A 52,210-nucleotide genomic window follows, 5' to 3' on the forward strand; every position below is an offset into this window, starting at 1 on the left:
GCCTCCACCTCTCGGCCGAGAGGTGGAGGCGGGCCGGATTCCGGTGATCAGCTGCCCGGCGTCGCCAGGCGGGTGTTCATGGGGCTGTTCTGGTATGCGGCGAGCTGCCACTGGTCGTCTACGCGCACGACGAACCAGGAGGCCCGGATCGACTGCGCGTCCGCCACCTCGGTCTCGCCCGGCGCGATCACGCCGCCCTGCGACAGCAGCAGCGCCACGTCGGGGCCGAAGAAGCGCATGCTGATCGGCTTGCCGGTGACCTGGGTGCCCTTGAACTCGTTCTCGAAGGCGTGCTTGAAGAAGGCGCGGATGTCCTCGCGCCCCTGCCGCAGCACCCCGGGCAGGATCAGGGTGCCGCTCTCGATGAACAGGTTGGCGAAGCCGTCGGCGTCGTGGTGCGCCCAGGCCGCGATCATCCGCTGGGCGATCGTCGCGACGGCCGCCTGCTGGGCGGCCGGTACCTCGGTGGGCATGGTCGTGGACATGGTGTTCCTTTCGCCGCGATGACGGATCGGGGACCGGCGCGGCCGTGCGATCAGCCTCGCGCCGCCGAGAGATGGCCGGGCCGTGCTCGGCTCGGGCCTGGTACGCGACCGTGCTCACGGGCGGGAGTGCGCCGACGGTGAGCGGGAAGGAGGTGGACCTCGGCCCCTGGGGCCGGCCCCTGTGAACAGCCGACCCCTTTGCGCCGGCGGGCCTCTTTGAGCCGGCCCTTTGAGCCGGCCCCTTGAGCAGGCCCCTTGAGCAGGCCCCTTGAGCAGGCACCGCCTACGGTGCCCCTGCTGCGGGCCCTTGGCCCGCACTCCCATCGTGTCATCCGGCCCGGACGCGCACATCTTGCGCGTTGCGGGTCAGGCCGACAGCTTCTCCTGCCGGGCCTTGGCGACCACGAGAGCCACGAACCCGGGCAGGTCCGGGTCCTCGAACAGTTCCCCGATGTCCACCAGGACGCCGATCTCGTCCTCGACCCGGGTGGTGATGCGCACTGCGGTGATGGACTGGCCGGACAACTCGAAGAAGGTGGCCGCGTCCTGGCCGGGCCGGGCGCCGAGCACCTCGCGCCAGATCTCGGTGGCCCGCCGTTCGATCTCGCTCTCGCTGGTCATGTTCACCCTCCTGGGTCGAAGTCAGCCGTTGATCAGACCGTCGCGGGCACCGCGCAGATGCGGGAACGACGACAGGTCCGGTACGGTCCAGCCCGACAGGTCGTACTCGTCCATGCACTGCTCGACGAACGCCTTGTACCCGTCGAGCTCGCCACTCGCGATCTGCGAGAACAGCAGTTCGGTGCGCACGTTCTCGTGGTTGCCCGCGTAGTTGCGCTCGTACAACTCGTGCCTGCCGCCGAACTCGGTGCCGACCGCGTCCCACAGCAGTTTCATGAGCTTGACCCGACTCTCCGCCGTGGTGCCCTTCGAGCCGCGCAGGAACCGGTCGAGGTAGGGCCGCAGGTGCGGGTTGGCGAAGTCCTCGGCGCTGGAGTTGAGGTAGATGAGCCCGCTGGCGATGTCCTGCTGGACGATCTCCCTGATGCGCGGGTAGCCGGTCTGCATGAACCACCGGTAGGCCATGCCGTAGGCCGGGTTGGGCAGTACGGCGCCGCCGACCCAGTCCACCGGGTTGCGTGCGGCGGCGTCCGACAGCGCCCAGAACAGGTTGCGCCAGGCGAGCACCTCGCCGAGGCGGGCCTGCACGCCTCTGAAGCCGTCGACGCCGGTCATCTCCAGGGCCTTGGCCAGCAGCCCGGCGAGGAACTCCAGCTTCACCGCCAGCCGGGTGCAGCCGTGGAAGGTGAAACGCTCGGGGAAGCCGGAGCGGCCGGTGAACATCTGCACCTTGCCGAGGTCTCCGTAGATGAACACGTTCTCCCAGGGGATGAGCACCTTGTCCAGGACGAAGATGGTGTCGTTCTCGTCCAGGCGCGACGACAGCGGGTAGTCGAAGGGGCTGCCCATCACGGCGGCCGAGGCGGTGTAGGAGGTGCGGCAGATCAGTTTCACCCCCGGGGCGCCCATCGGGATGGTCGCCACCAGCGCGAACTCGCGCTTCCTGATCGGCAGGCCGTAGTGGGCGACGAAGTTGTAATGCGTCAGCGCCGACCCGGTGGCCACGACCTTGGCGCCGCTGACGACCAGCCCGGCGTCGGTCTCCTTCTCGACGTGGACGAACACGTCGGCGACCTCGTCGGCCGGGCGGTCGCGGTCGACCGGCGGGTGCACGATCGCGTGGTTCCAGTACAGGACCTTCTCCTGCGACTCGCGGTACCAGCGGCGGGCGTTGTCCGCGTACGGCTCATAGAAGTCGGCGTTGGCACCGAGTGTGCCGAGGAAGGAGGCCTTGTAGTCGGGGCTGCGGCCCATCCAGCCGTAGCTCAGCCGCGCCCACGCGGCGATGGCCCGCTGGTCGGCGACGAGGTCGTCGGCGCTGTGCGGGGTCGTGAAGAAGTGGTGGGTGTAGCCGCCGCTGCCGGTGTCGGTCGGGCAGGTCAGCGTGTCCTTGGTCGCCGGATCGTGCAGCGCGTCGTACAGGCGGGCCACCATCCTGGCCGGGTTGTGGAAGGCCGGGTGGGCGGTGACGTCCTTGACGCGTTCGCCGTAGATGTAGATCTCGCGTTCGTCCCGCAGGCTCTCCAGGTACTCGGCGCCGGTGAGGGGACGCGGGCTCTCCGGTTCAGCCATCGGAGGTCCTTTCGGTGGGGGCGGTGAGGGCCGGGTGTCACGGTGCTCCCGGCAGTGTTCCCGGAGGTGTTCCGGGCGGTGTGTCCCGCGGTGTTCCCGGCAACTGGACGGACAGGGCGTGGCGGAACTCGTCACGCGGGTCGTAGCGCCGCTTGACCTCCCGCAGCCTCGGATAGTTGTCCTTGTAGTAGAGGGCGGACCAGGGCACGCCCGAGGTGTTCCAGGCCGGGTCGGCGAGATCGACGTCCGGGTAGTTGATGTAGGACCCGTCGCCGGCCCCGCCGGGCACGGGGACGCCGCCCGTGTCGGCGTAGACGTCGCGGTAGAACTCGCGCAGCCGGGCGATGTGGCGGTGGTCGTCCGCCTCGTCGCCCCATACGGCCATGTAGGCGGCCTTGAGCACCGAGTCGCGCTGGGCCGTCGCCGTGGCGTCGGGGGCGACGGTGTTCACCTGGCCGCCGTAGCCGATGAGGATGAGCTGGTTGCCGGTGCCCTCCTCGCCGGTGAGGTGCTCCCAGATCGCGGCCAGTTGCGGCTCGGTGTACCCCTTGCGCAGGTAGGCGGCCTTGATCTTGATGCGGCGGATGTCCTGGGTGCCGGGGTCGCCCCAGTTCGGGTAGGCGGCGAAGTACAGCCAGGGGCGTACGGTGTGGGTGCGGGTGGACGGCACGCCGACGCCCTCGCCGACGGTGTCGAAGTAGGCGTCGATCAGGTCGGCGGCGCCGGGGATCTCGTCGTCGACCATCGCCTGGAGCAGCAGCGCCCCGCCGGAGCGGTGCGAGGCGTAGAAGGAGGCGGAGTGCTGGGCGTGCGGCGACCCGGGGGCGCTGTTGCGTTCGAACCAGGTGCCGGTGTTGCGCAGCAGCGTCGTGAACGACTCGCGGGTCATCGACTCCCAGGGCCACATGCAGTAGGCGACCCGCCAGCGGCTGGGCGCCTTCGGCAGCAGCTTGGCGGGGTCGGCGGAGACGACGCCGGGCGAGCGGACCCAGTAGCGGGTCACGACGCCGAAGTTGCCGCCGCCGCCGCCCGTGTGCGCCCACCACAGCTCGCGGTGGGGGTCGCCGGGCTCGCGGGTGGCGACGATCGCGCGGGCGGTGCCGTCCGCGTCCACGACGACGACCTCGACCGCGTACAGGTAGTCGACGACGGCGCCGAGGCGCCGCGACAGCGGCCCGTAGCCGCCGCCGGCGAAGTGCCCGCCGACGCCGACCTCGGTGCACTCGCCGCCGGGGATGGTCACGTTCCAGCCTTTGAACAGCACCCGGTAGACGTGGCCGAGGGTGGCGCCGGGCTGGATGGCGAAGGCCGCGCGGGCGGGGTCGTAGGAGACCTCCGTCATCTCCGACAGGTCGAGCAGGACACCGCCCTCGGTGGCGAAGAAGCCCTCGAAGCCGTGCCCGCCGCTGCGCACCGCGACCCGCAGCCCTGCGGCGACGGCCTCGCCGACGGCCGCGACCACCTGCTCGGTGCTCGTCACCACGCACACCTGGTCGGGTTTGGCGACGAACCGGTGGTTGGTGCCGCGCAGCAGGCTCTCGTAGCGCGGGTCGCCCGCCGGGATGATGATCCTTCCGTTCACGTCTGCGTTCACGTCGCTACCTGTCTCTTCGTCAGATCCGCAAGGGGGCGTGCGGGTCGAGAGCGCCGTCCTTCAGCACCTGGTTGAGGTCGTCGGCCAGCGTCCGCATGGTGATCTCGTTGAACTTGTGGGTGTTGAACCCCAGGTAGACGTTGATCTCGCCGGTGGGCGCGACGTCGAGCTGCCACAGGGCGCCGTCGGGGATCTCGGTGGCGGCCTGCTGCGACAGCCGCCGGGGGATGTTGGTCAGCTCCAGGTCGCCGACGCGCTCGCCCTCGATGAGGAAGGGCAGTTGCAGCACCTGGAAGGCGACGAGGGCCTGGTCGTCCTCACCGGCGCGGGCCATCAGCTCGGGCGCCTCGCCGAGGACGGCGAGGAAGGGGATCTCCCGTGAGTACGCCTCGATGCAGGTCGCGCGGGTCCGGTCGATGACCTCGCGGAAGGTGGCACATCCCGTCACATCGGTGCGCAACGGGATGAAGTTCGTGAAGTTCCCCACGGTGTCCTGGAAGCGCGACTGCTTGCGGTTGGCGCCGATGGTCGGCACCACGATGTCGCGCGCTCCGGTCCGCCTGGCCAGCAGCACGTTGTAGGCGGCGAGCAGGACCATGAAGGGAGAGCTGCGGCTGTCCTTCGCGGCTGCGGCCAGGGCGGCCGACAGGTCGGCGTCGACGGCGTACCGGATGACCGCGGTGTTCTTCGGCAGGTCCGCCGAGCGCGGGTGGTCCGTGGTCATCGTGGCCATGCGCCCGCCACTCAGCCGTTCGCGCCAGTAGGCGCGGGCGGCGGCCGGCACCGACTCGGCCGCCGCCTCCCGCTGCCAGGTCGCGAACTCGGCGTACTGCGCGGGCGCCGGGCGCTCGGCGACGGCGTGGCCGCGCCGCCGCGCGTAGGCGGCGGCGAGGTCGCCGGCCAGCACCTGCATCGACCAGCCGTCCACCGCGGCGTGGTGGGCCACGAGGACCAGGACGGAGTCCTCCTGGTCGAAGCGGCCGAGGAAGGCCCGCAGCAGCGGCAGCGGCTCGATGCCGAAGGCGCCGCCCTCGATCTCGATCTCCAGTTCCTCCGCGCGCCGGGCGCGCGCTTCCCGCGCGGTTCCCGACAGGTCCCGTTCGATCACCTCGGCCGGGCACGGCGGGGCGACGCTCTGGTAGAGCTCGTCGCCGTCGCGCTCGATCCTGGTGCGCAGCACCTCGTGCCTGGCGACGACGTCGCCGAGGGCCGCGCGCAGCGTGCCGGTGTCGACGGCGCCGCGCACCCGCCAGGCCCAGGTGATGTTGTGCCGGGGGCCGAACGGCCCGGAATCCGGGTCACCGGAGTCGAAGGCGCACAGCAACTGCTGGGCGAAGGACACCGGGATCCGCGTGGTCTTGCTCATCGATGGGGCGCCTTTCGTGATCGGCGGTTCACCGCAGCTCGATGCCCGCCTGCTGGACGACGTGGAGGAACTCGCCCCGCGACAGCGCCGCGGCCACCCGCTCGATGTCGTCGGCCATGTAGCGGTCGTGCTCCACCGTGGGGGCGAGGGCGCGGACCGTCTCATAGGTGGCCCGGCCGGCGGGGCTGAGCCCGTCGTACCGGCCGGAGACGTCCACGGCCTGGGCGGCGGCGAGGTATTCGACGGCGAGGATGTAGTCGTTGTTGGACAGCACCCGGCGGGCGTTGCGCGCGGAGATGAGGCCCATGCTGACGACGTCCTGGTTGTCGCCGTTGGAGGGGATGCTCTGCGTGCTGGCCGGGCCGATGGTCCGGTTCTCCGCGACGAGCGCCGTCGCCGGGTACTGCGCGCCGGCGAAGCCGCTGTTGAGGCCGGGTTCGCCGGAGGCGACGAGGAACTCCGGCAGCCCCGACAGGTAGCGGTTGAGCAGCCGGTTGGTGCGCCGCTCCGAGAACACGCCGAGCTGGGTGAGCGCGACGGTGGTGAAGTCCATCACGAACGCGACCGGCTGGCCGTGGAAGTTCGCGCCGTGGAAGACCTCCCTGCCCTCGAAGAACAGCGGGTTGTCGTTGGCCGAGTTGAGCTCGGTCTCGACGGTCTGGGCGGCGTGGTAGACGGTGTCGCGCACGGCGCCGACCACCTGCGGGATCGCGCGCAGCGTGTAGGCCTTCTGGATCCACACGTCGGTGCGCGAGACCTCGCCGCTCTGCTGCTGCTTGGCCTGGTCGCGCAGGTCGGCGTGCTCGACGGCCAGGCGGGTGCCCGCGAGCAGGGCGCGCAGGTTCGCGGCGGTGTCGACCTGGCCCCGGTGCGGGCGGGCCAGGTCGTGCCCCTCGGGCTGGAACGGGCTCAGCGACCCCTGGAGCGTCTCCACGGCCAGGGCCGTGACGATCTCGGCCTGGCGGATCTGGTTGAGCGCGTGGCCGAGCACCAGGCAGCCGAGCCCGGTCATCGCCGAGGTGCCGTTGATCAGCGCCAGGCCCTCCTTGAAGCGCAGCTCCAGCGGCTCGATGCCGTGTTCGCGCAGGACGGAGGCGGTCTCGACGCGTTCGCCGCCGCGCAGCACGTAGCCCTCGCCGATGAGCGCGGTGGCGATGTGCGACAGGGGGGCGAGGTCGCCGCTCGCGCCGAGCGAGCCGATCTCCGGGATGGCCGGGGTGATCCCCAGGTTGAGGTAGAGCGCGAGGCGCTCCAGGAGCTCGGGGCGTACCGCGGAGTGGCCCTTGGCCAGCGCGTTCAGGCGGGCGGCGACCATCGCCCGCGCCTCGATCTCCGAGAACAGCGGGCCGACGCCGGCGCTGTGGCTGCGGACCAGGTTGGTCTGCAGCTCGACCTCCTTGGAGGTGCCGACGAGCATGTAGATCATCTCGCCGTAGCCGGTCGTGACACCGTAGACGGGAACGCCCCGCCGGACCATGTCCTCGAAGTGCTGCCGGCTCGTTCTCACCCGATCCAAAGTGGACTGGTCCAGCGCTGCCCGCGCCCGGTCCTCGGCGACCCGGCGGACGCCGTCGATGTCCAATTTCTCGCCGTCGAATTCGACGGTCGCGTCATTCTGAACCACTTCTTCACCCCGTCAAGGTGTCCGTAGTGCCTTGGCCAATGGTGTCCTCCGGGCCTGCGCGCCGGCTTCTCTGCGTGTGCGCTACCAGGGCGCACATCAGAAGTTGAAAGAGAATCCGGGGGCTGGTGAGAATTCCGGCGAAGAGCCGGGTGCTCTTTTCTCGCCATTCGGCACGCGCAAGGGGGATTTCTCAGTGAAACCATTCCGCATTTCTGTTCCCGAGGCCCAGATCGAGGATCTGCGCCGCCGGCTCGCCGCCACCAGATGGCCGGCCGAACTGTCCGGGTTCGGCTGGGAGAGGGGCGTGCCGCTGGACTACCTGAAGGAGCTGGCGGACCACTGGCGCACGTCCTTCGACTGGCGCGCGGTCGAGGCGGAGTTCAACCGCTACCCGCAGTTCGTCACCGAGCTGGACGGCGAGTCCGTGCACGTGTTCCACATCCGCTCACCCGAGCCGGAGGCCACCCCGCTGCTGCTCACGCACGGCTGGCCGGGCGGGTTCCCGGAGTTCGGCGACGTCATCGGGCCGCTGACCAACCCGGTCGCCTACGGCGGCGACCCCTCGGACGCCTTCCACCTGGTCATCCCCTCGATCCCGGGCTACGGGTTCTCGACGCTGCGCAGTACCGGCTGGGACGTGCCGAGGATCGCACGGGCGTGGGCGGAGCTGATGAGCAGGCTGGGCTATGACGGGTACGTCGCCCAGGGCGGCGACGCCGGGTCGGTGATCTCCCTGGTGCTCGGGCTCATGGACCCGGAGCACGTGCTCGGGGTGCACGTGAACATGCTGATGACCTTCCCGTCCGGCGACCCCGCCGAGCTGGAGGCGCTGAGCGAGGAGGACCTGCGGCGCCTCGATCAGTTGCGGCGCTTCGACGTCGACCAGTCCGGCTACATGAAGATCCAGCAGACCCGGCCGCAGACGCTGGGCTACGGCCTCACCGACTCGCCCGTCGGGCAGCTCGCCTGGATGGTGGAGAAGTTCCAGGAGTGGACCGACCCGTCGGGCAAGCTGCCGGAGGACGCGATCGACCGCGACCGGATCCTGGCGCTCGTGACGCTCTACTGGCTGACCGGTACGGCGGGCACGTCGGCGCACTTCTACTACGAGGGCGCCGAGGACGTGCGGCACGCGGTCTCGGGAGCGGTGCCGCCGCCTCAGTCGGTGCCGGTGGGTGTGGCGGTCTTCCCGCACGACCTGTTCCTGCCGATCCGCCGGTTGGCCGACCGCGACATCCCGACGATCGCGCACTGGACCGAGTTCGGGCGCGGCGGCCACTTCGCGGCGCTGGAGGAGCCGGTATTGCTGGTGGATGATATCCGGTCATTCACCCGCATACTGTGACAAATGTAGAACTGCTGAAAATATCAGCATTCTGGAAGATGTGCTCCCTTCGTCCGCAGTCTTGAATGACGCACGAATCGAGGTCTCCACCCCTCGCACAAAGGAGCACAGCGATGGTCGCCGAGTTAGCGGGCACCCCCGAAGAAGGGGCCAAGAACGTTCCAAAGCCGGAGGCGGCGGAGCCGGGGAAAGCCCGGGTGCCCGTCCTTGACGGTATCCGCGGGGTCTCCGCCATCGCGGTGCTGCTCGCCCACGTCACCTACATGGGCGGTGTCATGGACGTCGGCCCGTACAAGGGCTGGCCGTTCTTCAACTGGGTGGCCGTCGGGCTGACGGTGTGGCTGTCGCCGTTCTTCCTGCTGTCGGGCCTGCTGCTGTACCGCCCGTTCGTCAAGGCGACGTTCGCCGACACGAGCGCGCCGAAGTCCAAGCCGTTCTTCGTCCGGCGCCTGCTGCGCATCCTGCCCGGCTACTGGCTGGTCGTCATCGCCTCGCTGCTGCTGATCAACCTGCCCGCGATCGACAGCGTGTGGTACGTGCTCCGGCCCCTGCTGATCACCCAGTGGTACGACGGCGGCGAAGTCTTCATGATCCCCGGACTGGAGATCACCTGGAGCGTCGCCGCCGAACTCAGCTACTACCTGATCCTGCCGCTCGGCGCCTGGCTGATCAACAAGTTCGCCAGGCGCGCGGCCGACCCGGACGGCAAGCTCCGCCGCATCGTGTGGTCGCTGGTCCCCGTCGTCGTGCTCGGCGTCGCCTGGGAGATCTACGTCCACCTGCCGATCTTCCCGCCGTATCCGGTCCAGATGTTCTGGGCGCCCGGGTTCCTCGGCCTGATGGCGATCGGCATGATGTTCGCCGCGCTGACGGCCCACCAGGAGCTGACCGGCCGCGAACCCGTTCTGTACCGGCTGGCCAGGAAGTCGCCGCTGATGTGGTGGGGGGCCGCGTTCGGGGTCTACGTGCTCAACTGCGTCAAGCCCTTCTACATCGCGGGCGACGGCGGCTACCCGCCGGCCAGTCAGGCCACCATGGACCACCTGCTGTTCGTCATCTTCGCGGTGCTGGCCACGGTGCCGCTGTTCGCGCCGGGCGCCCGGTCGAGGTTCATGGACGCGGTGCTCGGCAACCCCGTCTCGCGCTTCCTCGGCCGCATCTCCTACGGCATCTACCTGTGGCACTTCCCCGCCATGTACGCCGCCTACCGCCTGGGCAGCGTGTTCGGCACCGAGGTCAAACCCATGGCCATGCTCATCGGGACGGTCAACTTCTGGCAGTACCTCGCCGAGGTGCTGGTCATCACCATCGTCCTGGCCACCCTGGCCTTCTACCTGGTCGAAGAGCCGGTCGCCCGCCTCGGCAACCGTCTCGTCCGCTCCCGCGTGCCGGCTGCGAACCGCTGACCGCACCCGGCCTGCACCTCCCTGCACCTTCCCGCACCGCCCCGCGAGCCCGGCAGGACCGTCCGCAACCCGGTCCGGCCGGGCTCGTCCCGTGCGCCCGGCGGAACGATCCACCTCAGCAATCGCGAAGAAGGTCCGGCGGCCCCGGCGCCGCCAGAATGATCACATTCTTCGCACGGCCGTGGAGGCAGCCATGAGCGACGTTCGGGACAGCATGGCCCGCACCGGATGAACGGGGCTCCGGAGGGCTCCGGAGGCCCTCCAGGCGCCCCTGGGCGACCGCCTCGACCGCCTCGACCGCGTCGTCCGCACCCGGCTGGGGCCGGGCCGCGCACGGAGGCTTTGACACGGAGCCGCCCACCGATCAAGAATCTCAGGGATTCGCCCATGGACCACACACAGCCCGCCGAGAACGCGCCTCCCTCCTGGCGGCCGGCCGCCCCCGGCCCCCTCGACCCACGTCCGCCCCGCCGTACGGTGCCCCCGCCGGGCGGCGCGTTTCCTGCCGAACGCCCGATCGGTGAACGGTGCCTACCTTGCGGTAAAACGCAGCGATTGCATTGGCTTTGTCGCAGCCTGCCGCGTTACGCTCGGTATATATGTGTGAACACAGGACCGGGCTCGCCGCGGCGGGGGTCCGTATCGGAGCGGCACTCCGAACGGCCGGGCACGGTCTCCGCATACGATCGGTCAAGATCGGATCCGATACGACTTGTCGCTGTCCGCGGTACGCCCCGGAGCCCGCAACGGCACCATGAGGCGACGCGTACCAGGGTCACGGCCGCAGCGATGATCTCGAAAGGCGCGCCATGAGGAGTTACGTTCTCATCCCCGGCTTGTGGGCCGGAGCGTGGATATGGCAACGCGTCGAGCGGCAGCTGCGCGCCGCGGGTCACCGTACCATCGCCGTGACACTGTCCGGACTGTCCCTCGCCGACCTCGACCGCAAGCAGATCACCCTCGACGACCACGTGGACGACGCGCTGTCGCTGCTCATCGAGGAGGGACTGGACGACATCATCCTGGTCGCCCACGACTACGGGGGCATCGTCGCCGGGTGCGTGGTCGACCGGGCGCCGGAACGGGTGGCCCACACCGTGTACGTGGAGGGGTTCGTGGCCCACGACGGGCGCTCGATGCTCGACGCCTTCCCCGACAGCCTGCGCGAGGAGGAGAAGGCGCTCATCGACGAGAACGACGGGCGGCTGCCTCCGCCACCCGTCGGTGCCATCGCCGCCGGCCAGGATCTGTCCCCCCGCGACGCCCGGTGGCTGTGCGGCCGTTTCGTCGGTCATCCCGGGCGCACGATCACCGACCCGGCGAGCCTGGCGCGGCCGCTGGCGACGCACTCCGCGACGTACGTCATCTGCGAGAAGGACCACTTCGAGGGGAGCATCGGCGACGACATCCGGCGCCTGCGCGACGACGCGGGGTGGACCTTCCGCTCGATCGACACCGGCCGCTGGCCGATGCTGTCCACCCCGGGCAAGCTGTCGGAGGTGCTCCTGGAGGCCGACCGACGAGTCGGGGTACCCAACGCGGGGCGGGCCTCGGTCGAGTGAGGACCGCCCCGCAGGGCGGTCCTCTATGCGGAGAGCTTGGTGAACTGCCCTGGTTTACGGCCCTCGCCTGAGGGGCCCCGGTAGGCCTGGGCGATGTCCAGCCACGCCTCGGCCTCGGCACCGACCGCGCTGACGTCGCAGTCGTCGCGGTGCCGCCGCCGGGTCACGAGCATGCAGAAGTCGTAGGCCGAACCGGTGATCCGCTGGTCGGAGGTCTCCGGCCCGTAAGCCCACAGCTCGCCGGACGGCGCGGTGAGCTCATACCTGAACTGCACGTCCGGCGGGGTCATGCCGCGCGCCTCGTAGCCGAAGTCCCACGTCAGCACGGCGAAGATGACCAGGTAGCGCAACCGGTCGTTCGGCTCGCGCACGAGGCCGAGCGCGTCCAGGACGTCCTGGCCGTGGGCGAAGGTCTCCATGATCCCGGCCGAGGCGAGGATCTCCACCGGGATCGGCCGCACCAGCCACGGCACCACCTGCCCGTCGGGCAGCGCGGCCAGCGCGCGCAACCCGGCCGTCCGCTCCTCCCGCCAGCGGGCCAGCAGCGCCGCGGGCGACAGCTTGACGTACTCCTCCAGCGCCGCGTTGACCGCCGCGCTCAGCCCGTTCTTCGCAGAGGCGATCATCGCCTCGAACCCCTGCGGGTCGGCCGCGGCCATCCCGGCGATCCGGTAGATGAACGACAGGTGCCCGACCTGGTGGGCCACCGTCCAGCCGGGGGCGGGGGTGGGCTCCTGCCACCGGGCCGCGGGCAACCCGGACAGCACCCGGTCCAGCTCCGCGCTCTCCTCGGTGAGGTCCTCGATCACCTTCTGCAGTTCACTCATGCCTCAGCCTTCCTGTCTGGTTCGCTTCGCGCCGTGCTCTTCTGCCGCTGCGGTCGCGTCGGCCGTACGGCCTGTCCCGGGCTCCCCGCCCGGGTGCGCGCCCAGTGCCTGGCCGCCGTGCAGCTCGCCCACGCGGTGAGCTCGACCAGGTGCCGGTCGTCCGCGCCGGTCCTGCGGTAGTCGTCGACGACCGACGGATCCACCTGGTAGGCGGCCACCGCCGTCAGCAGCGCCAGCCGTCCCGCCGCCCGCTCGGCCGGGCGCAGCGACGCCACGGCCTCGTGCACCCAGCTCCTGCTGAGGCCGGGCGGCCGCCCCGCGCGCCGCGCGACCTCCTCGCTCACCAGCTCGCGCACATCCTGCGGCACCACCCGCGCGCCGGCCTCCTCGATCACCTCGTAGGCGGCGGCGAACGCCTCCCGGACGGCGGGATTGCCCGCCGCCCAGCCCAGGTCCTCGGGAACCCGCCGGGCGGCGGGCAGTCCCGCCGCCGCGCCCGGCTCGCTGCGCCGCAGCACCAGCGGCCGCGCGAGCCTGCCGGCCAGCCGCATCGGTACGTTCGCACCCGCCGGGAACAGCCCGTCCGGCAGGAACACGTTGACCATCCGGTTCAGGTAGTGGAAGGTCACGGCGGTGCCCCACAGCTCGGCGGCCTGCTCGTCCGGCACGGGCACGTCGGCGAGGTCCCCGGTGGCCCAGGCCACCGCGCCCCTGATCTCCGCGTCGGCGATCTCGCCGGTCCTGCCGCCGTTCACCGCCACGGCGTCCGGCTCGCTCAGCAGCCCGTACGACATCATGCCGTGCACCTCGGCGCAGTACGGGCAGGCGTTCTGCTGGGAGACCGCCGTCGCCACCGCCTCCTTGGCCGCCCTCGGCAGCGGCCCGGAGGCCACCAGGGTCTCGCGCACCATCGCCCACGCCGCCGCAAGCGTCGGCGGCGCTGGCGCGTGCAGCGCGACCGGGGGCGCCAGCATCCCGAAGTCGTGCTCGACCTGCGCGTAGACGGCGGCGACCAGGCCACGCGCGTTCCTCGGGTGCACCGGTGCGACGTGGCGGATCTGGCTCAGGCCCCTGCGCCGGGTGAAGCGGGCGAACAGGCCGGTCATCGCCGGTCCACGAGATGGGCGACGCCGCGCCGCCCGCTGGTCCCGCCGTCGGGGGCGGGGGCGCCGTAGCGCACGTCGACGCCCCGCTGCCGCGCGGCCTCGACGATGCCGGGGATCGCGCGCTCGGCGAGCGCCGCGATCGTCATGGCCGGGTTGACCGTCAGCGCCCCCGGTACGGCCGAGCCGTCCGTGACGAAGATCCCCGGATGCCCGCGCAGCTCGTGGCGGTCGTCGAGGGCGGAGGTGGCCGGGTCGTCGCCGATCCGGCAGGAGGCCAGCGGGTGCACCGTGTAGGCGCCGACGACGTCGTTGGTCCACGCCTCGGCACGGGCCAGCCCGTCGCGCTCCAGGATCTCCTTGGCGTCGGCGTCGGCCTGCGCCCAGGCGCGCAGCGTGCTGGGCAGCGGGTCGTAGCGCAGCGTGCCCCTGCCGAGCATCTGCTGGCTGATCCGTACGGCGTTGCCGGTGGGCGGCGGCGGCCCGAAGACGCCCTCGTTGCCGTCCTCGATCATCTCGAAGATGATCAGCCAGGACTTCCAGTGCTTGAGCATCTCCTTCTTCGACATGCCGAACCAGGCGGGCCCGGGGCCCTGGCGCAGGTCCTCCGGCACCTGGGCGAGGATGGTGCCGAGGCCGGGCGGGAAGTAGAGCTGCTCCAGCGAGTAGCGGCTGAACTCGGGCAACGCGCCGTCGAGCCGGTCCCAGTTGGCGACGCAGGGGCCCTTGCCGATGTGGAAGGCCTCGTAGGCGGTGCCGTCGCCGCGGTCGAGGCCGAGGACCTCGCGGATGCGCTCCTCGTTCATCACGGCGGTGACCAGGCGCTCGCCGTTGCCGGAGAAGTAGCGGCCGACCCCGTGCGGCATCGTGCCGAGCACCGGCTCGCTGCGCTGCAGGATGACGGGGGTGGCCCCGGCACCGGCCGCGAGGATGACGATCTTGGCGTCGATGGCGCCGGACTCGCCGCGCACGCGGTAGTCCTCGTCGTCGATGTGGTCGTAGTGCACGCGGTAGCCGCCGTCGTCGTTGCGGGTGATGCGCTGCACCTCGTGCAGCGGGCGCACGGTCGCGCCGTGCGCCATGGCGGCGGGCAGGTAGTTGGTGAGCAGCGAGCGCTTGGCGCCGAAGCGGCACCCGGCCATCATCCAGTTGCACTTGACGCAGGTGTCGTTGTCGATCGCGACCGGGACCGGGTTCGCGGTGCGGCCGGAGTGGTCGCAGGCCGCCGCCCACAGGCCGCCGGCGTACGAGACGTTCTCCCATCCCTGCGTGCTGACCGGGATCGCCTCGGCGACACGGTCGTACCACGGGTCGAGGCTGTCGCGGTCGATGGCGGCCGGCCACATGCGCCGGCCGAGGTGGCCGTGACGTTCGAAGACGAAGCGGGGGGCGCGCGGCATCGCGGCGAAGTAGATGACGCTGCCGCCGCCGACGCAGTTGCCGCCGAGGACGTTCATGCCGTCGCCGACGGTGAAGTCGAAGATCCGGGTGTAGGAGGAGCCGAGCTTGTAGTCGTGCTCGAACTCCTCGGTGTCCACCCAGGGCCCGCGTTCGAGGACGACGACGCCGGCGCCGCCCGCCGCGAGGTGGTAGGCGGCGATGGCGCCGCCGAAGCCGCTGCCGACGACGAGCACGTCGGTCTGTTCCACGCTGGTCATGCCAGGCTCCCTGAGGCGATCGTGTCGGGGTGCAGGCGAGCCAGCGGCCGGCCGTAGGAGTTGTCGGAGTAGCGCCACAGGCCGTCGGCGTCCGGCGCGGTGATGCCCATCGAGGTGAGCCCGGGGTGCCCGGCGGCGATGGCCTCGGCGGTCGCCATGTGCGCCGCGGAGTCGTAGGCCATGTAGCAGAAGAGCGCGAGCAGGACCCACAACTCCTTCTCCGGGTGGCCGGGTTCGGTCAGCACCGTGACCAGGTCGGTGCGCCGCTCGAACGACAGCGCGGCGAACGGGGGGAGCGCGGGGTCGAGCGTCAGCCCGTGCTTGTCGGCGTACCGCAGCGCGTGCGCGTTGAGGTCGCGCACGTAGTCGCCGAGCGCCTGGCTCAGACCCGCGGCGTCCCACTCGAGCAGTTCCAGCGCACCCCCCACGACGGCGCCGCCGCCCGGCGAGGCGCCCGCGATGGCCACGTCGTCGGAGGAGCGCTTCTCGCCGGGAACGATCGTGTCGGCGAACGCCTCCAGGGTGAGCGTCTGCTCATCAGTTCGGTCCGAATCCATGCCTTCATGGTCCGAGCGGCCTGAAAGCGACGCATCTCCTGGCGAGCCCGGTCAGCACCACCCGACTTCGGTGGCGATGCGGATGGCGTCCACGCGGTTGCGGGCGTTGAGCTTGACGACGATCTTCGACAGGTAGTTGCGCACCGTGGCCGTGGACACGTTCAGGCTGGCCGCGATCTCCGGTGGCTCGGCGCCCTTCGCGGCCAGCCGCAGGACCTGGATCTCACGCTGCGTGAGCGGATTCTCCCCGGCGTCCCAGGCGGTGAGCGCGAGCTGCGGGTCGATGACGCGCCCTCCGGCGGCGACCTCCCTGACCGCGCTCGCCAGCCGGTTGGCGGGCATGTCCTTGAGGAGGAAACCGGAGACGGACGCGGCGAGTGCGCGCCGGAGCGTTCCAGGCCGCCCGAGCCCGGTGAGGATCAGGTTGCGGCACGCGGGCAGCCGCTGGTGGAGTTCGTGGGCCGCGGTGAGGCCGTCCATCACCGGCAGGTCGATGTCGATGATCGCCACGTCGGGGCGCTTCTCCAGCGCGACCGGGACGATCCGGTCGCCGCTCTCCACCTCGGCCACCACGCGCAGGTCGCGTTCGCTCTCCAGAAGCGCCACCAGAGCCTCGCGTACGATGCGCACGTCTTCGGCGAGAAGGAGCTTCAGCATCTGAACCACCAATCATCCCGCCCCGAAGGGGAGCGACCGCCTCGTCGTCCTCCGGTTTGGTTCTCCGTATGCCCCGACCGACCAAGGAAGATTATGGGCGCGCGGGCTGAGGGTCACGCCTGGCAGCAAAAGGTAACTCTGCGGTGAGGTGACACCACTCCCCCTCCGGTTCCGCGCGGAAGCTGCCGTTCAGCGCCTCCACGCGCGCCCGGACGTGTTCCACTGAGTCCTCGTCGCACGTGCCGTCGTGGGAGACGCGCAACGCCACCGCACCGTCCCGCGCGGTGATCTCGACGGTGCATCGGCGCACCCCGCTCAGCCGTACCACGCTGGTGATCGCGTCACGCAGCACCAGGGCCAGCGCCATGTCGGAGGCCTGCGCGAGCCGGTCGCAGCCGATGCCGACGCGCGCGTCGATCCCGGCCGCCGCCAGGGCGGCGCGGGTGGAGTCGACCTCGGTGGCCAGCGACACGTGCCGGTACCCGCTCGCGGTGGAGCGCACCTCGGTCACGAGCCTGCGGGAGGCGGTGAGGACCTCCATGATGTGCTCCTGGGCGCGGCCCGGTTCGGTCAGCGTGAGGCTGTGCGCGACGCCGCAGTTCCACATGATCGTGAACAGGTCACGGTCGAGCAGGTCGTTCACCTTGCGGGCCACCCCCAGCCGCTCCTGCGTGACGGCCAGCCGGACGATCTCGTCGCGGGTCTCCCTGAGCTCGGCGACCACGGCCGTCAGCGAGGCCAGGCCGTAGATCGCGAGACCGGCCTGCAGGGTCGAGGTCACCAGGTAGCCGTGCAGGGCGGACTGCTCGTCGCCGATGACGTGGGCGGCGGCCAGGACGAGCGCCCCCACGCCCGCGTACAGGGCCCATTTGCGGCGTCCCCGGATGACGAGCAGGACGGATCCGGCCAGGAAGCCCGCCATCGCCCCCCACAGCGCACCGACCCAGAGCACTCCGAGGAACGAGGCGACCGCCTGGGTCGTGAGCGTCGCGACGCGTACGGTGCGCGGCCAGGCGCGCGGGCCGAAGAACGTGTGCGCGAACTGAGTGACGAACAGGACAGCCAGGCAAGCTCCCACACCTAACGTGAAACCCGCAGGATTCCGCCAGAGGATATTCGTAATCAGGATGGGAATATAACCCAGCAAAACTGCCAATGTCAGGAGATTCGCGCCGCCAGGCGCCCACCTGAGCGCACTCCTTCGCGTGAGGTCGCCGAGGCCCGTCCCCACCTCGCGCTCCGGTGACGGCTGCCTGGCCGGGTGGCCCGAGGGGCGCACCTCCGCGACCAGCCGGAACCACCCGTCCTCCCGCCGTACGGTGATCCGCCCCCCGACCGCCGCCAGTCGGGAGGCCAGGTTGTCGAGCCCACTGCCGCTGGAGGGCGGCATCTCCGAGGTGATGCCGTCGTTGGCCACGCTCAGCCACACGAAGTCGCCTCGGACGCCGCCCTCGACGTCGCACTGGCGGGCCTTGCTGTGGCGCAGCACGTTGGTGACCGCCTCGCGCAGCACGATGGCCAGCACCGAGTCGACCTCCTCGGGCAGGTCACGGCAGTCGACCGCGACCCGGGTCTCGATCTGCGCCGCCGACAGCGTCGACTCGATCGACTTGACCTGGCTGTCCAGCGACAGCTTCTGATCGCCCGTCGGGATCATCCGCAGGGCGGCCGTCGCCCGGCGCGCGATCCACAACGCCTCCCACATCACCTCCCTGGCCCGCTCGGGGGCTCCGGGCAGCAGGCGGTGCGCCAGCTCGTTCTTCAGCGTGAACGCGAGCAGGTCGTGACCGACCACGTCGTGCAGGTCCCTGGCGATGCGCACCCGCTCGCCCGCGGCCGCGATCCGGCCCAGCGAGCTGCGGCCGGACTCCAGTTCCTCCGCGAGCGTGGCCAGGGAGCTGAGGCCGTAGAAGACCAGGCCGTTGACCAGGGTGAAGGCGGAGACGAAGACGAGGCTGACCGGGCCGAGGCCGTACATGTGGAACAGCAGCGGGTTGGCGACGCACACCAGCGCGCACAGCAGCCAGTTGACCGGGGCCGGGGCGACGAGGAGCACGGAGGCCGCGAGGAGGGGGACGAACGCGGAGGACTGCGGGCCGATCCACAGCGCCGGGGCGAACACCGAGGCGGCGAGTGCGGTCAAGGAGGCGATACGGGCGGCGGGCCGCCAACGCCAGGGGCGTCCGAAAGAATGCGCGATCTGCAATCCGAAGGCGGCGACGATGCAGGCGCCGAAAGCCGCGACTTCCAAAATATGGGCCGATTCCCGACCGATACCGTTGAGGGCATTGCTGATCGCGTCGAATGCAAAACCGAAAAGGACTCCGGCGGTGACCAAAAGGGCCAGTCGTGGCGCGGGCACCGTGGGGCCGCCCTTTCGCCGCACCCGGGAGACCAGGGAGAATACCCGGTGTAAATGAATCTTGAGGATCAACCGGACATCTCGTGCTCCCGCCACGAGATTCTTGGTCATCCTCGCCCCTTCCGACCCTGACGGATGCGCGCGACCTCGGTCATCACGAGGCTATGTCAGGCCGACCGACTGGACTAGAGCGTGTCTAACAAGTGATCACGACAGGCGTTGTCAGATGTTTGTTCCCGGTACGGAATGATGAAAACACCGGGAAACCACGGCCGAGACGATCATAGCGAGGTCATGAGCGCCACGCGTTACGGGGCTGTTTCCGCCCTTGGTCAACGAATCACGGTCATCGCGCGAGCGGGCCACGCGGCGTCGTTCATCGGATGCCTGGCCTGTGTGCTCCCGGGCCGGGCGCCGCACGACCTGCCCACCACCAGCCCGGCCACCGCCGACTCGATCCGCCAGTCCAGGCCCAGCACCCGGGAGGAGACGTCCACGTCGGCGCCGTCCAGCGCGCACGTCGGCAGCCCCATCGCGGTGCTCACCAGCTTGAGCGTCTGCGTCAGCGCGCCCACGTCCTTGAGCACCAGGGCGTAGCTCAGCCCGTTGTACTTCCACGACAGGCGGCGAAAGCGCGCGGTGAGGGTGATGAGCACCGGCGGACGGCAGGCCAGGTTGGCCGCGACCCTGCCGTTCTCCAGAAGTTCATCGCCCCGCTCCGTGACCACCGCGAGCTGGTGGGCCAGCGGATCATAATGGTAGACACCGGACGGCAGGCCCTTGCAGTCGTCCGCCGTCACATAGACCTCAAGGCCGTAGCAGTCACCGGCGCTGCGGTAGGGCCGGTCGCTCGTGGCCAGGGCCGTCGTGCCGTCCGGCTCCCCCGTCAGCGACCGCACCCGGACCGTCCGGTACAGCAGTTCGCTCAGGTCGTCGATCGACGGCACCCGCTCCGGCTCCGGGAGCCTGCTGTTGGCCGCCTCCAGGGCGACGGTGAGCGGCGGGTCGGTCTCGACCAGCTGCCGCCAGCTCGGTTTCGGCAGCTTGACGCGCTCCTCGCGGGCCGGCGGCTTGGCGACGGGCTCGACCGCCCTGCTGCCCGAGCGGTACGTCTCTCCGAAGTCGTGGTCGTGCCGTCCCAGGGTGGTCCTGCTGTGGAACATCAGGTCGAGCGGACTCCACCCGGCGAGCACGGGGTCGTGGTCCTCCTCGAAGACCGCCCTCGGCGAGGCCTGCACCACCATCCCGGCCGCGCCCAGGCGTTTGACCAGGCTGCGGTCCGCGGGGCTGAGCCGCGACGGCAGCACCGGCCGGGCGAGCGCGCCGACCAGCTCCATCGCCGCAGCCTGGTGCAGCAGCACCCGGTGCAGCGACAGCGGCGACTCCACCCGCCAGTCGCGCCCGTCCGAGGTGATCACGGCGAACCTCGACAGGCGCACCGGCCGGTCGGCCAGCGGGGCGCCCAGGCAGTACTCGGCCCACAGGGAGATCGGCACCACCGAGAGCAGCGGCTGCTCCGGGTCGGGGCCGAAGGAGCGGACCACCAGGTGGCGGACCCGTTCGAGGATCCCGCTCAGCTCCGCGCGGTCGTCGAATCGGGTGCTCACGTTGTCCAGGGAGATCGGCCCGAGGCACATGCGGCGCAGCGCCTCGACCGCGGCCTCCCCCGGCACCGGCAGGCAGACGTCCTCCCACCGGCTGCGCAGGATCAGTTCCTTGTCCTGGAACTCGAGGTAGACGTCTTCGCGGAGGGCCCACAGCTCGAACCACGCCGCCTCGTCCATGGAGCCTGGCACCTGTCTCCACTCCTCACGGGATCGCCGTCAGAGGAACACCGGGATCGGGTTGAGCTCGTCGTACGGGGTCGGCTCCGCGATCCGGCCGAGTCGCACCGGTACGTCGTAGAGCCTGCCTTCGGCGAACCGCGCCCAGAAGTGCCGCAGACCGGGAACGATGACCTTCACGACCGGCAGGCCGAGGTCCGGGCGCGTCTGGTCGAGCACGAGCAGGTCGAGACCCGCCCTGCTGAACAGGCCGCCAAGGTGGTCGAGGTCGTCTCGCAGGTTGTCGTGCGGCGTGTACGTGTAGTCGGCCGCGCGCATCGGCGCCTGTACGGGGTCCGGGACCAGGTAGGGGTGCGCGGCCGAGGTCGCCGTCCGCCACCAGTCGAGCAGGTGCGGATCCGCCGTGCCGCACCCGTCCCCCGTCGCGGCGGGCAGCAGCTGGCCGAGCTCGGCCACCGCCCTGCGGGCCGCCACGCGCGGATCGAGGTGGGCGCCGAAGCCGAGCATGATCTCCTCGGCGGGCCCGTCGGCCCGCCGAGAGACCGCGGCCATCGCCGGGACGCCCAGGTCGGTGGTGAGGTCGAGCACCCACAGCCGGCGGCCGAGCCCGGCGTAGGCCGCGCGGATGCCGGTCAGCCACTCGTCGCCGAACGAGGCCAGATCGACCTCCGGCTGCCGGGTGCGGTTGTACCACCACAGGGCCACGGCGTCGCGTTCGACGAGTTCGAGGGCCCCTTGCAGGATCGCGTCCTCCAGACTCGACCCGGCGGCGTTGCCGTTGGAGTCGGCCCGCAGCCGGTCCCGGTCGCGGTCGCCGTGGAAGTAGAGGACGTCGGCGGGCAGCCACCGCCGCCGCCCGGTCGTCAGCGACCACAGCGGCGTCCACTCGACCGGAGCGTTCTCGTCGAAGGGCGCGGGCACCTGGTGGAACAGGCCCGCGCTCGCGTTCCAGCGCTCGCGGCCGGCGAACTGGCGCGGGTGGAAGAGCTGGTACTCGTTGGGATGCAGGGCCTCCGGGCCGAGGCCGCGCAGGCTGTCGCGCACGGTCTGCTCGTCTCCGAAGCGGGAGGCGGAGTAGCGTTCGACCGCTTCGCAGAGGGCGCCCACCTTGGCCTCCAGGTCCGTGGCGCCCTTGCCGCCGCTGCGGGCGCGCAGGCCGGCGCGGACCGCCTCCAGGTCGTCGAAGCGCAGCGCCCGGTTGTGGCCGGCGAGGTAGGCGTGGGCGAACCAGGGAGCGCGGGGGTCGCGGCGGACCTCGCCGGTGACGCCGGTGACGGGGTCGGCCAGGTGGCCGTACCTCTCCCACATCCGCTCGGGGGTCAGCGCGCGGTGGCCGCCGCCCGCCGCCTTGGGCCGGGAGCGCACGGTGACGGGGACCCCGGCCCGCGCGGCCACGACCTGTGGATCTCCGCACGACGGGCACTGCGGCCGGCGCTGCACGGCGTGCCTGCGGCTGTCCAGGGTGAGCGTGTCCAGTGTCCACAGGGCCTCGCTCAGCCGGTCCCCCGCCAGCCATTTGGCGGCGTGGAGGGCGGCGAGCTGGACGCCGATCGCTCGGGTCGCGGGCAGCGACGCGGGCGGGGGCAGCAGCGGCTCGGCCGTACCGAGGTCGCGGCGCAGCCAGCCCTCCCCCTGCCGGTGCTCGCGCAGCCGGACGGCCAGGCAGGACCAGCACGGCCCGGCCCCGGGAGCGAAGACGGGGCCGACCCAGAGGACGGGGCCGGTCGTGACGGCGGGCAGCCAGGCCCGCCCGGACGACAGGTGCGCGTCGTTGACGGCGGCGAGCCGGGGGTCGAGGTAGTCCTCGCAGAGGACGACGGTGAGATCGGCGGTGTCGCCTGTGTTGTTCGTGTGGTTCGTGTGGTTTGTGTCGGCGGTGTCGCCTGTGCTGCGGGCGTGGTTCAGCCCCAGGGCGCGGCAGGCCGCCTCGGTCTCGCGCGTCCCGGCGCCGCCGACGCTCACGACCTCGACGGCCCCGTGGCCGGGGTCGCCGTCGAGGCCCGCCAGGTCCCAGTACGCCTCGGCTTCGGCGTCCTCCGACCGCCCGGGGCGGTGCAGGCCGATGAGGTTCGCCCGGGAGAGGCGGCCGAGTATCCGGCCCAGCTCGCCGGACGGGCACGCGATGGCCTCGCGCACCTCGGCGAGAGTCCTGGTGCCGTCGAGCAGGACGGCCACCGCCCGGGCGTGGGCACCGGTGAGGGTGTACGTCCCGGACGGCGCGACCAGGTAGACCCCGGCTGGGGTGAGCTCGACGCGCACATGGCGCTTGAAGGAGATGCAGGGGGCTCCGGCACGCCTGGATTCCATCGGAGGGCGTCAGGCGGTCACCTGAACGACGGGAGGGCGGCGGCCTGTTCGCGCGGGTGGTCGAGCGGCTCGATCTCAAGGCGGACCTCGTCGTCGATGCCCAGCTCGGGGGCCTCGTGCGGGCCGGCGACCGCGATGCCGAAGCGGGCCAGGGTGCCCACGGGGTCCACGCGGTAGCGCTCGGCCAGCTGCGGGTCCGTCCAGGCCCTCATGACCAGTTCGGCGAACCGCCAGTCGGTTTCCTTGATCTCATCGGCTCTGGTGTCGACAACGGCCATCTGTGGCTCCTCGGATATCGGTGGCTATGACATCCAGGATTCTGCGGCAGCATGGACAGCGGGAAAAGTTAGGAGTTCACAATTCCAGATGTGAATTTTTCACACCAGGGTGGTGAATCTCTCTATAGAACATGACAAAAGGTGCATATTAGACTCCGACTCACGAGCTTCCCCCCGTTGACACAGCCAGGACGGAGGCTGAGATGGACACAGTGAGATGGACGCAGTGACTGAGGAATCCATTAAAGCCGTCATCGCCATGCTCCACCAGAATCTCAGCGAGGAGGTAACAGTAGACGACATGGCGCACGTCGCCAGGTTCAGCAAGTTCCACTTCTCCCGCATCTTCCAGCGGGCCACCGGAGTCTCACCCGGGCGGTTCCTGTCCGCCCTCCGCCTGCAGGAGGCCAAACGGCTCCTGCTTGAGTCCTCGCACAGCGTCACGGAGATCTGCCACATCGTGGGCTACTCCGCGGTCGGCACGTTCAGCTCCAGGTTCAAGAGCATGGTCGGGATGCCGCCGGTGGACTACCGGCAGAACGGCGGATTCCGGCCGGCGCCACTGGTGAGCGACGGGCCGACGGTCATTCGCGGTGTCATCACGGTCGCCCCGGACTCACGGGACGATCCCACGTTCGTCGGACTCTTCCCGAGGCGCATCCCCGAAGGGCTGCCCGTACTTCCCACGATGGTTCCGGCCGCCGGGCCGTTCGAGCTCACCGGCGTCGCACCCAGGGACTGCTACGTGCTCGCCCGCTCCTACCCGAAGCACGGCAACGGATCCATCGCCGTCTACGGACCGATCTCGGCACGACCCGACTCGCCCGCGAACGTCGTCCTCCGGCTCAGGCCGATCGAGGAGGTCGATCCCCCGATCCTCCCCGTGCTCCTCGACCGGGAGTCGTCCAAGGCGGTCGGACTGCCCGTCTAGGGCATACCGCACGAACCCTCACGCAAGTGCACGGACCCCGTTCCCGACCCGCACCTCAGGCACGAAGGCCCAGAACAGGACACGACGTCGACCCTGGGCCCAGCACTTCCCGCGCTCTCGCCGGAGGCGAGGCGGCGGTTGAGAAGATCGGCGGCTCGCGGGCGACGCGCCCGGCCCCGGTGATCGTGCCCAAGTAGTCCAGACGCCCGGCGCGGAGGCCATACCTCGCCGAGGCCGCGCCACCCCGCAGCCCGCCGAGGGGCCGCGCGGGGGCCGGGCGATGGCTACAGCGGGATGTTGCCGTGCTTGCGCCGTGGCTGCGCGTGCCGCTTGTTCCTCAGCATGGCCAGGCCCCGCGCGACAGCGGCCCGGGTCTGCGCAGGATCGATCACGTCGTCCACGAGACCACGTTCGGCGGCGTAGTAGGGATGCATGAGCTGCTCGGCGTACTCGCCGGCCAGCTCGGCCCGCAGCACCTCCGGATCGGCGGCGGCCGAGAGTTCCTTGCGGAACAGCACGTTCACCGCGCCCTGCGCCCCCATGACGGCGATCTCGTTGGTGGGCCAGGCAAGGGACAGGTCGCTGCCGATGGAACGTGAGTCCATCACGATGTAGGCGCCGCCGTACGCCTTGCGGACGATCACCTGGATCCTCGGGACGGTCGCCTCGCAGTAGGCGTACAGCAGTTTGGCGCCGTGCCTGATGATCCCGGCGTGTTCCTGGTCGGTGCCCGGCAGGAAACCGGGGACGTCCACCAGGGTCACGAGCGGGATGTTGAAGGCATCGCAGAATCTCACGAACCGGGCGGCCTTCTGCGACGCGGCGACGTCGAGGACGCCCGCGAGCACCAGGGGCTGGTTGCCGACGACGCCGACCACCTCGCCGTCGACGCGCGCCAGGACGCAGACGACGTTCTGCGCCCAGTGCTCGTGCACCTCGATGAACTCGCCGTCGTCGACCAGTTCGGCGACGACGGCGCGCATGTCGTAGGGCTGGTTCGCCTCCACGGGCACGATCTCGGCGAGCCACGGCCGGTGGTCGGCCTCCGCGCCTCTCCGGGGCAGACTGGGCGGTGTCTCCAGGTTGTTGCCCGGCAGCAGGGAGACCAGGTAGCGCACGTCGCCCAGGCAGCTCTCCTCGTCGTCGTGGACGATCGTCGCCACACCGGTACGGCGCCCGTGCACGTCGGCGCCGCCGAGGTCCTCGTGGCTGACCCGCTGGCCGGTGACCGCCTCGACCACGTCGGGGCCGGTCAGGTACATCCGGGCCACGTCGCGGACCATGAAGGTGAAGTCGGCCAGGGCCGGCGAGTAGGCGGCCCCTCCGGCGCACGGCCCGAGGATGACGCTGATCTGCGGGATGACGCCGGAGGCCTGGACGTTGCGGCGGAAGATGCCGCCGTAGCCGTCGAGGCTCATGACGCCCTCCTGGATGCGCGCTCCCCCGCTGTCGTTGAGCCCGATGAGGGGCGCGCCCGCCGCGAGGGCGAGGTCCATCACCTTGTGGATCTTCGCCGCGTGCGCCTGGCCCAGCGAGCCGCCGAACACGGTGAAATCCTGCGCGTAGACGAAGACCCTGCGGCCGCCGATGGTGCCGGAACCGGCGATCACGCCGTCGGTGTGCGGACGGTTGCCGCCGAGTTTCATGCCGTGCGCCTGGTGACGGCGATACATGTCGATCTCGGTGAACGAGCCCTCGTCCAGCAGCAGGTCGAGGCGTTCGCGGGCGGTGCGCTTGCCGAGCCGCCGCTGCCTGGTCACCGCGTCGCGCGAACCCGCGGTGATCTCGTGGCGGAGCTGCTCATGCTGTTCACGCAGTGTGGTCATGGTCCGTGGTTCCGGGAGTGCGCGCGGCGGACTGTGGCGCTGGTCGGCCAGCATGGCGGATACCTCGCTCGAATGTGCGGCGGATTCGTCCGCTCAAGCGTGCCCACGCGCTGAACCCGATGTCTTCTCCGCTTGTGCCGACGCCTTTCCGGTGCGCATTCTGAAAGAGGTGGATCCAAAATTAGAAATGCTAAATTTAGCCAGATTTCAACCAGCTAGCGGAAATTTCTCACCGATCCGAAAAAGGAGGTTTCCAATGGCTGCTGGAGCGGCCGCGGCGCACAATCCCGCGAAGAGAACCGGATCGCTCAACGGGCGCCACCACCGCCTCGGGCTCAACGTCTTCCTGGTGATCGTGGTGGCGCACTGGGCCGAACATCTCGCGCAGGCCGTCCAGGTGTACGTGCTCGGCTGGCCGCTGCCGGAGGCGCGCGGCGTCCTCGGGGAGTTCTTCCCGTGGCTGGTGACCTCCGAATGGCTGCACTACGGCTACGCGCTGCTCATGCTCGCCGCGCTCATCGCGCTGCGCAAGGGCTTCACCGGCCGGGGAAGGACCTGGTGGAACATCTCGCTCGGCATCCAGGTGTGGCACCACCTGGAGCATCTGCTGCTGCTCCTGCAGGTGCTCGTGGGCACCAACCTGCTCGGCCGCCCGGCGCCCACCAGCCTGCTCCAACTGGCCTTCCCCCGCCTCGAACTCCACCTGTTCTACAACGCGGTCGTCTTCGCTCCGATGGTGGTGGCGATGATCCTGCACCGCCGTCCCCGCGAGTCCGAGCGCGCGCGCATGGCGTGCACGTGCGCCTCGTCGCCGTCGTACGCGTGAGCGCCGCCGGGCGGGCCGCCGCACGGCAGCGAGCGGCCCGCCGTGCTCAGGAGGGGAACCAGTCGACGATCGGGTACCAGGGCAGGATGCCCCGGCCGGCCAGCAGCCGTACGTCCCAGTAGAGGAAGGTGAAGACGCCCGCCACGATGAGCCCCGAGGCGGTCAGCGCGGCCAGGCGTCCCGGCTCGGCGCTCAGCCAGCCAGCGAGGCGGCGGCCCGCGACCAGGGTCAGCGCCAGGAACAGCACCGCCATCACGACGATGTTCCCGATCGACTGCAGGCAGAAGGCGACGGCCCCGTAGAACGGGTTGCCGCTCTCGGCCGCGTCCCTGAACATCTGCCTGAACAACGGGAACGGGCGGCCGATCAGGAAGGCGCCGATCAGCACGCCCATCACGACCATCGGGGCGTTCGGGAAGCGGGCGGACAGGCGGGCCAGCGGGTCCGGCACCAGGGCGAGTGCGGCGAGTCCCAGGTAGAGCATCGCCAGGCCGATCACGCCGAAGACGACCATCGACTGGACGCTGCGCGGCGACAGGGTGCCCGCGACGTTCTGCGCGGTCGAGAACTGCGGCATCGCGGTGCCCACCAGCCCGACGAGCGCGCCGTACACGGCGGAGACGGCGAGCATCCCGGCCGACAGCCAGCCGAGCGGGCGCAGCGTGAGCAGCAGGCGGCCGAGACGGCTGCCGCCCGCGCCGAGCATGGGCGCCACCGCGCCGAGCGCCGCGACGTTGCAGGCGGTGAACGTCCCGGCCAGGCCGGACACGAACGCGAACACGACGCCGGCGGCCGTCCCGGCGATCGGGGTGGCCTTCGCGTCGTGCCCGAGCAGGGTGTTGGCGACGCTGTCGCCGATCGCCTGGTCGACGAAGCGCGCCGACCAGAAGACCGTCAGCAGGAAGCCCACGAGGACGCTGAGCAGCACCACCAGCCAGCGTCTGCGCGGTGACGACGGCGGCGGCGCCGCACGGTCGAGCGTGATCCTTGGACGTGCCATCGAGTTCTCCTCCGGCTGAGGGTGGTCCGGAACCGTGCCCGGCGCCGCACGCCCGGCCTCAGCCGGGTGACCGCCGACGCCCGGTGAGCCGCCTCAGCGCGTGACCGAGCAGCGCGAGTCCCGCCGCGAGCAGCAGCGCGGTGAAGATCCACTCGTTGGATCCGCCCGGCCCGTACACCCGGCTCGGGCGGCCGACGTCCACGGCCCTGATCTCCTGACCGGCCCGCATGGAGTTCCGGTCGCTGCCGTACAGGGAGACCTGGCGCCGCCCGCCCGCGTCCGCGCGGAACTCGCCCGTCCACGTGCACTCCTCGTGCAGGCCGTGGTAGACGCAGGCGAGCGTGCGGGCGGTGAAGACGCCGGGCGCCCCGTCGGCGCGGGCGGCCCGGACGGCGGGCCCGATGCCGGGTACGGAGAGGAACAGCAGCAGGACCGCGACGAGCGCCACGATCGCGAAGAACAGCGGCGAACTCCTGCGGCGCGCTTGGGGACGGCTCACCACTCCCATGGTGGCGACCGCTTTCGCCGAGTTCTTCTCCCAGTGTGCCGCAAATGGCACTGACCAGAGGCCGGAGCCGCGTCGCAGCCTCTGGTCAGGTCTTACGGCCTGCTACGGGGCGCAGCCGGCCAGGTCGGGCCGCGACGGAGTGCCGTTCGCGGGGCCGAAGAACAGAGTGGCGCACTCGACCGTGTACTTCGGGTTCTCCTCGGGGGCGAAGTGGCCGGACTCCGGCACGATCACGGTGCGGACGTCGTCGGCGACCTTGCCGAAGGAAACGGCCACACCCGGGCCGAACGACTGCTGCCCGCCGACGCCCGCCACCGGCATCTTCAACCGCCGCGACGCGTTGGCCTGGTTGTTCGCCGCGTCGGCGGGGAAGGCGCGGTAGTACTCGTAGCCCGCGCTGCGCCTGGCCGGGTTGGCGTAGGCGGCGAAGAACGCCTCGCGGTCGATCGCGTCCTTCTTGTAGGCGAAGTCGAAGATCTGGCCCAGCTGCCATCTGACGTCGCCGTTGTCCAGGACCTGCTCGGGGATCGGCTTCGGGGACATGTTGAAGCGGAAGTGCCAGCTCTCGCTGAACAGGTCCTCAAGCCCGAAGCCGGCCAACGGCCCCTCGATCGGGGCGATCCTGCTCACGTCGGCGGGGAAGTCGCGGGCGTAGGAGTAGGCGATCAGGGCGCCGAGGTCGTGGCCCATGATGCCGACCGGCCCGGTGAAGCCGAGCCGCTTGACGGCCTGACGGATGCGCTGCGCGATCGTGACCTTGTCGTAGCCGCCGGGCAGGATCGCGGAGTCGCCCAGGCCGGGCAGGTCGATCGCGACCACGGTGAACTCGCGGGCCAGCGCGGGCATGACCGGACGCCACATCTTCCACGTCTGCGGCCAGCCGTGCAGGAGCACGACGACCGGGCCGGAGCCGCCCTTGACGTAGTGGAGGCTGCCGCCGTCCACGGGGACCATGCCGTGCGTGAACGCGGAGTCGAAGCGCGCCGGGCCGGTCGAGGGCTCCTCCGGCGTGCCGCTCGCGTCGGCGCCCGAGGTCATCGTGAACAGCGACGCCATCACGAGCAGGACACTGAGGGCGGCACGGCGTAGAGGCCGGGATCTGGGGGTTTCCACTTGCGGCATGAACGTCCCTTTCCACGAGCTGAAAGCCACGTGACCAGCCGGTTCCTGCGGCTCCCCGCGACACGCCGATGCCGATCGGCGGGCACGCCGACACCGGGGGCGGTGGGTGGCGGCAGCGGGAGAGTCGATCGCTCGGCGTCAGGTGGTGCATGGAATCCTGCACGATGGCGAATCTCGCCGTCTTCTTCGATCGTGCGCATTGTCGCCCTCCGGCCGGATTCCGGACGTGGTCCCTGCCACCATTCGGGATGTGACGAACACCCCCGCACCCCGTTTCGACCCCGGCTGCCCCATGGTGGGAGTCGAGGAGGAGTATCTGGTCGTCGATCCCGTGACGCGGGAGGTCGTGCCGCGCGCGGCCGAGGTGATCGCGCGGGCCGCGCTGGAGCTGGGCGACCGGACCAACCCCGAGATCACCCGCTATCAGGTCGAGGCCAAGACCCCGCCGTGCGCCGACCTCTCCGGCCTCGGCGCGCGGCTGCGCGACATGCGCAACACGGTCGCCGCCTCGGCCCGCGCGCACGGGCTGGCGATCGTGGCCTCGGGGACGCCGGTGCTGGGCGACGTCATGCCGCCGCTGATCACCGACGATCCGCGCTACGAGATCGGCATCGCGACCTACCGGTCGCTGCACGACGACCAGGCCATCTGCGCCGGGCACGTGCACGTGCACCTGCCCGACCGGGAGGCCGCGGTGCTCGTGTCCAACCACCTGCGGCCGTGGCTGCCGGCGCTGATCGCCATGACGGCCAACTCGCCGCTGCGAGCCGGGCGCGACACCGGCTACGCCAGCCGCCGCACGCTGTCCTGGAGCAAGTGGCCGGTGGCGGGGCCGCCGCCGTACTTCGCCTCGCTCGCCGACCACGACGCGATCGTCGCCAGGCTCACCGAGGCGGGCGTGCTGGTGGACCCCGGCACGATCTTCTGGGACGTCCGGCCGTCCTCCCGCCTGCCGACGCTGGAGGTACGGGTGACCGACGTGCCCGCCACCGCGGGCGAGTCCGCCCTGCTCGCCGCGCTCGTGCGGGCGCTGGTCGTGACCGCGCTGGCCCGGGTCGCCGCCGGGGACCCCGGGCCGCACCTGTCGGCAGAACTGCTGCGCGCCGCCTACTGGCAGGCCGCCCGCGACGGGCTGGAGGGCGACGGCATCTGCCCGGTCACCGGCACCAGGCAGCCTGCGGAAGACCTGCTCGACGCCCTCGTACGGCACTGCCGCCCCGCCCTCGACCAGACCGGCGACCTGCCGGCCGTGACCGAGCGGGTGGACTGGCTGCGCGCCCACGGCACCGGGGCGGCGCGGCAGCGGGCCGCCCTCGCCGTCAGAGGCCGGCCCGCCGACGTGGTCGACTTCCTGGTCGAGCAGACTTCACCGGCCTGACCGTCACCCTCCGGCCGGGCCCAGCCGCTCGGCCAGGAAGGCGCGCAGCGGGGCGACGTGGCGCTCGGGGTGGCGCCACTCGGCCAGCAGGTCCTCCAGCAGGTGGCGCTCCGCCGCCCGCTCGCCCCGGTGCCACTCCCGGACGACGGGGTGCAGGAAGGCGCACTCCTCCGCCCGGTCCGGCGTCGGGTGGCGCCGGATGGCGAACACGTCGCCGTAGTCCTGACGCCCCCACCGCAAGGTGACGGTGAACAGCCGGTCCTCGCCGGCGAAGCGCTCGGCCGCGTAATCCTCCGGCAGGTCCTCGTAGTGGCGTACCCTGCCGGACTCCCGCTCGACGACGTAGGCGTCGCACAGGTACTCGAACTGGGTCCACAACGCCGAGCTGTGGTTGACCCGCTCCAGCATCGTCGCGGCCAGGCCGTCGGGGTCGGCCGGCAGGTCGTGCCAGGCCAGGGGCGTGTTCTCGTAGCGTTCGGCGAGCAGCCGCGCCATCGTGCGCAGGTTGTAGCGGAAGCCGTCGATGAAGGCGGAGGAGGCGCGTTTGAAGTCGCGGCCCTGCATCAGGGTGCCGGCGAAGTAGAGACCGTCCACGTTGGCCGACTGCCAGTCCGGGCCGAGTGCCGGGATCCGCCCGTTCGGCGCGAGGTCGGGCGTGCAGGAGTCGGCGAACAGGCCGGTGTCCATCCGGAAGCCGGTGCAGCGCACCACCGCGTCGTACTCCAGTTCCGTCCGCTCGCCCTCGGCCAGGGTGTAGGTGATGGCGGCCCGGAAGGCGGCGCCGTCGCGCCAGATGCGGTCGATGTCGCATTCGAGCACGCCGTGCAGGGTCTTGAACCAGTAGCTGTCGAGCAGCGCGCCGTACTGGCCGCGCACGTCGCCGGGGTGCTTGCTGGTCCAGGACAGCCGTACGGGATGGGGGCTGGCCAGGTGGATCACGGCGGCGTACGGGAGCAACGCCTGGGCGGTCTCGAACGCCGAGTTGCCCTTGCCGATGATCAGTACCCGCTGGTCGGCGAACCGCTCGCCGGAGACCGGCATCTCCTCGTAGCCGGTGGCCAGTTCGATGCCGGGGATGTCGGGGATGTTGGGTCCGCCCCAGCCGGTGGCCACGATCACGCACTCGGCGTGGAAGACCTGCTCCCCTGCCTGTACGGCGAAGCGCCCGCCGACCTTGTCGACCTTTGTCACCGGGGTGGAGAAGCGTACGTTGAGCTTGTGGTCGCGCTGGAAGTCGGCGAGGTAGTCGACCAGGTCGTCCGCGCGCGGGAAGTACTCCTTGGAGTAGCGGGGGAACAGCAGGTCCGGCGAGTCGTTGAGCAGGGAGTTCCAGTCCCAGCGGAGTTTGATCTCGGGGTCGTTCTGGGCGGTGTGGACCTTGTTCAGGGAGATCAGGCGGCGGTGGCGCGGGAACTGGCGGAAGAAGCCCGCCGGTGCGGCCTCGCGTTCCAGGGTGAGGTAGTCGGCGCCGGCCCGCTGCAGGAAGTAGCTGAGCTGGAGTCCGGCGGGGCCGGCGCCGATGATCAGGTACCGGTGGGTCGTGCCGGTGTCCGGCGTGACAGGCGCCATGGACGCTCCTTGGGGGTGGGCGGAGGGTGCACTTCACGCGCAGCGTGAGCGATCACCTGGCCCACGTCAACCCCACAGGCGTCTATTCCACTTGCTAGTTCTGTCCTTGTAGTTCGGCCAATCCTGCGATATATCCGGCGGCTTGTTGGGCGCGTTCGGTGTACACCGTGGGGTCGGCGGGCGCATATGTGGCCAGGCCATCCACATATCGGTTGAACATACAGAAAGCCGCGGCGATGAGGACGGTGTCGTGGATCTCCCGGTCGGTGGCGCCCGCGTGCCTGGCGGCCGTGACATGGCGCTCGGTGACCGCGTTGCCGCTGCGCTGCACCGCGCCCGCGAGGTCCATCAGGGCTCTGAGCTTGCCGGACACCGGGGCCGCCGCCGGGTTGAAGCACGCCTGCTCGACCAGCGGCATCCCCTCGTCGAGGTGGGCGGCGGCGATGGCGGCGTGCGTGGAGTGGCAGAAGCGGCATTCATTCAGGGATGAGACATAGGCCGCTATGAGCTCCCGCTCTCCACGGGACAGGGTGCTGTCGCCGACCAGTAATACCTCCACCAGCTCGTTCAACGGCCCGGCGGTCTCCGGACGATAGAGAAAGAGACCGCGAATTCCAGGTTCGTCGGAGTTCAGGGAGATAAAAGCCATGAGTACCCCTTCGTGTGGATACTTATAGCGTTGACGCCCCGTTTCCACACCGCATCTCATGGTGTGTGGCGCACCCTGGCGCCGGGATCGGGCGGCGGCTCAGAAGCGGAAGACGGCTCCGGTGGCGGCCTCCAGCCCGCAGGCGTTGGCGTACGTCGCGCGCCAGGAGACCGGCCTGCCGCGCCAGGAGCCGGTGGCGCTCGCGGTGACCGGGTTGTACTCCATCGTGCACGCGCGGGAGGTGCCGGAGAACCTGTCGAACCTGCCGCCCGCGGCCTCGATCGCCGCGCAGGCGGCGGCGGCGTTGGGGTGGTGACCGCCGGGGGCCGGGTGGCAGCGGAGCACCACTCCCCTGGTCCAGGTGTTCGCGTCGCCGCTGACGCTCAGGGAGAGTCCTCGGTCGGCGGCGTACGCGGGCGCGGCGGTGACGAGCAGCAGCAGGGCCGCGACGACGGGTGCAGGACGCATGACTCTCCTCGGGCAGACGCTCTACGCACCCTCGATGTTACAGAGAGTCGCCGACCGCTCGCCGCGAAACGCGGGGAGCGCCTTGATCGCTTCGGCACGCTGATCGATCAGGCGCATCCGGAGCCGCCGCTCCTCCGCCGCGTGGTGCCCCGCCCGCGCGGTCGCCTGCCCCGGCCACTTCCGGTAGAGCAGTCCCACCTCGCGGCGGAAGTAGCCGACGCCGACCACACTGGCCGCGATGAGCAGGCCGGTGTCCTCCGACGCGGGCACCGCCATCCACCCGCCGAGAGCGAGCGCCGACTCCCTGCGGATACAGATCGTCGTGGGATGGACGGGAAGCCGGTAGTCGTGCCCACGCCAATAGTCGAGGACGAAACCCGGCTCAAGGCGTCCGGCGGGCGGATCGCCGTCGAACCCGACCGTCGTCCCGTCGGGCATCAGGTCGAGGACCCGGGAGGTGGTCCACTGGACCGTCGGGTCGGAGGTGAGGACCTCAAGGTCTCTGGCGAGCGCCCCCGGCGTCAGGATGTCGTCCTGATCCAGGTTCTTGATCAGAGTGCCCTTCGACCGCGCCAGCGCCAGGTTCCGCGTCGGCGCGACCCCGCTGCGGCGACCGGTCCCGATCTTCACGCGCGGATCGGCGGGCAGGATCTCGCCCACGACCCCGGTTTCGCCGTCCTCCTGGACGACCCACTCCAGTTCCCACCCGGGGGGAAGCTCCTGCGCGCGGACGGAGTCGTACGCTTCCAGAATCTGCTCACGTACCGGCAGGTAGCTCGGTGTGATGATCGATAACAACGGCACCCGTTCCGCCTCCAGGTCTCAGACCTGTCGTGCCAGGCCGAACTCGGGCATTGTCTCACCGCGGCCATACGACGGGAGGTCACGGGGGCTGCGTCCGATCGACTAAGCCTCGCCGAGCAGCGCGGCGAGGCCGTCGAGGAGGCACTGGAGGCCGAACTCGAAGAGGGCGTCGAGGTCGAAGTCGTACCCGGTCGTGGCGAGGCGGGTGAGCTCGGGGAACCGGCCGCCGGACAGCGTCGCCAGCAGCGCGGGCTCCTGGGCGTCCATCCACCTCTCGCTGTCGAGGCCGCTGTGGGCCTCGGCCTCTCGCTCCGCCTCCAGGTTGACGGCAATCCCCCGGATGTAGTTGACCAGCATGAGGTGCGCGGTGAAGGCGGCCTGCGGGTCGAGCCCCCGGGCGCGCAGGGCGACCAGCGTCCACTCGCTGTGCGGCAGCGCCGAGGTGACGAGTTGGGGGCGGGTCACCGACAGCCCCGGCGCGAGCCACGGGTGGCGGCGGAACAGGTCCCAGAACCGCCGGGCCGCGAGTTCGAGCGCCTCGCGCCAGCTTTCCGGCTGGTCGGCGGGCAGCGGGCGCTGCGCCATCACCGTGTCCATCATCCGCGTCAGCAGGTCGTCCTTGTCGGCCACGTGCCGATACAGCGACATGGTCGCCACTTCGAGTTCGGCGGCGACCCGGCGCATCGAGAGCGCGGCCAGCCCTTCCGCGTCGGCGACCGTGACAGCGGCGGCGACGATCCGTTCGAGGGTGAGCGGCGGCTGAACCGACGCCGCCTCCAACGATCTGCCCGGACGCGGCGCGGAAGCGGCGGTACGCGCCGGACGGTTCCGGGCCGCCACGACCGTTCCGACTCCGGGGACGGCACGGACCAGGCCCTCGCGGCGCAGTTCGGTGAGGACCTTGGTCGCGGTCGCCATCGCGACGCCCCACTGCCTGGTGATTTCACGGGTCGAGGGCACGTGGTCGCCCGGCGCGAGTTCGCCCGTCTCGATCCGCCGCCGCAGTTCGGCGGCGATCTGGCTGTAGCGCGGTACCGCCTGCCCGCTCACTGACATCCTCCGCACTAGTGCACTAGCTCGCCGCCCAGTCTACCCGGCCACTGACGAACAACGGCTCACACAAGCGTCAATGCACTAGTGCACTACCGATGTTCACCTTTTTGGGTTCTATGCGTACGTCGTATATTCAATTCATGACGAACAACGGGATACTCATCTGCGGCGCCGGCATCGCCGGTCCCGCACTGGCGTACTGGCTACGCGCAGGAGGCTTCGCGGTCACCGTCGTGGAACGGGCGCCGCGCCCCCGCACCGGCGGCCAGACCGTGGACCTGCGCGGCGCGGGCCGCACCGTGATCGAGCGCATGGGCCTGATGGGCCGGGCCCGGGCCGAGAGCGTGGACCAGCGCGGACTCGCGCTGGTCGACGCCGCCGGCCGGGTCACCGCGCGGTTGCCCGCCGACAGCTTCGGCGGCGAGGGGATCGTCTCCGAGATCGAGATCCTGCGCGGCGATCTCGCCCGCCTGCTCTACGAGTCCACCCTGCCGGACACCGAGTACCTGTTCGACGACACCGTCACCGGGCTCGCCCAGGACGCCGACACGGTCACCGTCACCTTCGAGAAGGCCGCGCCGCGCCGGTTCGGGCTGGTCGTCGGCGCCGACGGACCGCACTCCGTGGTGCGGGCGCTGGCCTTCGGCCCGGAGCCGGAGTTCGTCCGCCCGTTCGACCTCCACACGGCCTGGTTCACCGCCGTCGGTGACCTGGAACTCGACGGCTGGTACCTGATGCACAACGCGCCCGGCGGTCTGGTCACCTCCGCGCGGCCGGGCCGCGTCCCCGGCGAGATCAAGGCCGGTCTCAGCTTCCGCTCGCCACCGATCTCCTACGACCGCCGCGACGTCGCCGCCCAGAAGGAACTCGTGGCCCGGCGATTCGCCGGTGTCGGCTGGGAGACCCCGCGCCTGCTGCGGGCGATGCGCACCGCCCCCGACTTCTTCTTCGACTCCATGGGGCAGGTCCGCCTCAAGCGCCGCTCGCGCGGCCGGGTGGCCCTGCTGGACGACGCCGCGGACTGCCCGACCCCGCTGACCGGTCTCGGGACGAGCCTGGCTCTGGTCGGTGCGTACGTCCTGGCCGGCGAACTCGCCGCCGCCGAGGGCGACCACCACATCGCCTTCCGGCACTACGACGAGGTGATGCGCCCGTACGTGAGCCAGGCCCAGGAACTCCCGCCGGGCGGCGTCTCGGGATTCGCCCCCTCGGGACGGCTCGGCATCCGCCTGCGGAACCTGTCCATGCGGCAGATGACCCGCTGGCCGATGCGGAACCTGCTCGCCGCCCAGTTCGCCAAGGCCGGCGACATCGCGCTGCCGGAGTACGGCCTCGCCGCCGGCCTGCGTTGAGACACCGACCGGCCCGCCCCCGGGCCGGCTCGGTTCATCGCCTCAGGTGTTTGGAACTCACTGCCGATCCAGGCCCAGCGTACGGATCACAGCCGCCCGCTCGCCGAGGTGACGCAGGAAACCCTGGTCCTGGCCGATCCGGGTGACGGTGTCCTTGTAGCGTTGCCGCGCGCCCGCGAGAACGGTCGCGTTCCTCTCGGCGAACCGCTGCGCCGCGACGTCCTCGGCGGCGCGATATCCCTTGGCCCAGATCTCGTTGCAGGACTCGAGGGCCAGGGCCGCCGCCTTCTGCTGAGCGGGCCCCTTGACGGCATGCGCGTCGACGTCGGCCGGAGACTGCGCGTCGATTCCCCCGGTCCGCTCGGCGCAGGCGGCGTACTCGCTCTTGATCGCGTTGAGCTGCGGTGAGGCGGCGATCTCGTCGCGCATGAGCTGCCTTTGGTCTTCGAGCCGGCGTTTGGTGTCCCAGATGCTCGGCACCTCGGTCGTCGCCTCGCCGAGGCATCCGCCGACGCCGAAGTCCGGGCCGCGCCCCTTCGGATACGTTCCGGTACGCCGGAACTCGGACATCTCCGCCGCGCTCTCGCCGGACAGCGCCCGGCTGTACCGCTCCCGGTCCTGGGCGGCCAGGCGGGTCTCGTAGTCGCCGTTTCTCTGCGCTGCGGGTGTCTGCTGTTCCTTGGTCACCGTACGGGGTTGCGGTGCCTTGAGCTCCTCGGAGATCTTGACGACCTCCGCCTCGGGGAAGGCGACGTCCTGCCAGTAGGTGAAGCCGGAACGGCTCATACAGGCGGTGACGACCTGCTCCCGCTGATAGGCCTCCCAATAGGCGATGGTGTTGTCGCGCAGCGCCGCCTCCGGAGATCTGCCGAACCCCGGGACGTCGTCGAGGACGGCCGAGGGGTTGCCGGCGACGGCGGGTAAGGCCAGCAGGCCGACCCCGGTGGCCAGAATGCCCAACCCGGCTGTCAAGGCGGCGAGGGCGACGCCGCGGGTACGGTTTCGCGGTCCATTCATCAGGTCTCTCCCACGTGCGACGGTGAACGGTGACTCGTTACGGCCGGGGATATCCCAGGCGGGTGTCGATCGCCAGGCGGTAGAGCCAGGCGTTGTCCCACGCCGCTCCGTGGCCTTGGCCACCGCTCTGGTACCAGTTCACCGCCGACCGGTTCGTGTGGAAGAACAGTTCTACGTAGGCACGGTGCGGCGCCAGGGCGTTGCACTCGGCGAGACCGTCGCAGTCCCACTTGTTGCTGCCTCCGGGCACCACGGGGTTCAACCGCTTGATGAGCTCGTCGGTCAGCGCGTTGCTCTGGCTGCTGCCCGTCCGGTGCATGACCAGCAGGTACTGCGCGCTGTTGCCGCACCCCTGGAAGGCGTTGCTGTGGGTGACGAGGTGGACGTCCGCGCCCCAGTTGTTCGACGTGGTGCGGTTGGCCAGGTAGTTGTTGTCACGCGCGTTGGCGCTGACGCTCGCGAGGTACGTGCTGCCGAAGAGCGATTGCGCGTTGCTCGCTCCGTCCGCGGCGGCGTACCGGTTCCAGTTCCTGCCGTTGATGTTCTCCTCCCAGCCGCACTCGCCCCGGCTGCGGCTGTCTGCGTGCCGTGGGGAGGAGAGGAACACCTTGAAGCCGTTCGAGAGGGTGGGCGTCCAGTACTTGTGGGCTGTCGTGATCTCCGTGTGATCGGCACTCGCCGGGGACGCCCAGAGCAGGCCCAGGAACAAGCCGACGGCTGCGCCGGCCCGCCCGAGCCGGCGATAGCCGCCCTTTCTTTCGCTGGAATGGAACAATAACAAGATGCCGGATGCCAGCACGGCACATCCGAAGCCGACCAGACTCCACGCCATGGGCGCTCCTTCTGCGACTCGACGGGGGGGTGAATTCCACGCTTCAACGGGTAGCAGTCGTGTACTTCTGCCGGAGCTCCGGAGCAGAGGACGGCTCACAAAAGCCATCAGCAATTACAGGCCGAGCCTTGCAGCCTTTTCGGTTCATGTCAACAAGATCGTTAGACCGGAAATCGGGGTACACGGAAAGTGAATATGCGTGTACGGCACGCGCTTCCCGCAAAATCGACGGGCGGCCGCCTGGCGCAAACGTGCTGGCGGCGCACCGTCTCCCGCGCCCGCATGACACCGAACGCAAGGGCCGGCCAGCGCCACTGACGGGTTCCGTCCACGGTCTCGGTCCTAGCCATGTCTCCATCGCTGGGCCCCTGTTCCCTGCGGGACCGCGATCAGATGTGGGAAGCAGAGGCATGCGCTCTTCGACGGAGAGGGGCGTGCCGACACGGAACGCCCCAGCTTCGGGCGAGCGAAGTGAGAGGCACGGTGACTGCGGCCGGTGGATCCACCGGCGTATTCGAGGACAACCGGCCGTCGGCACTGTGGACTGAACTCTAGCGCGTTCCATTTCTCTCGCACCGGGCAGATGAACAACGAAAGCCGCAAGGAGCTCTTCGCTCGAACAATGGATTGCGATTGCTACTCAGTCAGCTCCTGTTCGCGTTTACCGGCAGTCATCGCAAAGCTCTCGGAGCGGTCCCCGCCTGCGAACACACACCAATGTCGAGGTAACTCTTGACGTGCCGTCGCACGCACTCGTGATCTCCGGCGACAGAGCCCGCCGAGCCTTATCCCGTTACCCTGAGGCGTTCGAGGTCACCGCCGCCGATGAGATCGGCGAGAGCCCGGGTCCAGACGACCGTCACGTCCGCCCCCGCCGGGCGCGCCGGGCAACCCGACTGCCCCGTGAAACCCCCACGGACCGAGGTCGCGGACGTGGCGCGCCACCGGGTACGGCTGCGCGACGTGAGCACGGGCGCCACCACCTTCACCAGGATCGACCTGGAGGTCCACGGCACCACCCACCTGCACGTCGAAGTCTCCTGCGACAGGAGTGGCAGCACCGGCCTCGACACCCGCGTCGGTGGACGACCGTACGGCTCGTCGCCCCGGGCCTGGAGGCCGCGGGCGGCCGGGACCGCGAACATGAGCAGATCCTGGAGATCGCGATCGTCGCGCCCCACATGCTCCGCGCGTGGGAGACGGTCGTCGACCCCGGCGGGGTGATCGCTCCACGCCTTTGGATCTACCGACGGCATCCGAAGAACCGCCCTCAGGCGCCGACCCGACCCTGGCCTCGCTGGAACATGTCACCATACTGGACAACCGCCCGCCGAGGTCGGCCGGCCGCTGAAGTCCGGCCCGACGCCACAGGACGGAGACCGTCCCCTTGACCGACAAGACCGACGACGGAGCACAGGCCACAGAGCCGCCGACCTTACGAAACGATCGAGGAGCGGGGTTGTCCACCTTTCTTCTGGGCGGGGATCTGCCCGTCGAACGACTCGGGCTCGGCACGATGCGGCTGACCGGGCCCGGAGTCTGGGGTCCGCCCGCCGACCGCGCACAAGCGGTGCACGTGCTGCGACGGGCGGTGGAGCTGGGTGTGAACCTGATCGACACGGCCGACGCCTACGGCCCGTTCGTGAGCGAGGAACTCATCGCCGAAGCGCTGCATCCCTACCCGGACGGGCTGGTCATCGCGACCAAGGGCGGATTCACCCGCCAGGGGCCTGGCCGCTGGACCCCGGTGGGACGTCCGGAGTACCTGCGCCAGTGCGCCGAGCTGAGCCTGCGCAGGCTGAGGGTCGAGCGCATCGACCTCTACCAGCTCCACCGGATCGACCCGCTCGTCCCACTCTCCGACCAGCTCGGTGAACTGGTGGCGCTGCAGAAGGAGGGCAAGATCCGGCACATCGGCCTGTCCGCGGTCGAGGTGGCCGAGATCGAGCAGGCCCGCACACTGGCCCAGGTCGTCAGCGTCCAGAACATCTACAACCTCACCAGGCAGCGCCACCGTGACGTGCTCGACTACTGCACGCGCGAGTCGCTCGCCTTCATCCCCTACTTCCCGCTTCAGGCCGGATCACTGGCCGGGGACGGCAGTGAACCGGCAGAGGTGGCCACGAAGTACGGGGCGACACCGTCGCAGATCGCGCTGGCGTGGCTGCTGGCCCGGTCGCCGGTCACGTTGCCGATCCCGGGCACCTCACGGGTCGCCCACCTGGAGGAGAATCTCGGCGCGAAACACGTCCGACTCACCGACAAGGACGTCGCCCGCCTCACCAGGCAATGGTCGGACGAACCCTGACCACACGACCCGGCGGCTCCGCTCGATCACCCACCGCGAACCGGGGCGAGGCGCTGCACCACACGCCAGGGCTCGACGCCGTGAACACCGCGACCGGCAACCGCCGTCGCCGGTGAGGAGGCCGGGCAGATCGAGGACCGCGATGAGGTCCGGCACCGTCGCGCGGGACCCCACTGAGGACATGTCGAGTTGACCGGGCACCGGCGGCTATGCGTTCCCGATGACCTGCTCGGCTGCGCGTAGTTCGGCGTCGCGGGCCTGACGGAACCTGTCGAAGTCCGCGCGGTGGGTGGCGATGGCGTCGAGCTGGACCTTCGATTCGGCGCTGGACCAGACGGCGACCAGGTCGGTCTTCCGCTTGCAACCGACGTCGGCCTCGGCGACGGCGATCTCCTGGGGCGCGGCCTGGGCGGACCTGGTCCAGGCCGGATCGGCGGCGGCGTCGAGGGGCATGCCGTACGTGAAGCCCTTGGCTTTCATGCACCTGCTCCACGCGCCGAACACCTCGACGACGGCGGGAACCCGCTGGGACGCCTCGAAGGTGCCGCCGATGAAGCCGTTCAGCCGCTGCCGGTCGAGCTTGGGCACGCCCTCAGCCAGCCGCGTGCGCGCATTGTCCCGGCAGCCGCCGTGCCCGTACGCGGCGCGGCGCTCGGCGGGCGGCAACGTGTCCCGCCGTCGCCACACCTGCTCGCGCGCCCGCTGGTCAGGGGCCAGAGGCGGCAGATGGTAGCCGTAGCGCCCGGCCACCTCGGGCTCGATCACGCCGTACCGCCTGCGGTGCAGCGGGTCGGTGTCGGTGCGCGCCGGCGGCGGCAGCATCTCCCAGCCGAAGCCGGAACCGCGCATGCAGGCGCGGGTGAGCAGGTCTTCTGCGTACTCGATCGTCTGGATGTCGAGGCGGGAGAGCATGAAATCGTCGAGGGGGACCCTGAGGCCGCGAACCTCCGCGCTCACCTCAGGGGGGTTCTCAGCCGGTGCGATGTCCTCCGGCGTACGCGCACACCCGGCGAGGACCAGCGGGGCGGCGAGGAGAACCAGAGCCGCCCGGAGGGGCGGACGGGTGCCGGGGGCGGGGCGACGGCGAGGGACGCGGGAGGGACGCGCCGACGGGAAGCGGCCGGCGCGCCGGGGGATCGGCACGGTGTCCCTCCTCGTGTCGTCTCGCGGCATGCCGCCCCGCCGCCTGCCGAGTTCTTCGGATCCTGCTAGATCACGAAGCGGACCGAGCTGGCCACGTTGTCGAAATTGGAAGGGTTGTGGCTGTTGTGGGTGAGGTCGCTGTCGGAGGAGTGGGCGAGCGCGGTGTAGGCGGCACCGGAGTAGTTCGCATCGGCGTACATCACCGCGCGCTGGTCGCCCGGGTTCCTGAACGAGCTGATGTTGTCGTTGATGCTCGCCCCGCTGCCACCGGACCAGTAGTTGTTGATGAAGTTGGCGTCGTTGGCGCTGAGGTGAGCCGAGCGGCCCTCGTAGTCGTCGTGCTCGTACACGCTGAGCGAGCGGGGCGCCTGCGCTTCCGCGCCCGCCGGGGATCCGGCCGCAAGCAGCCCGGAGATCCCCAGCACCGCGACACCGACAGCCGTACCGAACCTGTACTTCATACGCACTCCCTGGATAGGGCGCCCGCAGGGCGCCGGAATGATTGCCCCTTCGCGACGGGAGAGGACATGGATGAACCTGCCCACCTCATTGCTCTGAGTATAACAAGCATAACTTACAGTAGTCGATCATGTCGGTGACGCGGGCGGGCGACATGCGGCGGCAGCGCGTCCGACATCCCCGGCCGACCCTTCCTAGTCACGATCCCCCCATCCACTGGCAGCGTTGCACCGTCGTCGACGGCCACAGCAAGGCTGTGCTGGGCTGGGCGATGGCCGACCACAACCGCACCGTGCTGGTACCGACGCGCTGCGCATGGCCATCGGTACAGGCCGGATCGCCGCCGACGCCATCTTCCACACCGACCACGGCTCCAACCACACCAGTCACGCCCTCGGCCGGCTCCCCACCAACCTGCAGATCCGCCGCTCGGCCGCCCGCACCGGCGTCTGCCATACAACGCCATGGCCGAATCGTTCTTCTCCGCCCTGAAGAGCGAATGGCTCAACCGCTACGTGTTCACCTCCCAGGCTCAGGCGAAACGGCAGGGCATCCACTCCATCGAAAGGTTCTGCAACCGGCGGCGCCTGCACTCGGCGCTGGACTACCGGCCACCCCAGGAGATCCACAACGAACACGACTCATCCCACGTAGCCGCATAGGCAACGCCCACAATCCGGCTGCCCGGAAACAGCTGGCCCTCAGACCGTGGGCAGGAGCTGAAGTCGCCATGACCGGGCTCCCCGCCCCGGCTCAGACCAGATCCCGGCCGCCACCCTTACGGTGGCCCAGGCCGCCTTCCCGAAAGGCAGCCCGGCGATTCACATACGGGAGGCGCTCCGTGCCCTGTTCCAGGACACGGACTTCGCTGCGGCCTTCTCCACCCGTGGCCGCCCAGCACCGTCGCCTGCTCGTCTGGCGTTGGCGTCGATCCCGCAGCACGCGCATACCGCCGTAGCGATGAATATCACCAGACTCGACGCCTGGCTGACGGTACTCCGCTCGCCCCGACACGCACGTCTCGCTTCGCCGCTCTCCGGCCAGTGGCCCGACCTAGCGATCAATTCGCAACAGTGTCACGTGCTGGAGGCGGGGGCGTCGTCATGCCGCTCGCGCCTCAGCCGCTCCTCAATGAGTAGTAATAGTCCCACAGCGTTCCTGGGAAGTGGAGCATCGACACCTCTCCGACTCCCACCTCCGGGCCGGAGAGACCGTAGAGGGACCCCACTTGAGGATTGACGTGCAGGCCATTGGCGACGACCGCCTGCGTACCGGTGCCGCCCGTGCACTGGCTGTAGGCGGTGTTACCCGAGTGCCACGCGGTACAGCCCGTCAGGGCGGCGTGGGCGGGGGATGCCAAGCCCACCAGCAGCGACGCGGTGAGCAGAGCGGCGGCGGACACGGCCGCAGCTTGTTTTCTCATGTGCCCTTCCTCCGATTCCGAAGGTGAATGGCACTTCGGTTAAGAAACTTTCCAAACCGGACAATACGCCTCAGCCAGGGCGAGTCAAGGGCCGACAACCACACCGCGAAGTGGGCGTCCTGCTGTCCGCCTGCGGACGATCAGCCTGGGGCGCGAGCATGAGCGGCATGAAAGGCGACGGTCTCACCGCAGCCCGGATGCGCGAGCGGGAACGGCAATAGCGGCCCCATGAACGTTCCGTGGCCGAGGGCGGAACCGGGGATCGAGTTCGTGCCGCCGCGCGGACGAGGGCGCCCGAACTGGGACGAGCGGCCGCATCTCGTCAGTTGGAGACCGATCCGGCCAGGGCTGACGTGGCACGGCTGGAGGCACTCCGCGCGGACGTGGATGGACGATGCCGGGCCAAGAAGGCTCTCAAGATGGAGCGCATGGGGCACACCGACTCGTCGATGCCCGGCCGCTATGGTCACGTGACGGCGGGCATGCGTGAGTATCTGCTGGAGGTACTGCGGGGACCGTGGGAGAACGCGCTCGCCGAGCGGTTCACCTTCTTCCCGCGTTCAGCGGTGCCCGCGCTGGACTCGGCTCTGGCTCCGTGGCGCGAGGGGTCCACGATCAAGATCGTCTCCCAAATTTCTCCTAGAAACGGGAGAAGGGCCCGATCCGCTTAGCGAATCAGGCCCTTGAGCTGGTGGGCGATACTGGGATCGAACCAGTGACCTCTTCGGTGTGAAGCAAACCAAACACCCGTTCGAGGTACGGCGATCGAGGCACCCACTTCTCAGATTCGTGTGTAGTCGTCTACTGACGTTCGTAGCCATCCACGACGGTTGTCATGCAGTTCGTCACTCGCCAGTGACCCGCCGCCGAGGTTCGCCCAGACGTGATCAAGAGACCTTGATCGCCGACCACAGGGCCTTTGTCGCCTCAGCGCGTTCGTTGATCAGACTCATTCGGAGCCGCCACTCCGCCGTCGCGTAGTGCTCCGTGCCAGCGGTCACCTGCCCTGGCCACTTCCGGTAGAGCAGTCCGACGTCACTGCAGAAGTAGCCGTAGCTGACCACGCTGGCCGGCACCAGCATGCCTGTGTCCTCAGACGCGGGAATGCCCATCCAGCCGCCAAGAGCGACCACCAGCTCTCTGCGGATACAGATCGTTGTGGGGTGGACGGGGAGCCGGTAGTTGTGCTTGCGCCAATGATCAAGCACAACCCCTGGCGCAATCCGCCCGGCCGGTGGATCGTTGTCGAATCCGACCGTGGACCCATCAGGCAGCAGGTCAAGGACCCGAGACGTGGTCCATTGTACGAGTGGATCTGAGACAAGGACCCCGATGTCTCGCGACAGGACGCCCGGCGTCAAAATGTCGTCTTGATCGAGATTCTTAATCAAGGCGCCCTCGGACCGCGCCAGGGCTATGTTCCGCGTCAGCGCGACCCCGCCCCTGCGGCCGGTCCCGAACCTCACTCGCGGGTCTTCAGGAAGCATGTCGCGCACAACGCCGGTGTCACCGTCTTCCTGGATAACCCACTCCAGTTCCCATCCGTCCGGCAGCTCTTGTCCCCGAACAGAGTCGTAAGCCTGCAAGAGTTGTTCTCGTACCGGCATGTAGCTGGGTGTGACGATCGAGATCAGAGGCACTAGGCCCACCTTTCGAGCGTGGTGACGTGTACGATCTCGGTGCGGTCACCCGGAAGGATGACCTCGGAGAACTCGACTACACGTCCTTGGGTGTCGATCGAGGTCTTGTGAAGCACCAAGACCGATACGCCCACCTCGATATCGAGCACGTCAGCTTCCTCGGGGAGCGGCGGCCTGGCCGTGAGCCTATCCACGATAGTTTCAAGCTCGATGCCCAGCGTATAGAGCTGGTTCTGGGTGCCGCCTGGCCATGGTTCCTTGGCCTCATCCATGAGGTCCGGATTGGCGGCCACGATGTCACGTAGCAGATAGGACCGCACGAGGGACAGAGGCGAGTCCTCGGATCGCGTGCTAGTCCAGTACTCCCGCTTCAAGAGGGCCGTTCCAGCTGGCACGCCGAAGATCCCGGCGAGGTTGTCATCCGCCTCGACGATGGTGTACTTCGCACGGAACTCAAGATCGGGCAGATCTAGGCCCGTGTCGAACTCGGTCGCCCCCGTTTCGCCGCGCTCGGGCTCGCCGAGGCGGGCGCGGTCCTTCTCCCATTGGTATCGCTCGGTGTGACGGCGCTCCACACGCTGTCTTGGCGCGCGCACGTAGGTGCCCTGCCCCTGCTTGGAGCGAACAAGCCCCCAGTCTTTGAGCTGCTTGATCGCGTTGCGGACGCTGGTTCTCGATAGGTCGTAGCGCTCCGACAGGTCGGTTTCGCTCAGCATGGCGCTCCCAGGCGGCAGCTCGCCCCTGAGGATCTGGTCCCTGAGGTCCTCTGCGACCTGGATGTACCTCGGCCGCCAGTCACGTTCGGTCACATCAGCACAGTACCGCCTATTTGTCTGCACGTCTGCCAAGCAACTTCTCGGAAGTTGTTGACACGTCTGCCAAGTCGCCTTAACGTCTTGCGTAAGCCACTTGGCAGACAGGTCTACAAGCTGGTGGCCTGCAAGAAAAGCACTTCCAGGGGTCCCGGACAGATGGGGCCGAGGTTCCCGGCACACCTTGGCAGCCGGAGGGCAGGTTCTGCCTACAACGGGAGCAACTCATACCCCCCGTAAAGAGCCTGGGCTACCGCCTCCCATGAAAAGGCGGCCCCGCAGGTGTGATCCCTGCGACTGAAACTCTCTCTCGTCCGCCGCTGGCGGGATGGCTCTCACTGCCGTCCCGCCAGCGGCCCGCCTCTGTGAAGGGGATGCTCATGTACTCCGAGCGCAGGCCGCTGCTGCGGCGATTTCTCACATTCGCCGCGCTCGCGCTGCTCGTGATCTTCGTGATCAGGGCGCCCGAGAAGGCCGCCACCATCGCCACCGGCATCGTGACCGGCCTGGTGTCGGTGATCGACACGCTGGCCGCCAACGTCGGCTAGACACCCACCCCGACTCTCTTCACCCCGACTAGCTGGGACTTCATCGTGTCCGTAGAGATTGAGATCGTGTCGTTCGGCTACCTGCACGGGCAGCCGCCCGCCGACGCGCATCTGACCATCGACCTGCGCAGCCACTTCCGCGACCCGCACGTGTCGCCCGCGCTGCGCTACATGACCGCCCACGACGCGCCGGTGCGCGAGACCGTGATGGCCACGCCCGGTATCGCCGCTCTGGTCGAGGCCACCGCCGCCGCTGTCATCGCCTACGCGTCCGGCCCCAGCGCCGGGCGCGTGGTCGTCGCTGACGGGTGCGCCGGGGGCCGCCACCGCGCTCCGACCGTCGCCCTCGCGCTGCGCGACCTGCTGGGCCGGTGCGGGTTCACCGTGTCGCTGCGTCACCGAGACCTGGACAAGCCCGTCGTGGAGCGCTGACACCAACAGCCCTGATGGTCGTAGGCGGGGTCCGACTCCCCGCCGGGGCGCTCCGGCGCCAACGCCGGTGACCCACTCTTCGCCCGGGGGCGGCTCCTCAATCCTCCAAGACGTTGGGCCGCCCCCTCGACTCCCGAGGGAGCCCATTCATCATGACTCGCTTCTTCCGCTTCGCCAACCGTGGCGGGTGCCCGCCCGCGTGCCGGAACGGCTGGATCTGGAACCCCGGCTCCGGCCCCTACCCGTGCCCATTCTGCGTGCGCCGCTACAGGACCGCCCGCTGATCTGCCGGGCGCGCTCGCCGGGGGCGGTCACTCCGCCAAGAACTCCCGCCGCCGGGAGCGCGCCCGTCCTGTTTCCCCTGCTGCTCATCCACTGATCAGAGAGGACATCTCATCATGTCCCAGCACACGCCCGACCCCGACCGTGACACGGTCCGGGGCCTGCGCAAGGCGCTCCATCTGGCCGGTCCCGCCTGCCAGGACGGCGCTGCCGCCGCTGTGTTCATGCCCGCCGACGTGTTCGAGGACGAGGCCGACGCGGTGCGGCGGGCGCGGGAGAAGCAGGCCAAGACGGTTTGCTTCTCCTGCCCGGCACGTGCCGCCTGTCTGGCCTACGCCCTGGCCATCGTCCCCGATGAGGGGATCTGGGCCGGGTTGACCGCCGCGCAGCTGCACGACCGCGCCGTCGGTGTCCGGCGGGCGGCGGCGGGGCTGGAGGCGACGGCGTGACCGCGTCCGTTCTGGTGCCTGAGCGGTACCCACACCTGGCCCAGTACGCGGCAGGCCGCCCCTTCGATCAGGTCGGGGTCGAGTTCCTGCCGTCTGAGCCGACCCGCCGCCTGGGCATGTCCCGTCTCGTGTTGCGCCCGGGGGTGGTCGATGACGCCGCGACGGAGTTCTTCGCCTGGGGGTACTGCTGGCTGCTGGCCGGGGCGTTGCGTGAGGCGACCGGCTGGCCGTACGGCCTGGTGGAGCGTCAGCGCCCGGACGGGTGGGAGTGGACGCACGTCGGCGTTATCACCCCCGGCGGGCGGTTCCTCGACGTCATGGGAGAGCGCGACGTCAACGGCCTCACTGCCCTGCTGCGGCTCTCCTACGACCTGCCCACCCGCATCCGCTCCGGCGGCCACGCCGACCTGTGCGAGGCGATGCCCATGCCCGCCGACACCGGCCCCGGCTGGTGGCGGGAGACGCTGGCCGCGCCCATCCTCCTCGACGTCGTCCGTGTTTTCGCCGCGACGCTCCTCAACCGACTCCCCGAATCCGCCCGCCTGGAGGTGGCCTGACCCATGCCTGCCCGCTACCACTCCGTGACCGCGCCCTCGCCGTTCAACAAGTCCGGCCGGGCGACGATCACCGCCCGCGCCGGAGGCGCGTACGAGATGTACCTGTGCGTCGGCTCCCAGCGCATCCCCCTCACCCAGGTTGAGGCGTGGGCGGCGTGGGTCGCGCTCGGCAACGCCCTGACCACCGACGGCCCGGTACCCGACTGGGCCGCGTCCCAGATCACCCACCCCGGCACATCCCCCGCGAAGGAGTCCTGATGTACCTCCACGAGATGAGCACCGTCCGGGCCAGCGCGGCCATCTACCGACCCCGCGCTGCGGAGATGACGCTGCGCGACAGCACGGACCCGGACTCGGACGCCATGTTCCTCACCCTGGCCCAGGACCACGTCTGGATCACCCTGAACGGCTCCTCCGCCGACCCGGCCGCCGAGGCGGAGGCGATGGAGCGACTGGCCGACCTCGCCACCGAGGCCGCCGCCCGCCTGCGCGCACTGCCCCAGGCCCCGGCAGAGGCGATGGAGGCCGCGTGATGGGCGCCGTCGTCACCATCATCTGCGCGTTCCTCGTGGTGATGTTCCTGGCGGCCCTGTGGGGTGGCCGGTGAACGAGACCCAGACCACGCGGACGGGCGCGCACACCGAGCGTGCGCGCGACCACCTGACCCGAATCGACCGCCCGGCCGTCAACCGCTACCGGCCGACGACCCCGAGCGACGACGCTCACGAGAACATCCTGCGGGTGCTGCACACCGACGCCGCCATCGCCAGCGGACACGCGCTACTGGCCATCCACGAGGCCCTGACCGGTCTGTGCGACGAGCTGGCCAGGGGCCGCGCCGAGACGGCACGTCAGCGTGAAGCCGCCCGGCTGCAGGCCGACCGGGTCGCCGGTGCCATGGAGCGCGCGGCCACCGTCCATCAGGGCCTCTCCCGGCTCCACCGGCGGGCGGCCGAGACCGATCAGGAGCTGGCCGACGTGCGCGCCCTGGTGGAAAGGCTCGCCGCCGCGACCACCACCCTCGCCGAGCACGTCAGTGAACTAGCCACCGCCGCGACGCGGGAGCGTCCCCGCCGCCGCTGGTGGGCGCGCTCGGCGCCGCAGGGCTGACGCTGCGGGTCCTCGCCCGGCCGTAGGTCGGGCGAGGTGCCCGGGGCGCCCGCCCCACACCCGTTCAGGCCCCAGGACGTGCCGACCAAGACCGCGTCCTGGGGCTCCCCACCAAGGAGGAGCTTCCACCATGCCGTACTCCAGCCACCGTGACCAGCCGTGCCTCGCATGCGGCGGCACCGGCCGCGAGGCGAGCCGGTGACCCCCATGGGAGGCGACGTGATGAGCGAGAGATCAACCGTCATCGACAGCCCGCCGCCCGACCCGGCCCACGTTCAGCGGGTGCTGGCGGAGATCGAGGCGCGGTTGGAGCTGGATCAGGCTCCGCCGCTCCCCGAGCCCGCCGCCCACCTGGACAACACCCACGCCGACGCTGACGCGGTCACCGGCCCCGAGCCCGACCACTCCGACGCCGACGACCTCAACAACGACAACGACGACGCCGACGAGCTGGGCGAGAGCGGCGAGACCCGGCGAGTGAAGGCCCTGCGCAAGCAGGTCGCCGAAGCGCGCCGACTGGCCGTCCTCCAGGACGACGACGCGCCGCTGCTGGTGGACACCGCCAAGGTCCGCAAACGGCGGGCTCGCGTCGCCGAGGCCGCCCGGCTGCACGCCCTCACCCAGGACCCGGCCGCGCTGTCATGGCGAGATGCCCGGGTGCGCACCGTGAGCACGGCCATGGCGATGACCGCCGCGACCATCGCCCTCGCGGCCTCCAGTATCGGCGTGCAGCGCTCGGTCGCCGAGGCGCTGCACCTGAAGGAGACGGACCCGGCGTGGTGGGCGGCGTTCCTGGCCGAACCCGCGCTGTCGCTGCCGCTGCTGGCCGCCCTGTCGGTGCAGGCGTACAGCGCCATGCGCGGCAGGGTCATCGACCGCAAGAGCCCCATGGGGCGCAAGCTGTTCAGGACCGAGGCGCTGCTGCTGGGGCTGACGCTGGTCCTCAACTGCTGGCCCGCCCTGCCCGGCGTGGCGCCCTCCTTCGATCTGCTGCCGCTGCTGGTGCACGCGCTCGGGCCGGTTGCGGCGGTGGTGTCGGTGTGGATCCTGCCGACGCTGTGGCAGGTGCTGGCCGAGCTGCCTGCCGCCGGGGAGGGGGCCTCCTCCGCCCTCCTCCACGACCGTTCCCCGGCCACGCCGCCTTCTCCTTCCTCCGCTGGCTGTGACCTGCGGGGGATGACCCCGGAGGAGGGGGCGCGGGAGGGGAGGGGCGGAGGAGTCGGGTCGGCTGACGCTCACCGCGCGGAGCTGCGGCGGCTGATCGCGTCGGGACACCTGCCCTCGCGTCCTTCGGCCCGGGCCATTCAGGCCGCGCTGCGCTGCCGCGAGGGGTTGTCCCGAGTCCTGCGTGACGAACTGCGCGTCGAGGAAGGCGTGCGGTGAACGAGATTCAAGCGCTGATCGACATTGCTCGCCCGCTGGCGCCACACCTGCCGCTGGACGGCATCACCCTGCGCGCTGGCGCTGTGGAGATCGTCATCCGCCCGGCGCCTGGGGCGGTTCCCGGGCCGCTGCCTGGACGGTCCGGCAATGGACCGGCCATCGGAGCCCTGATAGCCAGGGCACGGCTCCTGATCTCCGAGGGAGAACTACCCGCCAACGCCGGTGCGGGGAAGATCCGGCAGCATCTGCGCTGCGGGATGGATACGGCCCGCGCCGTCCGTGACGCTCTGGGAGAGCTTGCATGACGGCGTCTCCGCCGGTGCGTCACCGGCCGAAAATCGAACGCGGCACCGGCAGACGGCCGCAGAACCTACCGGCTGTCATGCGCCTGCGGCCACGTCGGCGACGAGCACGCCGCGCGGCGACTGGCCGACTGCGACCTGAACGACCACATCGCCGCCCTGCCCCGCGTCCCCGCCGCCGAACAGTGCCAGGACCCGCACCGGCACGGCCGCCGCCACTGGGAGCCGTGCCCACTGTGCCGTGACCAACTCCCCTCTTCGACCTCTCTGGAGGTGACCCGTGACCGCAGAACAGACCACAGAGCGGGAGCATGATCTCGCTCCGCCGCCCGACCCGGGCGAGATCGAGCCGATCCCCGCCGACCCGCCGCCCGCGCAACCCGCCGTGCAGGACGAGACGGACGCAGGCGCGCAGGCCGAGGCCCCCGATCAGCGGGGGTTGCCCGCCGGGCAGTTGGCCGCCGGGGGCGTGTCGGCCGCTACCGCGCTCATGGCCGGGCTGCACCAGTTCGCCGGGGTGTGGGGGCTGGCCGCCGGTGGAGCCGGGGCCGGGCTGGGGGCGCTCGCCTACGCGCGGCGCCGCTACCGCGCCCGGCGCACACCGGACGGGGGCGACATGCGCTCCTGGTACGGCGGTCGCGGCCCACGCGGCGGAGGAGGCTGGGGCGGTCAGGGCAGAGGCGACCGGGGCCGCAACGGCTTCTTCGGCCGGTCCGGCGGGCGCGCCGGTGGCCGCTCCGGCGGCGGAGGGCGCGGCTCGGGCGCCTCGACCGCTCACGGGATGGGCGCGACGAACTCCAAGGCGGGCCGAGACCGGGTGCCTGGTGGGGCGGGTGGACCGGCGCTCGCCGCCCCCGCCGGCGGGTTGCCTCGGGGCGGGCGCCGCCCGGACGTCCGGTCCGGCGGCGCCGGTGGCGGG

Annotated in this window: 54 protein-coding genes and 1 pseudogene; 22 read left to right on the forward strand and 33 right to left on the reverse strand. The window is 70.3% G+C overall.

Features of this window, described 5'->3' with window-relative positions; all coding sequences use genetic code 11:
- Positions 1-47 precede the first annotated feature (47 nt).
- From ABD120_RS32520 to cmdF, 6 genes are all read right to left on the reverse strand, one after another.
- Positions 48-485 carry an SgcJ/EcaC family oxidoreductase gene (locus ABD120_RS32520; protein ID WP_343954069.1) on the reverse strand — a complete coding sequence of 146 codons (438 nt, stop codon included), beginning with the start codon at positions 483-485 and terminating at the stop codon, positions 48-50.
- 366 nt (positions 486-851) lie between these two features.
- Positions 852-1,106 carry a phosphopantetheine-binding protein gene (locus ABD120_RS32525; RefSeq protein WP_343954070.1) on the reverse strand — a complete coding sequence of 85 codons (255 nt, stop codon included), beginning with the start codon at positions 1,104-1,106 and terminating at the stop codon, positions 852-854.
- 21 nt (positions 1,107-1,127) lie between these two features.
- The gene (locus ABD120_RS32530; RefSeq protein ID WP_343954071.1) at positions 1,128-2,678 is read right to left on the reverse strand and encodes a 4-hydroxyphenylacetate 3-hydroxylase family protein; all 1,551 of its coding nucleotides are present in this window, start codon (positions 2,676-2,678) and stop codon (positions 1,128-1,130) included.
- Between the two features lie 37 nt (positions 2,679-2,715).
- Entirely contained in the window at positions 2,716-4,272 is a 1,557-nt protein-coding gene (locus ABD120_RS32535) for an FAD-binding oxidoreductase (protein ID WP_343954072.1), read from the reverse strand.
- Between the two features lie 19 nt (positions 4,273-4,291).
- Positions 4,292-5,638 carry a condensation domain-containing protein gene (locus ABD120_RS32540; RefSeq protein ID WP_343954073.1) on the reverse strand — a complete coding sequence of 449 codons (1,347 nt, stop codon included), beginning with the start codon at positions 5,636-5,638 and terminating at the stop codon, positions 4,292-4,294.
- Positions 5,639-5,666: 28 nt separating this feature from the next.
- On the reverse strand, positions 5,667-7,262 hold the full coding sequence (gene cmdF, locus ABD120_RS32545; protein WP_343954074.1) for a tyrosine 2,3-aminomutase: 1,596 nt from the start codon (positions 7,260-7,262) through the stop codon (positions 5,667-5,669).
- Between the two features lie 193 nt (positions 7,263-7,455).
- On the opposite strand from cmdF, the gene ABD120_RS32550 reads away from it, so the two are divergent.
- The 3 genes from ABD120_RS32550 (at position 7,456) to ABD120_RS32560 (ending at position 11,575) form a co-directional block, all read left to right on the forward strand.
- Positions 7,456-8,607: an epoxide hydrolase family protein gene (locus tag ABD120_RS32550; RefSeq protein WP_343954075.1), complete on the forward strand. Its 1,152-nt coding sequence runs from the start codon at positions 7,456-7,458 to the stop codon at positions 8,605-8,607.
- A gap of 113 nt (positions 8,608-8,720) precedes the next feature.
- On the forward strand, positions 8,721-10,013 hold the full coding sequence (locus ABD120_RS32555; protein WP_343954076.1) for an acyltransferase family protein: 1,293 nt from the start codon (positions 8,721-8,723) through the stop codon (positions 10,011-10,013).
- A gap of 809 nt (positions 10,014-10,822) precedes the next feature.
- Positions 10,823-11,575: an alpha/beta fold hydrolase gene (locus ABD120_RS32560; RefSeq protein ID WP_343954077.1), complete on the forward strand. Its 753-nt coding sequence runs from the start codon at positions 10,823-10,825 to the stop codon at positions 11,573-11,575.
- A 23-nt stretch (positions 11,576-11,598) separates the two neighbouring features.
- On the opposite strand, the gene ABD120_RS32565 is transcribed toward ABD120_RS32560, so the two are convergent.
- The 6 genes from ABD120_RS32565 to ABD120_RS32590 form a co-directional block, all read right to left on the reverse strand.
- Positions 11,599-12,402, reverse strand: a complete 804-nt coding sequence (locus ABD120_RS32565) for a TIGR03084 family metal-binding protein (protein WP_343954078.1) — start codon at positions 12,400-12,402, stop codon at positions 11,599-11,601.
- Positions 12,399-13,508: a carboxymuconolactone decarboxylase family protein gene (locus tag ABD120_RS32570; protein WP_343954079.1), complete on the reverse strand. Its 1,110-nt coding sequence runs from the start codon at positions 13,506-13,508 to the stop codon at positions 12,399-12,401. The genes ABD120_RS32565 and ABD120_RS32570 overlap by 4 nt, the downstream gene beginning before the upstream one ends.
- The gene (locus ABD120_RS32575) at positions 13,505-15,163 is read right to left on the reverse strand and encodes a GMC family oxidoreductase N-terminal domain-containing protein (protein WP_343954080.1); all 1,659 of its coding nucleotides are present in this window, start codon (positions 15,161-15,163) and stop codon (positions 13,505-13,507) included. Before ABD120_RS32575 ends, ABD120_RS32570 begins: the two co-directional genes overlap by 4 nt.
- On the reverse strand, positions 15,160-15,720 hold the full coding sequence (locus tag ABD120_RS32580; RefSeq protein WP_343954081.1) for a DUF5987 family protein: 561 nt from the start codon (positions 15,718-15,720) through the stop codon (positions 15,160-15,162). The genes ABD120_RS32575 and ABD120_RS32580 overlap by 4 nt, the downstream gene beginning before the upstream one ends.
- Before the next feature lie 51 nt (positions 15,721-15,771).
- Positions 15,772-16,377, reverse strand: a complete 606-nt coding sequence (locus tag ABD120_RS32585) for a response regulator transcription factor (protein ID WP_343954082.1) — start codon at positions 16,375-16,377, stop codon at positions 15,772-15,774.
- Positions 16,378-16,468: 91 nt separating this feature from the next.
- Positions 16,469-18,520, reverse strand: a complete 2,052-nt coding sequence (locus tag ABD120_RS32590) for a sensor histidine kinase (RefSeq protein WP_343954083.1) — start codon at positions 18,518-18,520, stop codon at positions 16,469-16,471.
- Positions 18,521-18,568: 48 nt separating this feature from the next.
- Between ABD120_RS32590 and ABD120_RS32595 the strand changes: the two genes are divergently transcribed.
- The gene (locus ABD120_RS32595) at positions 18,569-18,793 is read left to right on the forward strand and encodes a hypothetical protein (RefSeq protein ID WP_343954084.1); all 225 of its coding nucleotides are present in this window, start codon (positions 18,569-18,571) and stop codon (positions 18,791-18,793) included.
- 278 nt (positions 18,794-19,071) lie between these two features.
- Here the strand turns inward: ABD120_RS32595 and ABD120_RS32600 are convergent, their stop codons facing one another.
- Genes ABD120_RS32600 through ABD120_RS32610 form a run of 3 tightly spaced genes read right to left on the reverse strand, consistent with a single transcriptional unit; the run spans position 19,072 to position 23,108 of the window.
- Positions 19,072-20,535, reverse strand: coding sequence for a SagB family peptide dehydrogenase (locus ABD120_RS32600; protein ID WP_343954085.1), 1,464 nt, complete (start codon positions 20,533-20,535; stop codon positions 19,072-19,074).
- Positions 20,536-20,562: 27 nt separating this feature from the next.
- Positions 20,563-22,830, reverse strand: coding sequence for a TOMM precursor leader peptide-binding protein (locus ABD120_RS32605; RefSeq protein WP_343954086.1), 2,268 nt, complete (start codon positions 22,828-22,830; stop codon positions 20,563-20,565).
- 17 nt (positions 22,831-22,847) lie between these two features.
- Positions 22,848-23,108 carry a hypothetical protein gene (locus tag ABD120_RS32610; protein ID WP_343954087.1) on the reverse strand — a complete coding sequence of 87 codons (261 nt, stop codon included), beginning with the start codon at positions 23,106-23,108 and terminating at the stop codon, positions 22,848-22,850.
- Between the two features lie 217 nt (positions 23,109-23,325).
- Between ABD120_RS32610 and ABD120_RS32615 the strand changes: the two genes are divergently transcribed.
- The gene (locus tag ABD120_RS32615) at positions 23,326-24,039 is read left to right on the forward strand and encodes a helix-turn-helix domain-containing protein (RefSeq protein WP_343954088.1); all 714 of its coding nucleotides are present in this window, start codon (positions 23,326-23,328) and stop codon (positions 24,037-24,039) included.
- Positions 24,040-24,323: 284 nt separating this feature from the next.
- Here the strand turns inward: ABD120_RS32615 and ABD120_RS32620 are convergent, their stop codons facing one another.
- Complete coding sequence (locus ABD120_RS32620) at positions 24,324-25,865, reverse strand: acyl-CoA carboxylase subunit beta (RefSeq protein ID WP_343954089.1); 1,542 nt, start codon at positions 25,863-25,865, stop codon at positions 24,324-24,326.
- A gap of 256 nt (positions 25,866-26,121) precedes the next feature.
- Between ABD120_RS32620 and ABD120_RS32625 the strand changes: the two genes are divergently transcribed.
- A complete protein-coding gene (locus tag ABD120_RS32625) occupies positions 26,122-26,691 on the forward strand; it encodes a hypothetical protein (RefSeq protein WP_343954090.1) in 570 nt (189 codons plus the stop codon).
- A gap of 46 nt (positions 26,692-26,737) precedes the next feature.
- Here ABD120_RS32625 and ABD120_RS32630 read toward each other — a convergent pair whose 3' ends face one another.
- The 3 genes from ABD120_RS32630 to ABD120_RS32640 all read right to left on the reverse strand — a co-directional run bounded on the left by ABD120_RS32630 (position 26,738) and on the right by ABD120_RS32640 (position 29,255).
- Positions 26,738-27,691: a hypothetical protein gene (locus ABD120_RS32630; RefSeq protein WP_343954091.1), complete on the reverse strand. Its 954-nt coding sequence runs from the start codon at positions 27,689-27,691 to the stop codon at positions 26,738-26,740.
- Between the two features lie 58 nt (positions 27,692-27,749).
- A complete protein-coding gene (locus ABD120_RS32635; protein WP_343954092.1) occupies positions 27,750-28,190 on the reverse strand; it encodes a hypothetical protein in 441 nt (146 codons plus the stop codon).
- A gap of 111 nt (positions 28,191-28,301) precedes the next feature.
- Entirely contained in the window at positions 28,302-29,255 is a 954-nt protein-coding gene (locus ABD120_RS32640) for an alpha/beta fold hydrolase (RefSeq protein WP_343954093.1), read from the reverse strand.
- A 316-nt stretch (positions 29,256-29,571) separates the two neighbouring features.
- On the opposite strand from ABD120_RS32640, the gene ABD120_RS32645 reads away from it, so the two are divergent.
- The gene (locus tag ABD120_RS32645) at positions 29,572-30,699 is read left to right on the forward strand and encodes a carboxylate-amine ligase (protein WP_343954094.1); all 1,128 of its coding nucleotides are present in this window, start codon (positions 29,572-29,574) and stop codon (positions 30,697-30,699) included.
- A gap of 3 nt (positions 30,700-30,702) precedes the next feature.
- Here ABD120_RS32645 and ABD120_RS32650 read toward each other — a convergent pair whose 3' ends face one another.
- The 5 genes from ABD120_RS32650 to ABD120_RS32670 all read right to left on the reverse strand — a co-directional run bounded on the left by ABD120_RS32650 (position 30,703) and on the right by ABD120_RS32670 (position 35,239).
- On the reverse strand, positions 30,703-32,268 hold the full coding sequence (locus ABD120_RS32650) for an NAD(P)-binding domain-containing protein (RefSeq protein ID WP_343954095.1): 1,566 nt from the start codon (positions 32,266-32,268) through the stop codon (positions 30,703-30,705).
- 94 nt (positions 32,269-32,362) lie between these two features.
- Positions 32,363-32,965: a carboxymuconolactone decarboxylase family protein gene (locus ABD120_RS32655; protein WP_343954096.1), complete on the reverse strand. Its 603-nt coding sequence runs from the start codon at positions 32,963-32,965 to the stop codon at positions 32,363-32,365.
- Positions 32,966-33,016: 51 nt separating this feature from the next.
- Positions 33,017-33,385, reverse strand: a complete 369-nt coding sequence (locus ABD120_RS32660; RefSeq protein ID WP_343954097.1) for an SSI family serine proteinase inhibitor — start codon at positions 33,383-33,385, stop codon at positions 33,017-33,019.
- Positions 33,386-33,406: 21 nt separating this feature from the next.
- Complete coding sequence (locus ABD120_RS32665; protein WP_343954098.1) at positions 33,407-34,189, reverse strand: glycosyltransferase family 2 protein; 783 nt, start codon at positions 34,187-34,189, stop codon at positions 33,407-33,409.
- A gap of 102 nt (positions 34,190-34,291) precedes the next feature.
- Positions 34,292-35,239: a TetR/AcrR family transcriptional regulator C-terminal domain-containing protein gene (locus ABD120_RS32670; protein WP_343954099.1), complete on the reverse strand. Its 948-nt coding sequence runs from the start codon at positions 35,237-35,239 to the stop codon at positions 34,292-34,294.
- 143 nt (positions 35,240-35,382) lie between these two features.
- Between ABD120_RS32670 and ABD120_RS32675 the strand changes: the two genes are divergently transcribed.
- Positions 35,383-36,594, forward strand: a complete 1,212-nt coding sequence (locus ABD120_RS32675; protein ID WP_343954100.1) for an FAD-dependent monooxygenase — start codon at positions 35,383-35,385, stop codon at positions 36,592-36,594.
- 57 nt (positions 36,595-36,651) lie between these two features.
- Here ABD120_RS32675 and ABD120_RS32680 read toward each other — a convergent pair whose 3' ends face one another.
- The 3 genes from ABD120_RS32680 to ABD120_RS32690 form a co-directional block, all read right to left on the reverse strand.
- Positions 36,652-37,611, reverse strand: a complete 960-nt coding sequence (locus tag ABD120_RS32680; RefSeq protein WP_343954101.1) for a hypothetical protein — start codon at positions 37,609-37,611, stop codon at positions 36,652-36,654.
- A 37-nt stretch (positions 37,612-37,648) separates the two neighbouring features.
- Positions 37,649-38,443, reverse strand: a complete 795-nt coding sequence (locus tag ABD120_RS32685; protein WP_343954102.1) for a hypothetical protein — start codon at positions 38,441-38,443, stop codon at positions 37,649-37,651.
- Positions 38,444-39,228: 785 nt separating this feature from the next.
- Entirely contained in the window at positions 39,229-39,588 is a 360-nt protein-coding gene (locus ABD120_RS32690; protein WP_343954103.1) for a hypothetical protein, read from the reverse strand.
- A gap of 314 nt (positions 39,589-39,902) precedes the next feature.
- On the opposite strand from ABD120_RS32690, the gene ABD120_RS32695 reads away from it, so the two are divergent.
- On the forward strand, positions 39,903-40,751 hold the full coding sequence (locus tag ABD120_RS32695; protein ID WP_343954104.1) for an aldo/keto reductase: 849 nt from the start codon (positions 39,903-39,905) through the stop codon (positions 40,749-40,751).
- 207 nt (positions 40,752-40,958) lie between these two features.
- On the opposite strand, the gene ABD120_RS32700 is transcribed toward ABD120_RS32695, so the two are convergent.
- Together ABD120_RS32700 and ABD120_RS32705 are read right to left on the reverse strand one after the other, a co-directional pair.
- Positions 40,959-41,894 (reverse strand): hypothetical protein, encoded by a 936-nt coding sequence (locus tag ABD120_RS32700; RefSeq protein ID WP_343954105.1) that lies wholly within the window; start codon positions 41,892-41,894, stop codon positions 40,959-40,961.
- A gap of 65 nt (positions 41,895-41,959) precedes the next feature.
- Entirely contained in the window at positions 41,960-42,355 is a 396-nt protein-coding gene (locus ABD120_RS32705; RefSeq protein ID WP_343954107.1) for a peptidase inhibitor family I36 protein, read from the reverse strand.
- Between the two features lie 313 nt (positions 42,356-42,668).
- Between ABD120_RS32705 and ABD120_RS32710 the strand changes: the two genes are divergently transcribed.
- On the forward strand, positions 42,669-42,845 hold the full coding sequence (locus ABD120_RS32710) for a hypothetical protein (protein WP_343954109.1): 177 nt from the start codon (positions 42,669-42,671) through the stop codon (positions 42,843-42,845).
- Positions 42,818-43,015: an integrase core domain-containing protein gene (locus ABD120_RS32715; protein ID WP_343954110.1), complete on the forward strand. Its 198-nt coding sequence runs from the start codon at positions 42,818-42,820 to the stop codon at positions 43,013-43,015. The genes ABD120_RS32710 and ABD120_RS32715 overlap by 28 nt, the downstream gene beginning before the upstream one ends.
- Before the next feature lie 455 nt (positions 43,016-43,470).
- On the opposite strand, the gene ABD120_RS32720 is transcribed toward ABD120_RS32715, so the two are convergent.
- On the reverse strand, positions 43,471-43,776 hold the full coding sequence (locus tag ABD120_RS32720) for a hypothetical protein (RefSeq protein ID WP_343954111.1): 306 nt from the start codon (positions 43,774-43,776) through the stop codon (positions 43,471-43,473).
- Positions 43,777-44,204: 428 nt separating this feature from the next.
- Here ABD120_RS32720 and ABD120_RS32725 point away from each other — a divergent pair, with 428 nt between their 5' ends.
- A complete protein-coding gene (locus ABD120_RS32725) occupies positions 44,205-44,447 on the forward strand; it encodes a hypothetical protein (protein ID WP_343954112.1) in 243 nt (80 codons plus the stop codon).
- 216 nt (positions 44,448-44,663) lie between these two features.
- On the opposite strand, the gene ABD120_RS32730 is transcribed toward ABD120_RS32725, so the two are convergent.
- Together ABD120_RS32730 and ABD120_RS32735 are read right to left on the reverse strand one after the other, a co-directional pair.
- On the reverse strand, positions 44,664-45,416 hold the full coding sequence (locus tag ABD120_RS32730) for a glycosyltransferase (RefSeq protein ID WP_343954113.1): 753 nt from the start codon (positions 45,414-45,416) through the stop codon (positions 44,664-44,666).
- Positions 45,416-46,225, reverse strand: coding sequence for a GntR family transcriptional regulator (locus ABD120_RS32735; protein WP_343954115.1), 810 nt, complete (start codon positions 46,223-46,225; stop codon positions 45,416-45,418). The genes ABD120_RS32730 and ABD120_RS32735 overlap by 1 nt, the downstream gene beginning before the upstream one ends.
- Positions 46,226-46,608: 383 nt before the next feature.
- Here ABD120_RS32735 and ABD120_RS32740 point away from each other — a divergent pair, with 383 nt between their 5' ends.
- From ABD120_RS32740 to ABD120_RS32780, 9 genes are all read left to right on the forward strand, one after another.
- Positions 46,609-46,776, forward strand: a complete 168-nt coding sequence (locus tag ABD120_RS32740; RefSeq protein ID WP_343954117.1) for a hypothetical protein — start codon at positions 46,609-46,611, stop codon at positions 46,774-46,776.
- Between the two features lie 45 nt (positions 46,777-46,821).
- Positions 46,822-47,208, forward strand: a complete 387-nt coding sequence (locus ABD120_RS32745; protein WP_343954118.1) for a RapZ C-terminal domain-containing protein — start codon at positions 46,822-46,824, stop codon at positions 47,206-47,208.
- A 398-nt stretch (positions 47,209-47,606) separates the two neighbouring features.
- Entirely contained in the window at positions 47,607-47,939 is a 333-nt protein-coding gene (locus tag ABD120_RS32750) for a WhiB family transcriptional regulator (RefSeq protein WP_343954119.1), read from the forward strand.
- Entirely contained in the window at positions 47,936-48,496 is a 561-nt protein-coding gene (locus ABD120_RS32755; RefSeq protein WP_343954121.1) for a hypothetical protein, read from the forward strand. The genes ABD120_RS32750 and ABD120_RS32755 overlap by 4 nt, the downstream gene beginning before the upstream one ends.
- Before the next feature lie 3 nt (positions 48,497-48,499).
- Entirely contained in the window at positions 48,500-48,754 is a 255-nt protein-coding gene (locus ABD120_RS32760; protein ID WP_343954122.1) for a hypothetical protein, read from the forward strand.
- On the forward strand, positions 48,754-49,029 hold the full coding sequence (locus ABD120_RS32765) for a hypothetical protein (RefSeq protein WP_343954123.1): 276 nt from the start codon (positions 48,754-48,756) through the stop codon (positions 49,027-49,029). Before ABD120_RS32760 ends, ABD120_RS32765 begins: the two co-directional genes overlap by 1 nt.
- Before the next feature lie 70 nt (positions 49,030-49,099).
- On the forward strand, positions 49,100-49,606 hold the full coding sequence (locus ABD120_RS32770) for a hypothetical protein (protein WP_343954124.1): 507 nt from the start codon (positions 49,100-49,102) through the stop codon (positions 49,604-49,606).
- A gap of 222 nt (positions 49,607-49,828) precedes the next feature.
- Positions 49,829-50,989, forward strand: a complete 1,161-nt coding sequence (locus ABD120_RS32775) for a hypothetical protein (RefSeq protein WP_343954125.1) — start codon at positions 49,829-49,831, stop codon at positions 50,987-50,989.
- The gene (locus ABD120_RS32780) at positions 50,986-51,294 is read left to right on the forward strand and encodes a hypothetical protein (protein WP_343954126.1); all 309 of its coding nucleotides are present in this window, start codon (positions 50,986-50,988) and stop codon (positions 51,292-51,294) included. The genes ABD120_RS32775 and ABD120_RS32780 overlap by 4 nt, the downstream gene beginning before the upstream one ends.
- A 75-nt stretch (positions 51,295-51,369) precedes the next feature.
- Here ABD120_RS32780 and ABD120_RS32785 read toward each other — a convergent pair whose 3' ends face one another.
- Positions 51,370-51,540: a hypothetical protein gene (locus tag ABD120_RS32785; RefSeq protein WP_343954127.1), complete on the reverse strand. Its 171-nt coding sequence runs from the start codon at positions 51,538-51,540 to the stop codon at positions 51,370-51,372.
- A 31-nt stretch (positions 51,541-51,571) separates the two neighbouring features.
- Between ABD120_RS32785 and ABD120_RS32790 the strand changes: the two are divergent.
- Positions 51,572-52,210, forward strand: a pseudogene (locus ABD120_RS32790) (hypothetical protein); the annotation flags it as partial.

This window comes from Nonomuraea longicatena (assembly GCF_039525605.1).
GTDB lineage: Bacteria > Actinomycetota > Actinomycetes > Streptosporangiales > Streptosporangiaceae > Nonomuraea > Nonomuraea longicatena.

Bases quoted from the DNA above. Each gene is read 5' to 3' on its own strand.
- ABD120_RS32520 (WP_343954069.1), bottom strand. From the start codon at position 485: ATGTCCACGACCATGCCCACCGAGGTACCGGCCGCCCAGCAGGCGGCC.
- ABD120_RS32525 (WP_343954070.1), bottom strand. From the start codon at position 1,106: ATGACCAGCGAGAGCGAGATCGAACGGCGGGCCACCGAGATCTGGCGC.
- ABD120_RS32530 (WP_343954071.1), bottom strand. From the start codon at position 2,678: ATGGCTGAACCGGAGAGCCCGCGTCCCCTCACCGGCGCCGAGTACCTG.
- ABD120_RS32540 (WP_343954073.1), bottom strand. From the start codon at position 5,638: ATGAGCAAGACCACGCGGATCCCGGTGTCCTTCGCCCAGCAGTTGCTG.
- ABD120_RS32555 (WP_343954076.1), top strand. From the start codon at position 8,721: ATGGTCGCCGAGTTAGCGGGCACCCCCGAAGAAGGGGCCAAGAACGTT.
- ABD120_RS32560 (WP_343954077.1), top strand. From the start codon at position 10,823: ATGAGGAGTTACGTTCTCATCCCCGGCTTGTGGGCCGGAGCGTGGATA.
- ABD120_RS32565 (WP_343954078.1), bottom strand. From the start codon at position 12,402: ATGAGTGAACTGCAGAAGGTGATCGAGGACCTCACCGAGGAGAGCGCG.
- ABD120_RS32570 (WP_343954079.1), bottom strand. From the start codon at position 13,508: ATGACCGGCCTGTTCGCCCGCTTCACCCGGCGCAGGGGCCTGAGCCAG.
- ABD120_RS32575 (WP_343954080.1), bottom strand. From the start codon at position 15,163: ATGACCAGCGTGGAACAGACCGACGTGCTCGTCGTCGGCAGCGGCTTC.
- ABD120_RS32580 (WP_343954081.1), bottom strand. From the start codon at position 15,720: ATGGATTCGGACCGAACTGATGAGCAGACGCTCACCCTGGAGGCGTTC.
- ABD120_RS32585 (WP_343954082.1), bottom strand. From the start codon at position 16,377: ATGCTGAAGCTCCTTCTCGCCGAAGACGTGCGCATCGTACGCGAGGCT.
- ABD120_RS32595 (WP_343954084.1), top strand. From the start codon at position 18,569: ATGCGCGATCTGCAATCCGAAGGCGGCGACGATGCAGGCGCCGAAAGC.
- ABD120_RS32605 (WP_343954086.1), bottom strand. From the start codon at position 22,830: ATGGAATCCAGGCGTGCCGGAGCCCCCTGCATCTCCTTCAAGCGCCAT.
- ABD120_RS32610 (WP_343954087.1), bottom strand. From the start codon at position 23,108: ATGGCCGTTGTCGACACCAGAGCCGATGAGATCAAGGAAACCGACTGG.
- ABD120_RS32615 (WP_343954088.1), top strand. From the start codon at position 23,326: ATGGACGCAGTGACTGAGGAATCCATTAAAGCCGTCATCGCCATGCTC.
- ABD120_RS32620 (WP_343954089.1), bottom strand. From the start codon at position 25,865: ATGACCACACTGCGTGAACAGCATGAGCAGCTCCGCCACGAGATCACC.
- ABD120_RS32625 (WP_343954090.1), top strand. From the start codon at position 26,122: ATGGCTGCTGGAGCGGCCGCGGCGCACAATCCCGCGAAGAGAACCGGA.
- ABD120_RS32630 (WP_343954091.1), bottom strand. From the start codon at position 27,691: ATGGCACGTCCAAGGATCACGCTCGACCGTGCGGCGCCGCCGCCGTCG.
- ABD120_RS32640 (WP_343954093.1), bottom strand. From the start codon at position 29,255: ATGGCGTCGCTGTTCACGATGACCTCGGGCGCCGACGCGAGCGGCACG.
- ABD120_RS32650 (WP_343954095.1), bottom strand. From the start codon at position 32,268: ATGGCGCCTGTCACGCCGGACACCGGCACGACCCACCGGTACCTGATC.
- ABD120_RS32660 (WP_343954097.1), bottom strand. From the start codon at position 33,385: ATGCGTCCTGCACCCGTCGTCGCGGCCCTGCTGCTGCTCGTCACCGCC.
- ABD120_RS32675 (WP_343954100.1), top strand. From the start codon at position 35,383: ATGACGAACAACGGGATACTCATCTGCGGCGCCGGCATCGCCGGTCCC.
- ABD120_RS32680 (WP_343954101.1), bottom strand. From the start codon at position 37,611: ATGAATGGACCGCGAAACCGTACCCGCGGCGTCGCCCTCGCCGCCTTG.
- ABD120_RS32685 (WP_343954102.1), bottom strand. From the start codon at position 38,443: ATGGCGTGGAGTCTGGTCGGCTTCGGATGTGCCGTGCTGGCATCCGGC.
- ABD120_RS32690 (WP_343954103.1), bottom strand. From the start codon at position 39,588: ATGTTCGCGGTCCCGGCCGCCCGCGGCCTCCAGGCCCGGGGCGACGAG.
- ABD120_RS32705 (WP_343954107.1), bottom strand. From the start codon at position 42,355: ATGAAGTACAGGTTCGGTACGGCTGTCGGTGTCGCGGTGCTGGGGATC.
- ABD120_RS32710 (WP_343954109.1), top strand. From the start codon at position 42,669: ATGGCCATCGGTACAGGCCGGATCGCCGCCGACGCCATCTTCCACACC.
- ABD120_RS32715 (WP_343954110.1), top strand. From the start codon at position 42,818: ATGGCCGAATCGTTCTTCTCCGCCCTGAAGAGCGAATGGCTCAACCGC.
- ABD120_RS32720 (WP_343954111.1), bottom strand. From the start codon at position 43,776: ATGAGAAAACAAGCTGCGGCCGTGTCCGCCGCCGCTCTGCTCACCGCG.
- ABD120_RS32725 (WP_343954112.1), top strand. From the start codon at position 44,205: ATGGGGCACACCGACTCGTCGATGCCCGGCCGCTATGGTCACGTGACG.
- ABD120_RS32740 (WP_343954117.1), top strand. From the start codon at position 46,609: ATGTACTCCGAGCGCAGGCCGCTGCTGCGGCGATTTCTCACATTCGCC.
- ABD120_RS32750 (WP_343954119.1), top strand. From the start codon at position 47,607: ATGTCCCAGCACACGCCCGACCCCGACCGTGACACGGTCCGGGGCCTG.
- ABD120_RS32760 (WP_343954122.1), top strand. From the start codon at position 48,500: ATGCCTGCCCGCTACCACTCCGTGACCGCGCCCTCGCCGTTCAACAAG.
- ABD120_RS32765 (WP_343954123.1), top strand. From the start codon at position 48,754: ATGTACCTCCACGAGATGAGCACCGTCCGGGCCAGCGCGGCCATCTAC.
- ABD120_RS32775 (WP_343954125.1), top strand. From the start codon at position 49,829: ATGAGCGAGAGATCAACCGTCATCGACAGCCCGCCGCCCGACCCGGCC.